Here is a 57,671-nt window from a genome sequence, read left to right on the forward strand (position 1 = left end):
TGTTGTCGAGAAGTTTCTGCGCTTTGTGCTGTTACTTCTGGCTGCTGCTCCTCAGCTTGTTGATTTCCAGCAAGCTGACCTTGCCCAGACTGCTCTTGTTGTTGCTCAGGGTTACCCTGCTGAATACTACTTTCACCAAGTTCAATACCTTGCTGTGCAAGCATTTCTCGTAAACGTGGCATTGATTGCTCTAAAGCTTCTTTAGCCTGCTGATTTTGAACAACAAAATTAATTTGAGCTTGCTCCGCATCGCTACGTATACGAATTTGCATACTGCCCATTTCTGGCGGATCTAAGCGAATTTCAGCTTCTTTATTATTAATATTTAGTAACGCGCTAACTCGCTCTTGAAGCATCTTTGCAGCATCACTTTTTATGATATTAATCGCTTGCATTACACCAGGGTCAACATTCACCGATTTAGATTGAGTCTGAGTTTGCGCAGTTGTTTGTGTATGCATTGTTTGTACTTCTAGTGCTTGCTCATATTGCTGATGAGCCATCTCATAGGCACCTGGTTGTGTTGTTGCATTTGCTTGAGTCGTTAGCTGGGTAAATAATTGAGCTACACGCACAGTAACAGTTTCCTGTGTACGTTCTGTATTAATTTTTGTATCAAGCTCTGTGGTTACTTCTTCACTTGCAACTACTTTTGTCACATCGGCTGTAATTTGCGCGGTATTATTTTGTTTCGCTTTATTATTTTCAACATTAACTGTTGCTGCGGTTACTGGCATCGCAGTACTGGCTGTTGCAGGGGCATTTATAGCCTCTGTCAGCACAGTTTGAGCTGCAGCTAATTTTTCATACTGAGCAGTGCCCGGCGTTAACGTTTGCAGCTGAGTGTTCACTTTGTTTAACAATGCTTGCTGCTCATCCTTAGTCAGCGCCGTGATTTGCTTTTCTACACCTGTAGGTAATTTGTTATCGAGAGCCTTATTGTCAGCTAATTTAGCATCTTGTTTTGCCTGGCTTTCTTCAGCAATGTCTTGCTCTACAGCAAGTTGTGATACAGGACTCTGTGCTGTTTGCGTTGTAGGCTTACTACTGTTCACATCAGTCAATAGCGACTTGATTGTTGCCACCTCATCAGCACCAAGCTTATTATCAGCTTTAAGTTGATTTATTTGTTGCTCAAGTTGCTTTTGTTGCTCAGAGGTTAGCGATACACCTTTAGCGAACTCACTTACAGCCTGCCCATCGCCACTTTGTACTTTGGCCAGCAAGCTAACGATTGACTTATCTGTTACTGGTTTATCTAAAACTGGTTTTTCTGTTACGGCTTGATCAATTTTGGCAGCTGCGTCAGCTGGTTTGTCTGGCACTTTTGCCGTGCCAGCTTCAATGTTTTTAGCAATGCTTTGCTCAGCACTGAAATTTGCTGCTGTTTTGTCAGTGTAGCTTTGTGTTTGTTTTGAATTAACTTCAGCTGTTTTTGTATCTACTTGAGCATCGCTATTTAAATCTGCAACCACCTTATTTAAAACAGTTTTACTTGCCTCATTTACGCCAAGTTCTTTGCCATCAGATGTTTTTGTAGCGTCTGAATTCACAGCCTGTTTCTGAGCGCTATTTAATAGAGCGTCTACATCAACGGTGGTCTCTTTACTGTCAGTTGTTTGTGTTGCACTGGCAAAGTTAGCTACCTGAGGTTTTGTATCCGGCGTATTAACAGCTGAAACACCCTGCTTTTCTTTGTCTGTTAATGGACCATCAACAATCGGAGTCACGCTATCTTTTGGTGGTAAATCGCCAATCGCTTTTAGCTGGCTATCTACCGCTGTCGCAACTTTAGACTTATGTAATAAGCTTGCTATTGAATTGTCGCCTTCAGCGTCGGCTTTTGAATCATCGGTTTGTGCAACGTCTGTCATCGGTGAAGGTATAACAGGTGTAATGGTATCGATTGGGGTTGCTTTTTTATCAACAACTACAGGACTAAAATCATTATTTTCAATCAATTTATTAACACGCGTACTCATAGCTTGAGCCGCATTAATTTGCGAAAGCAGTGAGTTTTCTTCATCTTCTACAAGAGCAAGTTCATCGCTTTGCTCTTTAGTTACAGCTTCATTACGAATATCTGGACTTGTTTTAGTTTGCTGCTGTGTAGACGTGGTAGCAGTTGCAACTTTAGCATCAGCAGTTGTGTTTTCGTCGCCTAATTTGGCATCTGATTTAGGCTCTTCAGAAATACTGACAGCTTTAGTTTCATCAACAGAATGAGTATCTGCATCACTTTTTGTTTGAGGGGTGGTATTTGCTTGCGCGTTTGCCGCTTCACTTGCTTCTGTAAGTGAAGTTAAAAAACTTAAGCCCGATGCTTTGTCGCTAGACTCTGAGTCTTTGCCTGAAAAACCAGTACCTTGCTCAGTTTTAACCTGCAAATTGATATCACTGATCGCCATAATTCACCTAAAACTAAAGAGGCAATTTGCCGCCGCAAGTGCCAAAATTAATGCTACTGGTTAGGCAAATGCAATTAACATGCCTAAAAAAGATAGTATTTTAGAGAAGTGCGTTTTTAAGTTGACGTTGATAAAACTGATTTGAAGCAAATTCATCCAGCATTTTTTGCTCCGCTTTAGCTACTTTCATCGCTTGTTTTTCAGCTTGCTTTTCGATTAATTTCGCCACTGCTTTTGCTTTCACTTGCTGTTTTAACCACAATGCTTTGCGCTGCGTAACAACCTGTTTTGCAGTATTCACTGTGCTGGCTTGCTGGCGTATCGCTTCTTCAATTTTTGCGATAAAGGCATGATATTGACTAAACCCAGCACTAGACAAACCTGAGCGACCTTTCAAATGCAACTGCTGAGAATACTCCATGCGAAAGTTATTCAGCCCTTGCAGTTTTTGTTGATTACTTTGTAAGTGCTGCTGGGCTTTTAAATAATCCATGCGTAAAGATTCTTCTTTATCGCTCTCAAGCTTTAGCAATAAATCAAGTTTACTTTGAGCCATTAACCTTGTCCTAATAACTGCGCAAGACCTTGTAGACCATCATCATAACTGATCACATCTTTCATGCCTTGTTGAAGGAATTGATTCACACGTGGCATCATATTAATTGCTTGGTCAAGCATAGGATCTGTGCCTTTTTGGTACGCACCTAGTGTGATCATATCTTTGTTCTGTTGATACATTGAATACACTTGTTTTAGCACACGAGCTTGTTGCATATGTGCTTCAGATACAACTTGTGGCATAACACGAGAAATCGATTTTTCAATATCAATAGCCGGATAATGACCACTGTCAGCTAAATCTCGAGATAAAACAATGTGGCCATCTAATATAGCGCGAGCAGAGTCAGCAATTGGATCTTGCATATCATCCCCTTCACTAAGCACAGTGAAAAACGCGGTTATTGAACCTTGCCCTTCACCACCATTACCGGCACGTTCCACCAGCGCAGGTAATTTAGCAAATACTGATGGCGGATACCCCTTAGTCGCTGGAGGCTCGCCAACTGCTAAGGCAATTTCACGTTGCGCCATGGCATAACGGGTAACGGAGTCAAGTAATAACAATACGTTAAGACCTTGATCGCGAAAGTATTCCGCAATGGTCACTGCACTTTCACAGCCTTTTAAACGCATTAATGGTGAAGCATCCGCAGGAGCTGCAACCACAACTGAGCGCTTACGCCCTTCAACACCTAAAATTTCTTCAATGAACTCTTTTACCTCACGACCACGTTCACCCACAAGACCTACCACAATTACATCTGCTTCAGAGCCGCGAGTCATCATACCCAGTAATACTGATTTACCGACACCAGAGCCTGCAAACAGACCCATACGCTGGCCTTGACCTACGGTAATAACGGAGTTGATGGCTCGAACACCTACATCCATAGGCTGACTAATTGGTCGTCTTGCAAGAGGGTTAATTGAGTTTTGCGCAAACTTTAAGTGATGCTCAGCATTAATGGCACCTAAGCCATCAAGTGGCCGACCAAGGCCATCCACTACACGGCCAAGTAAACTCATGCCGACAGGCAACCCTGTTTCATTTAGCTTTGGGATAACTCGTGCACCAGGCAGTACGCCAGAGATGTGATCATTTGGCATCAAGTAAAGCGTTTGGTCATTAAAACCAACGACTTCAGCATCAACAAAGCCGTTAATGGTTTCAATTTTACATTGACTGCCAACAGGTGCTCTAAGCCCTTTTGCTTCTAGCGTTAAACCAACGACACGCGTCAGAATACCGGCAACAGCTGGTTTTGGGGCCTTGATATTTTTTTCATAGCGCTGTAAGCGTTCGCTAAGAGTCATTGATTGAGCACTCATAATGAGCCTAAAAAGTATTAGATACCACTGCTATGCAAAAAGTTTTCCAACGTTTCTTTGACGCGGGTTTTTATTGTCATATCGAGGGATGATTGCGGAGTTTTTATTTCACATCCACCCCGTTCTAAAGTCGGTTCTGCAACTAACTGCCAATGATTATCTGCGATAGTTTGTTCGCCATAACTTTCGGTAATTAAAGTAATATCATCAGGATGTAAGTGAATACGTACTTTCGCTTGCTCTTCACCTAACGCATCAATAGCTTGCTTCAAAGCATGTAAAATGACTTCAGGTGAGGTTTTAATTTCTTGGTAAACTAAAACTTCAGTTAACATCACAGCTAACTGCACTAACTGCTTTTCGGCACTTTCATCGACTTTAGATAATGGTTGAGAAAGGCTATCAAGTAAGCTTCTTAAGTTGGTCAGCTGCTCTTCTAAAATTGGCTTTATTTCTTCTTGGCCTTGCTCCTTACCAAGCTCAACACCTTCTTTAAAGCCAGCTTCTTTTCCCTCATGTGCGCCTTTTTCAAAACCATCTATATAGCCTTGCTCATGGCCTTGCTTTAGTCCTTCTTCATAGGCATCTTGACGGATCTTTTCAAGCTCAGCCATTGTTAGCGACGGAATTTCAGGCTCTTCTGGCTGCTCTTCGGCCTGCTGCTTTTGCTGCTCTTTACGATATAAGTCAGCTAAAGGCGTGCCATACGCCGTTGAGCGTCCAGCGAGTTTTGTTGTATCTTGCGTCACTTCAGGAATTGGCCAGTTTTCCAATAATTCATCAGCAGCTTCACTGGCATGCACTGGGCGTCCTGTATGAAATGAAGACTTACTCATGGCTTACAGGAACTCCTCACCACCACCGCCACCAAGCATAATTTCGCCTGAGTCAGCTAAACGGCGTGCCGTAGAAAGAATTTCTTTCTGTGCCGCTTCTACTTCACTAATACGAACAGGGCCCATTGCCTCAAGATCATCAGCGAGTAATTCAGCAGCACGTTTTGACATATTACCCAAAATCTTCTCTTTTAATGCTTCGTCAGTACCTTTAATTGCTTTCATTAATACATCTTGCTGTACTTCACGAAGGATCGCTTGAATACCACGGTCTTCAACATCCATTAAGTTCTCAAAGACAAACATAAGGTCTTGGATTTGCTGTGACATCTCTTCATCGTGTTCACGGATTGAATCCATTAACTGACCTTCAACATTGGTATCTAGGTAGTTCATGATATCAGCAGCCGCTTTCAAGCCACCCATTTTCGCAGCTTGCGCACCAGCTTGACCTGCGAACTGTTTCTCCATGATTTCATTCAACTCTTGCAATGCTGCTGGTTGAACTTCTTCAAGGTTTGCAATACGCATGGTTAAATCTAAGCGCACTTTTTCTGGGAATTGCGACAAGATTTCCGCTGATTGCTCTGGCTCTAAATACGATAAAACAATGGTTTGAATTTGCGGGTGCTCGTTGCGAATAATATTCGCCACTTGCTTTGAATCCATCCACTTCAATGAATCAAGACCTTTCGCCCCTGAGCCCATAACAATTTGGTCAATAAGGCTGGCTGCCTTGTCTTCACCAAGCGCTGCTGTAAGGGCTTTTTTGATAAAGTCTTCAGACTGGAAGCCAATGGTACTGAAGCTTTGAATTTGCTCAATAAACAAATTATGGACTGCGCTAATTTTCGCTTGCGATAAATCATCTAGCGCAGCCATTGCCATACCCACTTTTTGCACTTGCTTTGGCTCTAAGTGCTTAAGGATTTGCGCAGCATCTTCTTCTGATAAGCTCAGCAATAAGATTGCCGCCTTATCAACACCGTCTAATTTATCAACATCAAACGCCGGTGGTAGTTGTTTTTGTTCTTGATCAGTCATCTTCTGTTAACCACGCTTTCACTACTTGAGAAGACAGTTCTGGTTCATTTGCAACCAATGCACGAACTGCTTTGAGTAAATCTTCATCGCCATGTAAGTCTGGCAGCTGTAGTGTACCATCACTTGAGAATCCTACAGCAGCAGAGTCAAAGTCTTTATTTAGCATATCTAGCGTGCTATCACCAATATCTACACCTGCACTTAATGCATCTTCATCATATTCTTCTAGTGTATCGTCTGGGTAAATTAGACGTTTCAGCATAGGTCTTACTACAAAGACAATCAGTACGATGATAACCAGTGCACCTAATGCTAAGCGTAGCATCTTCATGAACCAATCTTGCTCCCAAAGTGGAACTTCAATCGCTTCACCAGCATCTTCACGAACAAATGGCACTGTGACAACCTCAAGTGCATCACCACGCTGCATATCAAAACCAACACCACCTTGTAATAAGCGACGAATATTTGACAATGCTTCTACAGAGCGAGGAACCATGGTTGTTTCACCGTTTTCACCCACCTGCGGTACATAATCAACGGCAACTGAAACACTGATGCGACGGATAACACCGGTTTGCTGACGCTTATGCGAAATAGTTGTATCAAGCTCATAGTTACGTGTTGCTTCTTTATGCGAACGACTTGGGTTCGTTGCTGAGCCTGCTCCACCTTGGCCTGCAATTTCTGGAATATTAGAGTTAACTGGCGGCTGATTCGTTAGCGCACCAGGAATGCCCACTGCAAGACCTCCGATGTTGTTTTCTTCGAACGTGGTTTCACTGCGCACTGCTGGTAAGTCTGGGTTATAACGTTTTTGTGTTTCTTCGACTGCACTAAAGTCCATGTTTAAATCGACTTGCGCGGTATAGTTACCTAAGCCTACAACTGGAATAAGGATGCTATCGATTTTATTTAAGTACTCTTCTTCACGCTTACGTTCAATCTCATACTCTTTACGAGAGCGAGCAGCAAGTGAGTTTTGTGAACCTGAATTAAGTAAGCGACCATTTTGATCGGTAACAGTAACACGCTCTGGCGATAACCCTTGGACTGCTGAGGCAACAATATCAACTACTGAGTCAACTTCTTCACCGTCAAGTGTACGACCGCGTTTTAAGGTAAGCACTACCGTCGCTGAAGGTTGTTTTTCACGACGAGCAAATACGTTTTCTTTTGGAATAGCTAAAAGTACTTTGGCGCGAGTAACATTTTTTAGCTCTTCGATGGTACGTGCAAGCTGTTGCTCACGACCATGTTTTAAACGTTCACGTTCAAGGCGTTGGCTAACACCAAACCCCATGTCTTGCATGATGATGTCAGTACCTGAGCTTGGCGCTTGCTCTAGGCCTTCACGAGCCATCAATAATTTAATGTTTTGGTATTCACCTTCTTCAACAGAGATGACGTTACCATCAAGTTCGTAATCAATCTTTTGAGCGTCTAAAAAGTCCAGCGTTTGAATAAGCTCTTCCGTTGGCATTTTGCCAAGCGGACGCATATCTGGTTGACGAGCCCAAATAATAATAAAAATTGCGATAGCCAAACAGATTGCCAAAGCGATCACTAAAGTAACCTGGCGTAAAACATCTACACCGTTTAAGGCACTTAGGTAGCCTGACTTTTGCTCTTGTTGATCATCAGTATCGGTTGAGTCGATACCGCCGCCTGCTAAGGCTAGATCAGTTGATTGATTAGATTGCGCCACAATAATTCTCCACTACCTAGTTACACAGGCATGTTCATGATTTCTTTATAAGCTTCAACAAGTTTATTTCGAACTTGCACCGTAGCTTCAAAAGCGACTGATGATTTTTGCGAAGCAATCATTACGTCAGCTAAAGAAACACTGCGATCGCCCATTTCCATTGCTGTTACTTTTTGCTTAGCGTCTTGTTGTAAGCCATTCACTGTATCAAGTGCATTGGTAAGTAAATCACCAAACTGTGCCGACGATGTTGGCTGAGTTTGTGTTGGTAAATTATTAATTGAGTTGCTACGGCCTACTTCTGAAGCCATAGCTTGCATTTCTTGAAATAATGCGCTGTTTTGAACTTTCATAATACTCTCTGACAATGCAGTTTACTTATGCACTGATAAAGCACAAACCGTGCCACAAAACAAAACCAACAAATTCAATAGCTTGAATCGTTTATTTTGCATGTCAGAGTTTTGACAGCAAACAAGCTCACAAAAATGTGAGCTTGTTTGAGTAACTTTTTGGAAGGAGTTTATGCAGGTAAGGCTATACCCAAGTCTCGCATTTGCGCCAGTTTATAACGTAACGTGCGCGGACTAATACCTAAGGTTTCTGCAACCTCTTTGCGCTTACCATTACAGCGCGCTAAGGTTTCTAAAATAATACGATGCTCTTTGTCTTTCAGCTCGTCTTTGTAATTACCTTGCTCACTCACTTGTGGCACGGTATCTAAATTAACTTCAACAGGCTGTTCTTGATATACCGGTGCGTTGTGTGGCGGCGTAGCGACTGGCTTGATATCAACCGTAAGCAACTCTTCAATAAAGACATCATCTTGATGAATACTATTACCATCACATAATATCAATGCCCGTTGCATAACGTTATCAAGCTCTCGTACGTTACCTGGCCAAGCATGCGATAGCAGCTTTTGTTTCGCCCCCTCACTTAGTTGAGCGATAGGCTCTTTACTTTTCAGGCAATGACGCTCTATTAAATGCTCAGCCAATACAATAATGTCGCCAGGACGCTCGGCTAATGGTTTCCACATTAGCGGGAATACATTTAAGCGATAATATAAATCTTCTCTAAATAGATTTTCGCTCACTGCTTCTTTTAAATCTCGGTTACTTGTAGCTAGAACGCGAACATCAAGCTCTATGGTTTTACGACCGCCTAAGCGCTCTACTTCACGCTCTTGAAGTACACGCAGTAATTTAGCTTGCAAGCCTAAATCCATCTCAGTGATTTCATCAAGTAAGATGGTACCACCTTGAGCTTGCTCAAATTTACCCGGACAGGCTTGAATAGCGCCGGTAAACGCCCCTTTTTCGTAACCGAATAAGGTTGCTTCAAGCATGTTTTCAGGAATAGCAGCGCAGTTAATAGCCACAAAGGGGGCATCGCTACGATTTGATTTATCGTGGATAAAACGAGCCAAGACTTCTTTACCCGAGCCACTTGGGCCGAGTACCATGACACTGGCATCTGAGCGGGCAACTTTGCTCGCGAGCTCTAATAGCTTAATACTTGATGGATCGGCAACGATTGGGCCATCGGTTTCTTTTTCCTTTTCAGGCAAATAACGACTCACCATATTAAGGAGCACTTCTGGAGCAAACGGCTTTGCCATGTAATCAATCGCGCCTAAACGCATTGCTTCTACAGCATCATCAATAGTGGCATAGGCCGTCATCATTAATACCGGCAGCTCAGGATAGTTAAGTTTAATGCTACGTAGTAGGTCAAGGCCGCTCATAGCGCCCATTTGCACATCACTAACAACCAATGAATAGCTATTTTGCTTAAGCAAGATCATCGCTTGTTCGGCGCTATCTGCAGCAACGCAATCAATACCCGACATTTCAAGAGTATCGATCAGTGCTTCTCGTAAGCCTGCGTCGTCTTCAACGACTAAAATAGAGTTAGTATTCATTTTGCCTCCGCTGACATTGGTTCTGCACTAATTGGCAAGATCAAACTAAAACATGCTCCCCCATGAGCATTATTAGTCACTTCAACCCGTCCTTGGTGCGCATTGGCGACTGAACTTACAACTGCAAGTCCAAGCCCCGTGCCTTGGCTTTTGGTAGTGTAAAAAGGTTCGAATAATTTGTTGGCATGACGTAAATCAACACCTGGGCCATTATCACTGACACTGATACGAACACAGTTTTCGCTAGTTTCGTCACGTTCGGCACTCAGGGTTACCACAGCCTCAGAGCCAATAATTTGAATACTATTGTGGATCAGGTTTTGAATAGCACTCGCCAGAGCAGTTTTATTACCCATAATTTCAATATCTGGCTCAGGCAAGTTCACGCTAAGCTCACTGTTATTTTGTGCAACCATAGCATCAGCACCGGCTTTTACTTCATTAAGTAACTGTTGCATTGAAACGCTTTCGACCACTTGTTGCTCACCACTTTTGGCAAATAACAGCATATCGTTCACTTGGGTTTCTAAATCTTTTAAACGCGACATTAGCTTTGTATGAAAGTTGCCACGCGAGCTTTCTGGCAATCGTTTTGAGCCTAAATTGGCAGCATAAAGCATGGCCGCTGATAACGGTGTTCTAACCTGATGAGCAAGCGAAGCAACCATTTTGCCGAGCGCACTTAAGCGCTGCATATGGGCTACTCGCTTTTGTAAGCGTCTGGTTTCAGTTAAATCTGTCATTAAAATTAACTGCCCTGGCTCTGGAGCAAGCGCAGTAATATCAAGCTTAATTAAACGGCCATCCTTAAGTGATACTTCATGGCCATCGTCTTGCTGTGGTCGAAATGAGCGTTGAATTACGCTAAACCACTTTTCACCTTCAAGGGGCTCACCTAGCATATCAATGGCAATTTGATTGGCTTTTGCGATCATGCCTCGGCCATCTAAAACCACCACACCCGCAGGCATGGTATCAACCAAATGACCTAACCAACTGGCTTGTTGGCGCAGCTCACTCAATTCACCCACATACTCTTCTTGTTGTAAGCATGGGTTATATTGTTTGGCTGTGATAAATTGTGGTTTTAGGACATTTGCTAAGGCCATAATCGATACTCAAAAAATCGTGTCTACCTAGCTAAATGCACAATCCGTACCAAATTTATTTTTGTTTTATTTCAATAAATTAAAGACAAAACAACACTGACAAAAAAATGACAATCGCGAGGGAATAATGCAAAAAGAACACCATTGTCGTTGCCCATGGCTCGATACCAGCAAAGAAGATTATGTGGCCTATCACGACCAAGAATGGGGGGTGCCATTATATGATGATCACCGTTTATTTGAATTTATAACTTTAGAGTCAGCACAAGCGGGACTGAGTTGGTATACCATACTTAAAAAGCGTGATGGCTATCGCAGTGCCTTCAAAAACTTTGTTGTCGAAGAGGTTGCCAAAATGACCGAAGACGACGTCGAACGATTAATGCAGTTTGAAGGTATTATTCGTAATCGCGCTAAAATCGCCGCCACTATCAATAACGCGCAACGTTTTATTGAGATTCAAAAAGAGTTTGGCAGTTTCTCAAATTACCAATGGCAGTTTGTGGGTGGCAAACCTTTGGTAAACAATCTTGATAAATTAGAGGATTACCCGGCTATTACTGAAGCCTCTACAGCATTCGCCAAAGATTTAAAAAAGCGCGGCTTTAAGTTTTTAGGCCCGACGACGGTGTATGCCCACATGCAGGCCTGTGGCATGGTAAATGACCATAGCAATGATTGCTTTAGAAAAGCTGAGATAATCAGTGAATACGAATAGATAAAACCGAGGAAGAAACCTAACGCGGCTTAGTCGCGCGTTAGGTTGTATTTCTTCATTTTTTCGACCAGTGTGGTGCGCCTAACACCTAAAATTTCTGCTGCACGTGCAACAACGTAATCATAGCGCTCTAATGCTTGGCTGATTAAGCTAATTTCTAGCTCAGCAAGATACTCTTTGAGCTCAATTCCTTCATCTGGTAGTAAACCTGAGTCAACCGTTGTTGCTGGTACATCAGGTTCTTCATCATCATAATCACTAAAGCCAGTACTGAAAATATCGTTGAAAGCATCTCGCTCCATCAACTCTTCTGGGTACTCAGGCTCATAAGCCTCAACTTCAATATAACGATATTTAGCTGGAAGGTCTGGCACATCAACTACTTTATCAGGGAACATGATTACCATTCGCTCAACTAAGTTAGCAAGCTCACGAATATTCCCCGGCCACGCATGCTCTTTTAAGCTTTGAATCGCACGCTCAGTGAATTTGGCCGTTGTGCCACTTTGCTCGTTCACACGACGCATTAGCTCTTTTAATAGTAGAGGGATGTCGTCAGCACGCTCACTAAGCGAAGGATTTTCAATTGGAAACACGTTTAAGCGATAAAAAAGGTCTTCACGGAAGTCGCCCTTTTCAATCATTTCTTCAAGGTTGCGGTGAGTCGCAGCAATAATGCGTACATCTGCTTGAATAGGCTTAGTACCCCCTACTCGCTCATAGCTACGCTCTTGCAACACACGCAGTAGTTTAACCTGCATTTGCAAAGGCATATCACCAATTTCATCAAGAAACAGCGTGCCGCCTTGCGCTAATTCAAAACGCCCTTTTCGCGCTGATATTGCGCCCGTAAAGGCACCCTTTTCATGGCCAAATAGCTCACTTTCAAGTAGTTCGCCTGGGATAGCACCACAGTTTACCGGCACAAATGGCCCGGTATTGCGTTTAGAGAGTAAATGAACGTTGCGTGCAACAACTTCTTTACCTGTGCCTGACTCACCTAAGATCAGCACATTGGCATCGGTTTTTGCTACTTGCTCAATTAAAAAGCGCACATCTTTTACAGCTTCGGTTTCACCGACTAAACCATCAAATGATTTGTTAGATTTAGCTTGTTTATGGTCACCCGGTAGCATGCGCTGATATTGCTGACAATCATGCAATAGCTGAGTAGTTACATCATGGTTAAATGGCTCACAAATTAAACCAACTACATTTGCAATGCTTAGTAACGGTTTGAGTGTTTCACCAATTAATAAAAACGGAATGGCAGGAAACTGTTTGATCACAGCCTCGTGATTTAGCTGCTGTAAAGCACCAAGAATGACCATACATTCTTGCTGTTGATGTTTTTCACAAAAAGACTGTAACGAAGTCTCATCAACTAATTGTGCAGTTTCACCAATGAAGGTAAGTGCTGCATGTAAACCTATCGCACGATTATTATTATTGTCTAAAATTAAGATCATTATTGGCGAACCACAGTTACCACGAGGTTAGTTAATTTCTAAATTGTAAGCGAGTTTAGGAGGGATGCAAGCGCTAAGCGGCAATTTATTGACATCAACGCCAAAAAATAGTCACTTAGCACTAAAATTTAATACTAAAGAATTAAAGTAAACCTAATATAGATTCGGCTGAACGATTTGCCTGACCACGTAAGGCAATCGATGCTTGCGATAAAATATCATTAGCTACTTGATCAGACACAGCTTTTGCATAGTCAGTATCTTCTATTCGGCTTTGGCTCGCAGCAATGCTCTCTCGCTGGTTGCCTAAACCTTTTATCGTACTCGCCAAGGTGTTTTGAAAAGCGCCTAGCTCAGCTCTTTGGGTGTTAATTTCCTCAGCTGCTTGGTCGCTAATATCAATCGCAGCTTGAGCTCCTGCTTGGGTTGAAATATCGATTCCTGCAATAACTGAAGCAATACTGCCATCAGATGGCGTCACTGATTGTGTGGTGTTGGCATCAGGACCAACTTGAAACGACACTTGCTCACCATCAAATAAAGGTTTACCACCGAATGTCGCATTTTCAAACGTTTCTGATATTTGCGTTTGTAATTGCGACACTTCTTCTTGAAGTGCAGCCCTATCACTGTCTGTGAGCGCACCATTACCCGCTTGAATAGACAGCTCTCGAATGCGAGAAACGGCATCATTTACACCAGATAGATTTGACTCTGTCACTTGTGAGTAAGAAATGCCGTCGTAAGCATTGTTAATTGCTTGACTGTAGCCATCTTGCTGCGATGTTAATCGATCAATAATTTGCAGTGCAGCGGCATCATCTGCCGCTGAGTTTACTTTTTTACCTGATGCTAGTTGCTCAGTAAGCTTATTACCCGTTTGCTGAGTTTGGTTTAAAAACCCGGTATTGGGTGATTGAATTTTCATGGCGGCCTCCGACAAACCGATTGCTTAAATTATAGCTTAATTTGCCAAATTTTGTACTTTGTACCATGGTTTAGATAAATTAACTTGGCATCTGACTTGCTAGTGTATTAGTTAATAGTTAAATTACTGAGAATTGTGTCAAAATTCTCACTTTGCGTATCAAACGCCAATGAAAAATAACTCGGGTAACACTATGTTCGACAATAAAACAATTTTAATTACCGGTGGTACCGGTTCATTCGGTAAAAAATACGTCAAAACGCTTCTAGAACGCTATAAGCCAAAAAAGATCATTATCTTTTCGCGTGACGAACTCAAACAGTTTGAAATGCAGCAAGAGTTTGACCAACCGTGTATGCGGTATTTTATTGGTGATGTACGCGATAAAGAAAGGCTTCGCCGTGCTATGCGCGGCGTGAACTATGTGATTCACGCAGCAGCATTAAAACAAGTTCCAGCCGCTGAATACAACCCAATGGAGTGCATCAAAACTAATATCAATGGCGCAGAGAATGTAATTGACGCCGCCCTTGATAATAACGTAGAAAAAGTCATTGCACTGTCGACTGATAAAGCCGCGAATCCAATCAACTTATATGGTGCGACAAAACTTGCATCAGACAAGTTATTTGTTGCTGCTAATAATATTGCTGGCGGCCATAAAACAACTTTTTCAGTAGTAAGATACGGTAACGTAGTGTGTTCGCGTGGCTCTGTTGTGCCTATTTTCCAAAAGTTTATCGACCAAGGCCGCGACCATATACCAATTACTCATGAAGAAATGACTCGCTTTTGGATTAGCCTGCAACAAGGTGTTGATTTTGTTTTAACTAACTTTGAGCGTATGTTAGGTGGCGAAATTTTCGTTCCGAAGATCCCTTCAATTCGTATTACTGATCTTGCCAAAGCAATGGCACCTGAATTACCAATTAAGGTTATAGGTATTCGACCAGGTGAAAAGTTACATGAGGTCATGTGCCCGGCCGACTTATGCTTTGAAACGTACGAATATAGCGACCACTTTGTTATCGCTCCGGGTATAAAATTCAGTAGTCGTAGCAATGATTTTACTGTGAATGCTATTGGTGAAAAAGGCAAAAAAGTTACCCAAGGTTTCGAGTATAACTCGCTTGATAACCCTGAATATATGAGTATTGAAGAAATTAAAAACTTCAATGTTCAAGCATTATTGTAAAATTTATTATGACGAATAAGGTAATTCCTTACGGCAAACAAAGTATTTCGCAAGAAGACATCAATGCCGTAATTGATGTATTAAAGTCTGACTGGTTAACACAGGGCCCTGCTGTTCCAGCATTTGAAAGTGCCATTGCAGAATATTGTGATGCTCACTATGCCTGTGCCACTAACAGTGCGACTTCAGCGTTACATATTGCTTGCCTTGCTTTAGGCGTAGGTAAAGGTGACATTGTATGGACGTCGCCAATCTCCTTTGTCGCATCGAGTAACTGCGCCCTGTATTGTGGCGCAGACATCGATTTTGTTGATATCGACCTTGAAACAGGCAATATGTCTGTTGCAGCGCTTCAAGAAAAGCTAACGTTAGCCAAACAAAGCCAGCAACTTCCTAAAGTCGTGATCCCTGTTCATTTAGCTGGTCAGTCATGCGATATGGCAGCAATCAATGCACTTGCCAAAGAGTATGGTTTTAAGGTTATTGAAGATGCCTCGCATGCTATTGGCGCGAAGTACAAAGATAAGCCTGTTGGCAGCTGTATTTATTCAGATATTACTGTGTTTAGCTTTCATCCAGTCAAGATAATTACATCTGCTGAAGGGGGGATGGCGGTTACCAACTGTGCTGAGCTCAACAAAAAAATGAGCCGCTTGCGAAGCCATGGTATTACTAATATTCCTGAAGAAATGACCGAGCCAAGTCACGGCCCTTGGTATTATCAACAGTTAGAGCTTGGTTTTAATTATAGAATGACTGATATGCAAGCCGCTTTAGGACTGAGTCAGTTAAAGCAGCTAGACAACTTTGTATCAGTGAGAAACGACATTGCAACAACATATAACCATGCGTTTGCAAATTCAACGCTAGCTCATTTAACACAATCGGATGATTGTTACTCTAGCTACCATTTATATATTGTTCGTTTAACCCAATGTAACGTAGAAAAACACAAGTCAGTCATTACAGGTATGCGCGAGCAAGGAGTTATTGCTCACTTGCATTATATACCGATCCATTTACAGCCTTATTATCAAGCTTTAGGCTTTTCGGAAGGTGATTATCCAAATGCAGCAACTTACTACAAACAGGCTGTTACCATTCCTCTGCACCCAACTATGACAGCAAATGAGCAGCAATTCGTTATCAAAACACTGATTGATTTATTATGAAGCTCGCTTTAGGCACAGTGCAATTTGGCTTGAATTACGGTGTGAGTAACCGTTCAGGGAAAACTAAGACCGATGAAGTTAAGCGGATCTTAAAGCTAGCAAAAAGTGCTTCGTTAAATACGATTGATACTGCTGCAGCCTACGGTGATGCTGAAGCTGTTTTAGGCAATTGCGCTATTGATGATTTCAACATCGTGAGTAAAGTAAAACCTTTACCTAATTCATGTAATGAGGAAGAGTGGGTTCACTCTTGCCTTGAGCATACACTTTCCGACTTACATTTAAACGCTATTTATGGGCTACTTTTACATAACGCTGACGATTTAAAGAAATACCCAAGCCTTTTAAATGTTTTATACAATCTTAAAGCTGACAATAAAGTAGCCAAAGTAGGCTTATCGGTTTACTCACCTAACCAGATTAGCGAACCTATTTTAGAGCAAATTGATTTAATCCAGCTACCTGCAAATATATTTGATCAACGTTTTTTAACAGCAGATTTATTGAAAAAGTTTAAAAAAAATAAAGTTGAAGTTCACACTCGTTCAGCTTTTTTGCAAGGCTTACTATTGATGTCTGAAGGTGAGTGGCCTGAATATTTTAACCCAATAAAACAGTCCCTTGAGATTTTTCATCATATGGCTAAGCGTTTAAACATGACACCTTTAGCACTGGCTATTAACTACGTTGTTGGTATTGAATCAATTGATAAAGTTGTCATAGGTGTTAACAGCGAAGTCCAGCTGGAAGAGATTTTACAAGCGTTAGACAGCAAGTTAGAACCAAATGTATTTTTTAACGAACTTGCTATCGAAGACGAAAGTTTTATAAATCCTGCCAAATGGCAGCTCAGTTAGTAAAAATCACTGTAGTGAAGCGCTTGCTTTGTAGAGTTTTTGATTAGCTCTGCAGTCTTATTTGGGCCGACATTAAACAAACTATCAATCGCGCTTAAATGCGACTCAAAACTACCATTTCTTTGAATGTATTCAGGGTGCTCAAAGTTTTGATAGTAAACATCTATATTATTTTTTACCAGTTGCCCACCAGGCGTAAATTCTTCAATATAATTTTTTGCTCCCATCGGCGACAAGTAAACGTTACAGTCTAATATGTTACATAAGGAAACTAACCGGCTATCTTTTACGCCTTCAACATTAGATAGTTTTGAAGATATGTAAGTTGGCGTGCTAATACCGATATAATCCATTAGAGCCTTAATAAGAGCTATATTAAACTGAGCTACAGTATTTAAGTTATCTTTTTCAAACACCGATGAAAGGATTGGGAATAGCTCTTCAAAATAGTCAGTTTTATTATAGTTTTCATAAATACTTTTTAAGTGCTTTTTCTTCCAAACTGTTTCTTTTACAAATGAGGTGTTTTCAATAGTGGCAGCTGATCTCCCATTCGGTGTTGATACATGACAACTAAGCATCAAGGGTTGATTTTTAGCCTTTATTCTATTTCTGATATGCCAATCACTTTTCTCTAATTTTACATCATCAAGAAATACAAACTTATCTGCGCTTTGTATCAATGCAAAGTAACCTAGCCATGGTAAATAAGTCGGCTGCATTACACTTAAAATCATACACTGAAGCCCTCTTTGTATAGGCTCAAAGTAAACTCGTAAGGATACCCACCAATTTTTGTGACATAGTCATGCTTTAAATTCACAAAGGGAGTCATTTCTTGCTTGCACATGTCAAAAATAACCATGGGATCTATATAAAATAAAGTAGGATCTTCATACTCTACATAAGTTGATAACGCATTAAAAATAATGGACTTTTCACATGCAGCAAAACTTTTAGTAAGAGCGCTTTTCATAAACGAAAAATTATCAGTTGTTTTGTTATTAAAAACACCACTGATTAAAACGTGATCATAGCCAAGTGGCATAGCATCACTGTAGATATCAAACAGTTTAAATTTAGACTTTCTATCGTCCGAAAATTTTTTTTCGGCAGAATGAATAAACTCTGGGACAAAGTCTAAACCCAAATAATCCCCTGTAAATCCATTATCACGGAAAAATGCCAACATATCTCCAAGTCCACAACCTAGATCAACAACCCGGCTTTTGTTTGATATTTGCTCAAGAAAAATTTTAAACCTAACATTTTGAGCTTCTTTAGAAACATGCTGAACAGATTGGTGACTATTGCCAAATTTAGCATATAAACCTTGATAATAACTTTTTAGGCTTTCACTCTTACCTGTAGTCATTTATAAATCTCACCATGTTAGTTAATTGAGTTTTAGGCGTAGCAGGCTGAACAAACAAATTTACAATTTTATTTCCGATTTCTTCCGCATTCGGGTAATAACCTTGAGTTTGCAGAAGGCCTAAAGAGCGGTAGTGGCTAGTGAACAATATGTTTTGTTGCTTGGCTGCATTTAAAAATCGCTCTCTATTTTCAATAAATAAAGGGTATCGCCAATACGTTATTTCAGGATTGTACTTAAGCCTTTTAAATTTTTCATTAGAAACAGTTTGCTCTATAAAAGCAATGTTCGACTTTCTGATGGCTGTTAATTTATCTAGCTTTTTTAAACCTTCTAATACATGAGTTATTTGGATAAGATCAGAAAATTGAGCCATTTTATTATCATCTAAGAAGTCTCTAGCCCTGTCAGCAAAAGTCTGACAATTTGTCATTAATGCTCCACCATAGTTTTGGCTAATAGGCTTATCATAGCCAAAACTAATTACTGAGAAATCACCAAAGCTCCCTATTGGACGGCCTTTAAATTTGCCGCCATACGCAAGGCAAGCATCTTCAATTAAAATGACACCTTTTCGCTTAGCATAATCAGTAATTTCATCAATTGCGCAAAAGTGGCCATACCCATGAACAGCAAGAATGGCCGAAATATCATCATCCATTACTGATTCAATTTGTTCAACTTCCATAGAAAGAGAGCTTAGTGAAACATCAGCTAGCACAACTGAATAACCAGCCATTTGAATAGAGAATAAAACAATGGGACAACAACTTGCAGGCATGACTACCTTACTACCTTGCTCTAAACCTGCGCATTTAAGAGCTGTGATAATTGCAAAACTGCCTGAGCGGGTTAAGATGGCATGATTTCGAACAAAGTAACCCGCTAACTCTTTTTCTAACTCGTCTAAACCCAAATTCTAATATCCTTTCGGTATGTAGCAAGCACGAAGGTTTCTGGCTGAGTCAATACTTCTACTTTTGTTGTATATGCTGCTAAATCATCAATTAATTTTTTAAAGTTATAAAAGCGCCACTGCGAATAACGGTGTATCAGAGGTATCGTTTTTTCATATTCTAAGTCACTATTTCCTTTAATTTCTGACTCAAAGTTCGCATCAAGAATATCTCCTAATAGAATCAAGCCGCCAGGCTTTGTGACTCGAATCATTTCTAATATCACTTCTAGAGCATAGTCATATGAAGGAAAGTAGTGAAAAATGCTGTAGCAAAGCACTCTATCAAAATAATTATTCTTGAATCTTAAACTATTTGCTTCTGACTGAGTGAATGCTCCATCTGGCAACAACATTTTTGCTTTGTCTACCATAGATTCAGAGTAATCAACCCCCACTAATTCGTTAAAATTATTAGCTATCTTAGAGAGCAACAAACCATTACCACAGCCTACATCCAAAACATTACCTTTAGAGGCTGAGTTTAACTCTAGCTTACTTAATACATCTGCACTCAGTGCAAGCCAAGCACTATCTTCGAATGGGCGTCCAACCTGTTCTTTGAAGTCAGCACTTGCATTTGCTATTGAATCCCATTCAGCTTGTTTCGATTCAAATTCGTTCATTTCAAACCTTCATAATTTCAAGTGCTAAGTTTCGCGTTGAATAAGTATTATAAGTTTCAACAAATGAATTTACTTGTTTTGTTTTTTGCTTGATGAAACTGGTTATCCCTTGATTTAACTTATCAACACTTGCATCTTCAGCCAGACCTAAATCGTAAGTTAAATTATTTTTGGCTAATTCTAAAGTATCTTGATGTTGTTCGCGTGTTTGCGAAATAGAACAATTAGGTATTAAACAAAATCCAGCTTCATATTTAGTTAACCCTCCACCACTAATGATTAAATCACTATCAGCAAAGTAACTCGAAATATCTTCAGTAAACCCTACTATTTCTACCTTATTATTTTCAACATTGAGTTGCGGCTTTTCTTTATCTATAAGAGTAAAGTCGATACCAGTAAAAACTTGGTCCAAAGCCGCAATAACTTTTACACCAACACCAAAAGCGTCGTAACCCCCTATAAAAATAAGCACTTTTTCAATTTCATTTTTATATGGTAATGCTAATTTTTCTCCCCTTAAGGCAACTAGCTCGGGTGAAAATGAAAAATAATTCACACCTAAGCAGCTAGGATTAGTAGTTTGATAAAATGAATCAGCATTCAAACGAAAATTAATAAGAAGGTTAACAAAATCAAAGTTGTATTGATTAAAGTCATCAATAACACATAACTTAAAACCAGCACGCTTTAAATTGAGCAGATGTTGTTGAGAAAAATCGTAGCTATCACAAATAATAGTTGTGTTTTCAGCATCGCGCAGTTCCTTTAGTACTTTAAAAGAGTAAAAACAAATTTTTTGCTCAGCAAATAAGTCGTAGTTACCATAAAAATAAACTTTAGGGCTGTTCGATAGAACACTTATTTGTCTGGCAATGTTTAGACTCCTTGATAAATGCCCTAAACCAGTACTTTTCGATGCGTTGCAATAAAAAATATACTTAGCTTTAGTTCGCATAGTTATTGATATCTTCATATGCAAACCTAAGAACGTCATGTAAAAGCCAACAACGCCCGCTAAATCTACCAGAAACAAGTATATTACTGTATGCAGACGTTAGAGTCTGATAATTAACTTCAGTCGCTTCTGCAAATTCCTTTGTAGGTACAGGGAAAGTATTTTCAATTTGCTGGACAAAGCCACTTTTTATAGAAGCATCTTCAGCAACCAACCCCATATTCCTTAGATCTTCTACACCTTCATTTAAAGTAAACTCAGCTTCACTTTTATCTCTAAGCACCTCAGCAGATACAGAGTGAGTTTTCTCTGTTCGTAAATTATCATAAAGAGTGATTCTAAAAATTTCAGAGCTTGGATCCCAGTTCCATAAATAGTGAGATTTATTATTATTGAGGGGTTTATCAAATGTTGCATGCAAGATATAAGCAGTTCGGAACGTAGGCCGATAGCTATGAATAGGTAATTCTCCCGCATGTAATGCAAAAACAGGAGGTGCGCTCCAAAAAACAAGTTCAGTGTTAATTACATCACTGTTACTTAGTTCTACAGAGTCGATTTTACCATTTGATTCAAATATTTTTTTTACTTGAGTGTTAGTGATAATTTCAACGCCTAAAGCCTGTGCTTTATTCACGAGCTCTGATATCCATAACTGAACTCCATCAGTATTTGGATAAAAGTAATATGGCATCGAAAAATTATTTTCTTTTAAATATGTGTCATATTCACTACTTTTATGAAAGCCTAACTTTTTATCTATTTCAGGATGTTGTTTTAATATTCTCGTTAAGTTTTCATCAAATGCTTTTATCCTATTAGCACCAAAGTAGTTGATACTAGTGCTCGTGGATAAACGTTTTTTATCGACATCCTTTCCGTACAACTTATTGATAACTGGCATCGCCAAGTTTTCATAAAACGTTGGCCCTAGAGTTTCTTCCAAATATGTTTCTATATCTATTGCAGAACTTGGCAGAACAGAAGATAAAAACTCACCAATACCTATGTGATAAACATCTTTATTTAACTTTCTGGCATCAATAGTTTGTGTTTCTAAGTCCCAAGAACCAGCGAAATAGTTTCCTGTTTCAAGGCGTTGAAATTGATGCCACTGTGTTTCATTATTCTCAAAGTTAAAGAGAATATCATCAACCTCCTGTATTCCAGTTGTAACTGGAATATGAGTTCCCTGGTCATAAATATTACCTTTGTCATCTTTGACTGAACTTAGCAAACCTCCGACTGCAGTACCTTGCTCAACCAACAAAACTCGATCATATCTTTTTTTTAGTAATATACTCGCGGTGAGGCCACAGACGCCACCACCTACAACAATACATGTTTTCATAACTAATCACCGATATTATCTAGTACATCAAAGCTTACACGGTCACCAATTTCGACTTTTCTACTAATTTGTTTACCAATAACTTGATCGTAATATTTAGTATGAAGCCCAAACCCTGGCCTAACTGACTTTATGTCATTAGCAGTAATAACATCACCTTCGTCAAGTGGTTTAGCAAAGTACAAAGAACGTCGAGCTAAAATATTTTTTTGTGCTGACTCAGTTATTGAATAATCAACATTACCAAGCGCCTTCTCAGCATCTCTTACAGCACATACCAATTGACTAAATTCATTTTTATCTAACGAGAAAAAGGCATCTACTGAATCATCACTTTTATCTAAAATGAAGTGCTTTTCGATGATTTTAGCCCCAAGAGTTACACTCACAACAGGAGAGATTATCCCTTGTGTATGATCAGAAAGTCCTGCAAGGCAATTAAAGCGATCCTTTATATCTGCAATTGTCGCTAAATTACACTCATCTAAAGGCGTAGGGTAAGCTGTAGTACACTTTAAGATTGCGAGCTCTTTACAACCATTCTCCCTCAGCACTTCAACTGCAAGTTCAATATCTTCAAGATTTGCTATTCCTGTTGATAAAATTACTGGCTTTCCAGTTTTTGCGACATATTGTAAAAGAGGGATATCTGTAATTTCTGGAGAGGCTATTTTATAAACAGGTGCACCTAATTCTTCTAGAAGATCAACTGCAGAAAAGTCAAAGGGTGAAGAAAAAATATCAATATTACAACGCTTTGCTTCAGCAAATAACTCTTTATGCCACTCCCAAGGCGTATATGCTTTTTGATATAAAGAATGCAATGAAACATGCGATTGCCATGGATTATCGCTAGGTAAGCAGAAATCAGGTTTATCGCAATCAAGAGTGATTGTATCTGCTGTATAGGTCTGCAGCTTAATAGCATCTGCGCCAGATTGTTTGGCTTCTCTTATTATTTCTTTTGCTTTTTCTAAACTTCCGCCGTGGTTCGCCGACATTTCAGCAATAATATAACAAGGACTAGTGGAATCTATTTTTTTTCCATTAATTTTCATATTATTCTCTATCTTGTTGTTCGTTTTTAAGGGAAATTAGAAGCCCCTCATTACGAACTATTTGAGCATTGATGGCTTTCACTTCAGGGTGGCTGTCTAGAAATGCTTTTATCTGTTGATAGGTTACATTTAGAGTATCATCATTCGCATCAGCAATCGCATTTATAACTTGCCAATCTTCTGGTGTATCTAAAGTAAACCGATAATGACTATCATCAGTGTCATTATTCAATTCAATAACTCGATATTGCTGTTCTTTATTTTCATAGAGATGCAAGGTGACATGTTCTAATTCAGATGGCCTCAGTGCTTCTAAAACAAGCCCTTTTAACGCCTTTGTTTCTACAACTTCACAGTCAACGCCTTCTGCAAACATTTCACTTAAAAAACCATACTGAGCATTTTCATCTATTACTTTAGTACACAACCGCTCACAAATATCAGCATCAACAAAAGGCGTATCACCTGTAATACGAATTACGAATTCACAGGGGTAAAGCTCGGTCGCGAGCTGAAACCTTTGTAATACGTTCTCTTCTGGCCCTCTAAAGTATTTAATCCCATGCTCTTTAGCAACAAGGCATAATTCATCGTTCTCTTGATTAGTCGATGTAAGTAAAACAGTATCATCAATACAAGCAGCCTTTTTTAGCCGCTCAACAACTTGAACGATCACTGGCCTACCATTAATATTTTTAAGAACCTTGTTTGGTAGTCTCGAAGACCCCATTCGAGCTTGTATGAATGCTATTACTTTAGCCATCTAATTTAACCTTTGAAAACCACTATGGCAAACAGGTCCATCTATTAAGCTGGCAATATCTTGGTTACTATCAAGTGCACCTTGCAATAGGTTAAAAACTTCAGAGATAGCGGAAATATACTTTTCACATATCTCTTCACTATGGGCAATGGAAAGATAAATTACATTACTGGCTAAGAAGCCTCTTTTTAGCATCTCTTGAGTGAACAAAGTTTTAAGTGCTAATGCTTGATCTGTCGGAAAAATAAATATCGGCACGCTATCAATACCAATAATTTTTAAATCAAAACCAGCTTTAGCTGATGCATCTAATATTTGTTTTTTGAGTTTTTTACCAATTTCATTAAGCTTAAGAGGTACATTGTCACGTTTAAAAATTTCCAATGTTTTAAGCGCAGCAACAAAACCAACTCTTTCAGTCCAGTAAGAGCTACTAATAAAAGATTGCTGTGCAGCATCCATTACTTCTGAGCGACCTATAATTGCCCCAATAGGGTGCCCGTTACCTAGCGCTTTACCTAGTACACAAATATCTGGTTCTACCTCAGTTAAGAGGTGTGATGCGCCTGTATTTAATCTAAATCCTGAAGAAATTTCGTCGAAAACAACCACTATATTATTTTCATGTGCAATTGCTTTAACTTCTTTTAAAAATTCAACATTTGGTTGGCCATGCCTGAACACTTCCATCATCACAACACCTAACCTATCACGATGCTTTTCGACAATAGCTTTGAAACCTTCAATATCACCTTCTTTAAAAGGAATAGCAGTGTTGTGTAATTGCTTTGGCACACCTGCAGGTTTTAGTCCTGGTAATAGTTGCTCATCTAAATTTTCACTATCACTAATATTTGTAGCTAAATACCAATCATGCCAACCATGGTAACCACAAAATGCCACGGTTTCTTTCTTACTAAAAGCACGAGCGATTCGAATTGCTAAAGTACAAGACTCACCACCAGTACGTGTGAAGCGAACAGCTCCTGACCAAGGATGCAGGTCAATCAATTGCCTTGCTAGTTCAACTTCTTCAAAACAGTTTAAACTACTCATCGAACCATCTTGAATAGCAGAAATAACAGCGTCATTAATCTCATCGTTAGCATAGCCAAGAGAGCTAGTTCCAATTCCCATAATAGAAAAATCGTAGTAATGATTGTTGTCTAAATCCCAAACTTCACAACCTTTTGATTTTTTATAGTAAGCAGGCCATTGCTCCGGGAGAAACATTTCAGCGCGCTTTGATAATAGCTGATTACCTCCAGGGATAATTTTTTTTGCTTGTTGCCAAAGCTTTGCACCAGAGTTATTTTTTAAGGTCATGAAATACCCCTAGAAGAATATGATTAGATAATATCGATTTGTTTAGGAATATTATAGAGATAATAAATTCCCATATATAGGTTATCGGCAAGGTATCTACAAAATAAAGTAGTAATTTATGAAAGCAACCAACGCATGTAAATACCTTGATCTTTCTTATCAAAAGTACGAAAACCTAATTTTTCATAACTCTTGATCGCGGGAATATTGTTAGCATCAACACCTAAAATAATTTCACTAATAGATAGCTGTTCCATCAAGCAGCGTGCAGTTGCAGTTATGACTTCAGCTGCAACTCCTTTACCTCGCCAAGCTGGCTCACCGATTAGTATCCCCATTGTGGCTTGTCCACTTTTTTGGTCTATTGGCTCGTATTTAATATTACCGATATGATTGCCCTCAAAAAATATCCCCCAAAGAATACAATCAGAAGCCGTATTTTTTGAGTTTATATACTCTCTTAATGAGCTTATTGAGGAAGATGAGTAAGCAATGTATTGCTTACTCATCTTGTCTTCAAACCAACTTAAGTAGCGTTCAGATGCATCTGATTCATTTAACAATCTCAAATTGAAGCGGTTGGTAGAGATTGATGTATTCATTAAACTGAAGGCTTAGAGTAGTCGAAGCTATAGTCACTCAATACATTCCATCTTGTTCTGTATTGATTAGGGGCTTCAAGAATGAAGTCTTTCCACAGTTCCTTGGCTTCTTGATAATAAGGGATAATTTCTTTGTCATCACCGAAGTTGTAAAGTAATGAAATTAATACCGAAGTTACATACAAAGACTCACCTTCTAAAAGAAGGTAAAGGTGAGTAAAGCGAGGGTGGTTTTTAAATGAAAATAAGTAACGCAGGCTCTTTAATAATTGTTGTAATGCATCTGCTCGATTATTAATTTCAGAGTCTAAGATTTCAGCCATAACATTACATAACTGTTCAAACTCATCGAAGTCTAGGAACTCTTCTAGATTAATATTCTGCTCTAGTGATTTGAACGGTTCTGCTTTGATAAAACTTATAACCTCATGCTTACTGACGTTCGTAGACTCAATAAAGATGTCTTCTGATAATAATGGCATACTTCCTTTTATGGCAGTACCATCACTACAGTTATAGCAATTTAAACCTGTTCCTAACTTTGACTCTAAAAAACGCTCCATTTGAACTTTACCGGTGTGCATAAAGTGATCAGTAATGACTTCACCACCAAAATTACCAGGAACGACCAACTCTCCACCCATTTTTAATGGAGCATGAATCGTTTTACCTTCTCCAGAATAGTAATAACTCCCTTTTGAATGGTGATGGTTAGGATCTTTATAACCATTATCTGCACCAAAAAGATAAATGTTCTTAAACTCCATGCTGCCAAAAAAGCTTAACGCAGTGTTACCAACAAGCGGGTTACTAAATCCTATCGTTGTTGTTATGCGGTTATTTTTTAAATATTCAGTAATATGAAACAACGATGTACCAGCTTCGTTCCCTTTTAAAGCTACGCCACACCAACCAAAAAGGTCCAAAACACCTGGGTACATTACATTTAAAACAAGTAAGTTTATTTCTTGTCGAGTTTGTTCAGGCACAAATGCGACTAAAAAGTCTTCTGTTGCTTTTGTTCTTTCAAGAGCAACGTGAAAATCAGGAACAATACCGTGATTTAGTAAAGAAGTGGTCGCTGAATTACATGCAACAACAATGACATCTTTTTGATATTTTTTTATCACCTCAATGTCTTTATCAAGAGAAGGCCCGTTCGCAACTATAAAGATAGGAAATTGATTAAAATCAGGTGATATTTTATTTTCTGGCTTTAATAAGTTAACAGGCTTGTGACTGTTTTCAACGGTATGAGCAATACTTAACAAAGCATCATCAAAAAAGCCCCACCCCATAAAAAACTGATGAAAGTTTCCTTTAAATTCAGCTATGAGTCTATTAACAGCTTCTGAGGGATAATGTTGAAAGAAAAGTGCTGAGGCAACACTAAACGCACCTATCTGGTTTGCTCTATCATGTAACGCTTCGTACATTTCACTTTCAGATACTCCAATAGCAAAATACAGAAAGCTGCCTGAGTCATCGACTTTTTGGAGAAATGACTGCCAATCAAAGGTGAATAAACTTGCGAAAAAATAGTCTTCATTTGGCTCAAAAATACTGATGTAATCAGCAATAAACTTGTCAAAAAAGTTATTTAGATAATAGCCTAAGCCAACACCAAATATAATTGCGCTAGGCACTCGCTCATCAACAGCCTTATTTTCTCCTAAATTTTGGCTAGCATTGTTGTAAACTCGTCCTATAGATTTCATTAAATCAATATGAACAAAGTTTGTTTCATTCTTTAAAAACTCAACTCGGCTATGATCGACTTTTCCCATAATAGGATTTTTAAACATTTGCTCAATTTGGGATTTGGACTGTGCTAAAGGATCTTCACCGTAAAGTGGTACACCAGTGTCATAATCAACAAAGTTAGCAGTACCATTTTCATTAAGAAATAAATTAAACTTCTCTGAAGGTTGATGTGATAAGAATTTCGTTGCGATCTCTGGAAAATACTTTTTGAAGGCATTTATATTATTTTCAAATCTTTTATTTGCTTCTTCTGCAAAAAGTGCATCTCTTTTATCTTTTTCTGAAATGCCTTTTAGCTGCGCTTCAATTTCTTCAATTTGTTGCTGTTGAGATGGTTCAGACATTTTGGTACTTCTTCAAGTTTTTCTGATTTTTTTGGAACTGAGCTAACTGCTTAACAGTTGATTTTTTTTTAGCAATAACTTGCTCGATTAGTGCTTTATGTTGCTCTACTACATTTAAAATATCTTCATCACTTTTGAAGTGCTCTCTATCTATAGAGTTAGAAAATAAAGTTTTTATCTCTTCATCTATCTTAAGTGATTTTTCAACCTCGTTTGATTCAATTGCAGAAGCAAAATCAGAGAACAACTTTTCAAAATCAGCCGACATTGGCATCAACACCATTTTCGTTTAATGTTTGTTCTCTTATATCATGTGGGATTGCGTCCCAAGCTGACTTGATCTCTTTTAGCAAGTTAGAAACTTCTATCACTATTTCAGGATCATTTTTAATACTTGCATCTAGTAAACGGTCAATCATATAAGAATACAATGCATAAAGATTTTCAGTGACTTCACCGCCAACTTCAAAATCTAAACACCCTCTCAATGCCTCTAAAATAGCTGATGCTTTTGATAAATGCTCACTTTTAGCTTCAAGGTGCTTTTTTTCAATTGCCACTTTCGCAAGCACCATTTTTTCAATGGCACCAGCCATTAACATTTGAATGATTTCGTAACGGTCAGCACCAGCTACTCGGGTTTTAAGAGCCTCTTTTTGATAATTCTTAACTTTAGCGTTGTACATACTTTCTACCTTTTTATCGCTGAAAATTAACTGCTAGACTTAGTGAAACCAGGTAAACTAGCAAGTTGCGAACTCAGATAAGTTTGCGTTGATTGCATTTGCGCAAGCAAAACATCTAACCCTGAATATTGCTGCCTTAATCGAGTTTCGAGCTCTTCCATTCTATATTGGTGATTTAAAACATCATCTTCTAGCTCATCTAATTGGCCATTCAAGCTTTCTTCACGCTGCTTTATGATACCATCAGAGTCTACGTAATTATTAAGTAAGGCCTCGAACTGTTTAGCAACGCCGTTTTCACCTGCAAAAGCTTTGCCAATGTTGTCAAAGTTATCATCCATCGCTTCATTTAAACTACGAACTAAGCTCGACTTTTCAAGGTAACCTTCTTTATCAACACCTAAACCTATATCAAAAATACTGGTAAATGGGCCTGCATCAGACAAATTAGTTGAGAGTGTATTTACTAATTGTGAACTTAAAGACCTGATTGTAGCATCGCTATTTAAAGGTTTACCTACTCTTGATTGAAAACCTAGTTGGCCTACTACATTGTTGTAATTTGCAATTAACTCATCAACCAGTGTAGTTATACTCTCCCTGTCATACTCGACAGACAATTTGGCAGTTTCACCGTCAACACTTTGGCGTTTAGCCGTAATTGTCATATCTTGAACAGCATCTTTGAATGTGTTGGTGTCATTGGTGATAGTGATACCATCAACCTTTATTGTCGCGTCTTTGGCTTCATTACCAGAAGCGATAGCTATCCCGCCAGCACTAACACCATCGTTTGCTAAAGTAGAAACATTATCTAGCTCAGCATTGTCGTTAGTAATAACTAGATCATTACCAGTGCCTGTTACATTCGAAGTAAAAACAAGCTTAGACTCTGTGCCTGTATTAATAATATTAGCAGTAACACCAAAGTTAAGATCAGAATCGTTAATAGCATCACGCAAGTCAGCAAGAGTTGCACCAGCATCAAGTGTTATATCAAAGCTCTTATCACCAGCAGCAAAAGATAAAGTACCGCCAGAAGCTGTGACAACATCATCTGTTGAGGTAAATAGACCATCATCGGAAGTTGCGCGACTACCCTGTGCAAGCTCAACAACTTCTATGTTGAAGTCCCCTGGGGTAATATCTGAAGTTGGAGTTACCGAGATTAAATCACCATCATCACTAGTAGGCTGCTTGATGTTAGCAATTCGTTTATCAAAGTTATCAGGGTCAGCAAGCTTCTCGACTGTATCTTGCAGTTTCGATAACGCTGATTTCACTTCACCTAAAGCCGATAACTCAACCTGAAGCGATTCTTCTTTTTTAACAAAAGCATTCATTTTTGGAGTATTTTCAGCTGATAGTGTCGCACTGATGATGCTTTCTAGATCAAGACCAGAGCCTACTCCTGCAGATGTAATTGATGCCATTATAATACTCCTAAATGCTAACTTTATGCGGTTCTATCGAACAACAAACCTCTATTGCTTAATTTATCGGCAAACTCTTCTAAAGCTTTAGCCACTTCGCGAAACTCTTCGGTTGGAATTTCTCGAATTACCTCATCATTTTCTTTATCAAGAACTTTGATAATAGGCGGTTCCCCCATCTCATCAAATTCAAAAATTAAATTTGTTGATGTGACTGGGATATAGCTATTAAGCTTTTCTAAGTTTTGTTTTACTTCAGCAATTAGATCGTTTTTATCTCTCTGCTCATTTTGTTTAGAAACTTGCTCAATATCCACAGGCTCTCTACCAGCAATTTCTGTGCCTTTACTTGCTTTAATATCATCAATTTCAGCTTTTAAATTTGCAGAATTTCCACTAGTAGTAAGGTTATCATTAGACCTTTGCGTTGAATTAAGATCTATCATAGTAATACCTCTTAATATCTTACTTATTAAGTATAAGCCACTTCAGAGTAAATTTCCTAGCAACCCAAAGTGGCTTATAAAACAAATATTAGCCTAGTAGTGAAAGCGCTACTTGAGGACGTTGATTTGCTTGGCTAAGAATTGAGCTACTTGCTTGTTGCAAGATTTGCATCTTAGTTAAATTAGCTGTTTCAGTTGCGAAATCTGTATCTTGTATACGCGAACGTGCAGCAGATAAGTTTTCAGCAATATTTGATTGGTTACGAATAGTAGATTGGAAACGGTTTTGAACCGCACCAAGCTCCGCACGCTTTTTATCAACTACTGCAATAAGTGAATCCATACCAGCTAAAGTCACTTGTGCGTTTACTTGGCTTGATACACTTATTGCTGTCGCGATGTATGCTGCAGCAAATGTATCTGTCGTTAATGCTGCACCACCAATATCTGACGCACCTTCAGCTAGGCCAGATAAACGGTCACCAGTTACTGCACTTGCAATACCCGCAATACCAGAAAGAGTGAAGCCAGCATTCGCAGAAAGAGAACCAGTTGCAGAACCACCAACGTTTTGCATACTAAAGCCGATTGTTTGAACTGCATCAGCACCGACTTGGAAATTAGCATCAAAAGAACCGTCAAGAAGGTTTTGACCACCGAAAGTAGTATCTTCGGCGACACGATTCACTTCAGACATTAATGAACGAATCTCTTCTTGAAGGGCTAAACGGTCTTCATCAGTATTCGAACCATTAGATGCTTGTTGAGCAAGAGTTCTCACTCGTTGGAACATCGAAGTAACTTCGTCTAGTGCACCCTCAGCTGTTTGTGCTAAAGAGATACCGTCATTCGCATTTCGGTTACCTTGATTTAAACCATTAACTTGACCAGTTAAACGGTTAGAAATTTGCATACCTGCCGCATCGTCTTTTGCGCTGTTAATGCGTAAACCTGACGAAAGGCGCTGAAATGAAGTGTCTAAAGAGTTGCCAGATTTCATTAGCTGGCGCTGTGCGTTCAAAGAACTCACATTAGTATTTACATAGATAGCCATAATAGCCTCCGCTTTATCATTTTATAGCTAAACAGCGGGATACCCCTACCCTGCTATTTAACCGACTTAGAGTCCTAGATTTATAGTTCTCTAAATCAGTTATCGTCTGATAAAGCGAAAGCTTTAGCTTTATTTGTAAATTTTTTAACTAATTTTTAAATTTTATCCTTGTAATAAGCTTAGAGCCGCTTGAGGTCGTTGATTTGCTTGACCTAAAATTGTTTGGCTTGCTTGTTGTAAAATTTGGTTCTTAGTTAATGCAGCCGTTTCTGCAGCGAAATCAGCATCTTTAATTCGTGATTTTGCAGCTGATAAGTTTTCCGAGATGTTCGCCTGGTTTCGAATCGTAGATTGAAAACGATTTTGCACAGCACCTAACTCTGCACGCTTTTTATCTACAACAGCGATTAGCGCGTCCATTCCAGCAAAAACCAATTGAGCATTTACTTGAGTTGAAACAGAAACTGAAGAGGCTCTAAAAACAGCGTCAAAGCTATCAGTCGCTAATGCTGCACCACCAATATCTGATGCACCTTCAGCTAAAGCTGAAAGCTGCTGCCCTCCAACGGCACTTGCAATACCTGCAATACCTGAAAGAGTGAAGCCTCCATCAGCTGATAAACTATTTATTGCAGCAGTTCCACCTACACTTTGCATACTAAAGCCAATGGTTTGAACTGCATCCGCACCAATTTGGAAACTAGCAGAATAACTACCATCTAATAAGTTTTGACCACCAAATGTTGTATCTGTAGCTATGCGATTTACTTCATCTGATAATTGACGGATCTCTTCTTGGATTGCTAAGCGGTCTTCATCAGTATTCGAGCCGTTTGCAGCCTGTTGAGATAGTGTTCTAATACGTTGGAATGTTGATGTAATTTCATCCATCGCACCTTCAGCAGTTTGCGCAAGTGAAATACCATCATTAGCATTTCGATTTCCCTGATTAAGACCTAGAATTTGCGATTGTAAACGGTCAGATATTTGTAAACCGGCAGCATCATCAGCTGCACTATTAATACGTAGACCTGATGATAAACGTTTAAATGAATTATCTAGATCTGTACCTGTTCTATCCAACTGTCTTTGTGCATTTAATGCACTAACATTAGTATTTACATATAAAGCCATAATAAACTCTCTTCTTATCTGTCAAAGTAAAGTCACTTTTAAAAAGTGAATTTGACAAAGTGACCCTTATAGCGGCAAATCTAAGTCGCCTGGGGCAAAATACTGCCACTTTGCTTATTAGTTAATTAACTTGAAGTAAACAGAGCAATTAATAGGCCAACAATTAATTTAGTTTAAAAAAGAATGAAAAAAGGCTCCATGTAGGAGCCTTAAGAGAGATAAGTTTAAGAGTGGGTTTAATAACACAAATTATGGCATAATCTGTGCTTTATATTTTATGTTCTTACAAATGTTAGAACACTAATGTCAGGATTTTGAGCGCCTCCGCTTTATAATCCTATCTTAGCGCCTTTGTTAATACCCCATTAGACAAAGGCGCTTTTCTTTTAAGTCAAAGTTTTGACTTCACCTTAACTTAAATCCCTCAACTATTAACCTAGTAGGCTTAACGCCGCTTGAGGTCGTTGGTTAGCTTGACTCAAGATTGTTTGGCTAGCTTGTTGTAAGATTTGCATCTTAGTTAAGTTAGCTGTTTCTTGAGCAAAGTCAGTGTCTTTGATACGTGACTTAGCTGCACTTAAGTTTTCAGAGATATTCGATTGGTTACGAATAGTAGATTGGAAACGGTTTTGTACCGCACCAAGCTCAGCACGTTTTTTATCAACTACTGCGATAAGCGCGTCCATACCTGCTAAAGTCACTTGCGCATTTACTTGGCTTGATACACTTATAGCTGTTGCAATATAAGCAGCAGCAAATGTATCTGTTGCTAATGCTGCACCACCAATATCTGATGCACCCTCAGCTAGTCCAGATAAACGGTCGCCAGTTACTGCACTTGCGATACCCGCAATGCCTGAAAGAGTAAAACCACCATTTGCAGACATAGAACCCGTAGCTGAACCGCCTACATTTTGCATACTGAAACCAATTGTTTGTACAGCATCTGCACCCACTTGGAACTCTGCATCGTATGAACCGTCAAGTAGATTTTGACCACCAAAAGTTGTATCTTCAGCAACACGATTCACCTCAGACATCAGTGAACGAATCTCTTCTTGAATCGCTAAGCGGTCTTCATCGGTATTTGAACCATTTGCTGCTTGTTGAGAAAGCGTACGTACACGTTGGAACATTGCTGTTACTTCGTCTAGCGCACCTTCAGCTGTTTGCGCTAAAGAGATACCGTCGTTCGCATTACGGTTACCTTGGTTAAGACCGTTAATTTGCGATGTTAAACGGTCAGAAATTTGTAGACCAGCCGCATCGTCAGCTGCGCTGTTGATACGAAGACCTGATGATAAACGCTTGAATGATGTATCAAGTGAGTTACCAGAATTCATTAATTGTCTTTGAGCGTTTAATGAACTAACATTTGTATTTACATAAAGTGCCATGATATTTCTCCCGAAGTAAACTTATCATTTACTCTCAAACTTACTCTAATTAAGCGGTAACTGTCATTTGTTACTCTGCTTGGTTAATTAAGTTATCGGTCCGCTCAAAAAATCCTTTAGTGAATTTTTAAACAATTTTTAAATTTTCACTTAACATGCTATTTTTAAAAGAAAAATAATTTAAAATTTTAGCTAAACATGGCTTCTGGTTACCTTTAAAGCCGCTATCACGATGTGTTAACGAGGGTAAAAACACAATAAAGAGTGAGCTAAAAGCGCTTTTAAAGTAGGAAACTTAAGGAAGGTTTTATAGGTTAAGCTTATTAAATAAGCTTAACCTACATAAATTATAAGTAATCAAATAATGAGAGGTTAGCCAAACGGCCAAATGTTGCCTGTGCAGCTTGCAGTGATGTTTCTTGTTTGGTGAGTTCAGTAATCGCTTCAGCCATATCAAGCTCAACAAGCTCAGCTTTAGCAGCTTTATTGCTAGTATCTAAGTCACCGTTTGATTGTTCAATTTTCTTGGCTGTATTTAAGCGACCACCCAAACCAGCCTGTACAAGTGAAACCTGATTTTTGGCATTATCGAGTTGTACGATGGCATCAGCTAAAACTTGATCAAACTCTTCTTGAGTTAAATCAGGATTGGTTAGTCCTGCAATCAGATCGTCCAAAGTATTTAACGCATTCTCTTTTTGTGGTGCTTCAAGGTCAACATCAACTTGGCCATTTGCAACAGGTGAAACAGAAATCTCCATACCTTGATATTCAATTTTACCGTTTTCAAAACTACCGCTGTCAATCGTTACACCAGCTTGCTGCACAACAAATGTATTAGGTGTGCCTGCGGTAGTAATAAAGCTTAGTGTATTGGCATTTGCCGCTGCAGCAGGATCAGCGTTGTAATTTGCCTGATGGAATTTATCGAAATCAGCTTGCTCAGTAACATAAATTTTTGAGCTTGTAATACCGCCCGAAACTGTGCCATCGTTTGAAGCTACATTTAGGCGTGCATTTACTTTTTCGAATGTATCAAAACCATTGTCACTTGATTTGATTTCTACACCTTCAGCTACTTTGATCTTGTGTTGCCCCTGATCGCCACCATATTCATAGCGACCAGAAGTACTATTGTAACTATAAGATGGGGTATTATCTTGGTAACCCGAAAAGATAAATTTACCGTCTTCGGTCTTTGCATTCATCAAATCAAGTACCGTACTTTGCAATGCTTTAACTTCTTCAGCAATACCTTCACGGTCGATATCACTATAGGCACCGTTACCAGCTTGAATCGATAACGTATAAGCAGACTCAAGCGCACCTTTAATATTTTGCAGTACACTTTCTTCTGTTGTTAGGCGGCTATTCAGCATTGTAATGTTTTTTGTGAACTGCTCATTACCTTGAATGCGATCTGTATAAAGTAGTGCGCGAGCCGTAGCCGAAGGATCGTCAGCAGCAGTCAATACACGCTTTTGAGTATTAACCTGCTCTTGCGCTTTGTTTACATTTTGTTGTGAGTTAAGAATAGAGTTAAGGTTATTCTTATACATCATGTTATTTGAAATACGCATAATTACCTCGCCGCACTTAATAAGGTGTCAAAAATAGTACGTGCTGTTGAAAGTACCTGTGCCGATGCAGCATACGATTGCTGGAAGCGCAGTAAGTTTGCAGCTTCTTCATCAAGGTTTACACCTGATAGTGATTCATACCAAGCTTCAGACTGATCAGCCAGTGCTGTAAAGGCCGCACCATTCGTTTGGGCTTGACTAGTCACTACACCAATATCAGTGACAATGCCTGAATAGGCTTGATTAAACGTTTTATGATTATCGGCTGTACTACTTGCTTCAACATTTTGACGCACTAGCTCACCATTTTGTAAATCGGCCAATAGCAAACCATTACGGTTATCATCAAAACCACCAGTGTTAAACTCTACTGTGAAGGCGTCACCTGTTGCAGGTGATCCTTCAATATTGAAGTCAAAACCGTAGGTATCGTAAGGCGCCCCTGCTTGAGCAAGAATATTCTCAGCAGGCGGTGTTATGGTAAACGTCGATGTACCGTTACCATCTGTAATTTGATACTCGTTAGCATTCGCCGTTTTCACTAATGTGATATCGCCATTCGCCAAACTCGGTGGAGGACCCACGGTAATACCCGTTGAGTTGTCAATATCGGACACTGTGCCAGCAGAAATACTTGCATCACTGGTATTATTGATATCGTTCGCAGTTCGAATAGGTGATGCTAACGCTAAATCTTCAGGACGTTCAGTTGCAAGCTCTAAGCTAGTTGCAGCCTGAGAGTTCAACTTAACCATAAATTGGTCACCAGTATTTGCAGCACCTGATACGTTGAGTTGTAAACCAAACGCTTCACCACCTGTAATAGTTGATGAGTCAATCACACCGGCAGTCACATTTGCTGTAGATGCGGTGCCAATGGGTTCACCTTTATTATCGATTGCCTGAATCTCAACAGTGGTTGCGCTTGTATAGGTCACAATAAAATCACTTGCTGGCAATTCGCTGCCTTTACCAGGTTCAAGGGTTGCCGTCATTGTTGATGTGCCCGTATTGGCTTGATAACCAAACGCATCTACCGTTGGAATAGCAAAAATATCGCCGCCAATTTCACCATTAGCGTCCATACCTAAGCTATTTTGTTGGTTAAAGGCATCGGCTAATGCTAAGCCCATTTGACCAAGTTGGTTTTGCGCTGGCACTAAAATATCGTCACGAAATGCCAGTAAGCCACCAATTTTGCCTTTCAATTTACTCACATCAACTTCAAGCGGCACGGCTTTGCCACCGTTTACATCAAGTTTTAATTCTTTAAAGTTCGGATCAGGATCGCCACTGAATGAAAACAGGTTAAATGTGCCACTTTGCATAACAAGTGCTTGACCAGAGCCTAAATACACTTGTTTCTCGCCGTTATTACCATCGAGTGTTTCAATATCAATCAGCTCAGATAAGTCACGAATTGCTTTATCACGTTCATTATATAAACCACTTGAGACTGACTCACGATCAGTACCATGAACCGACGCAATCTTGGTATTTAAATCACTGATATTTTGGATCAAGTTATTAGCTTCATCTGAAAAGATTTCTAGCTGCTCATTTACCACTGCTTTTTGGTCAACAACAATGCTCGACAACCTGTCCATTTGATCAATCAAATTTTGTGCATCCGTCATGACCAGTGAACGAGCTACTGTTGATGACGGTTGATTTAAGCTTTCTTGAACATTGTTAAAAAACGAATTTACGCTCGTTGATAAGCTGTTTGACTCTTCTGAAAACAAGCTATCTACACGGCTTGCTTCAGTTACAAACTGATCAAAGAATGCTTTATTAGAGGTATCTCTATTTAATTGCTTTTGTGCAAATTCATTTAGTAAGCGATACGTTTCACCACGACCGACTTGGTTATCGATCATGGTTGTGAACTCAGTACGCTCACGTACATAGCCCTCGGTATTAACGTTGGCGATGTTTTTACTGGTGGTTTGTAAAAGCTCAGAGTTAGCTCTTACACCGGCATTTGCTATGTCATATAAGCTAAATGACATGAGGGTCTACTCCTTAACGTACCAATGAAGCAGCGACGCTTTGAAGCTCAACGCGCTTCAATACCTGCTTAATTTTATCGGCATAATTTGGATCAGTTGCATAGCCTGCTTTTTGTAACGAATCTAAAAAGGCTGCAGGTTCTGCGGTATTATTAAGTGCTTCTTGATAACGTGGGTTTTCATTTAAAAAATCCACAAAGTCGTTCACACTATCTTTAATCGATTGATAAGAGCGAAAACTTGCTTGCTTTTTAACTGGCACACCTTGTTCAAATTCAAGCGTGACTTTGCTTGCTTTATCACCTTGCCAGCTCCTATCCGATTTAATATTGAATAAGTTGTTACTACTTGTGCCATCAGCTTTACTGATGATGTGTTTACCCCAGCCCGTCTCAAGTGCTGCTTGAGCAACCATCACAGCTGGGTTTAAGCCAATTTTCTCAGCCGCATTTTTAGCGTGCTCCCAAACAGAGCTAATGAAAGACTCAGCATCTTCAAAGCGATTTTCTGATTGCTCGTTCGCTGATGTATCCTCGACAGCTTGTGGTTTAGCCTTAGCCTCAGTAGTGCTATCAACAGCACCGCTTGCGCGTTTATCACTATCAAAGTTAGCCGTCGTTCTAAGTACAGAACCTGGGGTAAACTCTTTACCGTCTGGCGAGAGTTGCTGAACAATCAAGTCAGCTAGACCCAACGAGCCATTTGATGAAAGCTCAACCGACATTTGTTGGTCATGCATCTCTTCAAAAAATTTAACGCCGCTTGAATTAAATGGGCTGTCTTTATCTTCGAACGCTTCATTTGCTTTACGCATACTTTTAAGCAGCATCTGAGTGAAGATAGATTCAAATTGTGCCGCCGCTTTTTTCAGCGCCTCTTTTGACGCATCGCTAGAGGCATCACTTTTTAAGGCATTTTGACGTAATGAGTCTAAGTTGCCTAAATCAAAAAAGTTTTGCTTGTCGAGATGATTAGTATCCATCAGCTTTTTGACACAATAGTTAATAATGAAAATTAAAATGCAAAAATTGCGCCAATAAAAAACTTTATAAATGAATGGCTAATAACTTATACAGGAATGGAGTAACTTCAGAGCCAAGATTTTGGCTGATGTTTATACACTGAACGATTTAAGAATTACTAAAACAAAAAACGCGCTCGAAAGCGCGTTTTAATTTAAATGATAACCAGTTGCCCGTTTATCGCCCCCGCTTCTTTTAAAGCTTCAAGGATTGCCATTAAATCACCCGGTGCGGCCCCAACTTCATTGATTGCACGCACGAGATCATCAAGATTAACACCTGGATTAAATACAAAAGCACGTGAATCATCTTCGTTCACATCAATAATACTTTGATTGGTAACGGTAGTTTCACCATCACTTAAAGCATTTGGCTGTGACACATTTTGCTGCTCAGCAATGGTGACCGTTAAACCACCATGTGTAATCGCCGCAGGCTGTAGCTTCACGTTTTTGCCAATCACTATTGTGCCTGTGCGAGAGTTCACAATAATTTTTGCTGCTGTGTCTGCTGGCTTAAACTCTAAGTTTTCAAGTGTCGACAAATAAGCAACACGTTGAGAAGCATCACGCGGTGCTAACACTCGTACTGAAGCTGCATCGATTGCCTGAGCGCTGTCAGGACCCACTAAATCATTAATCGTTTGCTCTAAGCGTTTAGCCGTTGTGAAATCAGGACGATTTAAATTAAAGGTAATGTAGTCACCTTGCATAAACGGGCTCTTAATAGCACGCTCTACAATGGCACCGTTTGGAATACGGCCTACTGTGGGTGTGTTAATAATTACACGGCTACCGTCTGCCCCTTCAGCACCTAGACCTCCTACAACTAAGCTGCCTTGTGCAATCGCATAGGTATTGCCATCAACCCCTTTCAGGAAGGTTTGTAATAAAGTACCGCCACGTAAACTACCCGCACTACCGATAGACGAAACCGTAATATCAATGGTTTGACCGGGTTTTCTGAATGCCGGTAACTCTGCATGTACAGCCACAGCTGCAACATTTTTAATCTTAGGTTTTAAGCTATCAGGTAGAGTAATACCAAAACCATTCAGCATGGCTTTAAAGCTTTGTTGAGTAAATCGGCTTTGTTCACCTGTGCCTGGCAAACCGACAACCAAACCATAACCCACTAATTGGTTTGCGCGCACGCCCTCAACCATAGATACATCTTTGACTCGCTCAGCCTGTGCAGAAAACTGCAGGCTAATTAAGCAAAGAGCGATTATGTATTTAAACCCATTCATGACTTTATTCCTCTAAAATGGGAAAAGCGAACTACTAAAGAAACGAGACAGCCAACCTGCACTTTGCGTTTCTTGAATTTGCCCTTTACCTGAGTATTGAATTCGCGCATTAGCAATACGGTTTGATGTGACCGTGTTATCTGCTTGCACATCTTCAGGACGAACTAAGCCTTCAAGGCGAATAAATTCTTCACCGGTATTCAAAGTAAGCCATTTTTCACCACGAATAACCAAGTTTCCATTAGGTAAAACACGCATCACATTGACAGAAATATCACCAAATAAGCTATTTGATTGGTTAGACTTTGAATCACCTTTAAACGATGCCCCAGAACCAATACCAAACTGAATGCTATCACCACCAATATTCACAGGATTGCCACCAAGCCCAATAACAGGGTCTAAACTAGCGTCCGTTTCTTTATCGGTTTCGGTTTTAGCGGCTTTGGTGGCTTGCGTTGATTCTTGCAATTTAACCGTGATGATATCACCAGCGCGCAATGCCTTTTTATCTGAGTACAAGTCATCTGCTGAATAACTATCAAACAACGAACCCGTTGGTACCATTGGCTCTGTTGTTGGCTCCGGATACATAGGCGCATAGTAAGGGTCATCCTGAACCACATGATGATTTTGCGTTGTCATACAACCACCCAGCATTAATGCTGCCGATGTGACTAAGATAATATTACGCATGCTGCCTCCTACCCATTAAAGCTGTTGATTGATGTAACTAAGCATTTCATCAACCGCTGAAATCACTTTTGAATTCATTTCATAAATTCGTTGCGTTTCGATCAAGTTAACGAGTTCTTCTGTTACATTCACATTAGACGTTTCTAGAGAACCTTGAACCACAGTACCTAAACCATCGATACCTGGGTTCCCTTGCACAGGTGCACCACTCACAGCGGTTTCGGTGTACAAGTTTTGCCCCATTGGCTCAAGACCTGATGGATTAATAAAGTCACTAATTGTTAGCTGACCAATTACCACGTTCTCTGCTTGTCCTGAAATACGTACCGACACTTCACCGTCTTGCGAAACAGTAATTGATTGTGCATCGTCTGGTACGTTCATTTCTGGCTGTAATGGAAAACCCGCACCAGAAGTTACAATGCGACCATCTTCGTCAGTGGTGAATTGACCATTACGTGAGTATGCAATGTTGCCATCTGGTAATTGCACTTCAAAGAAACCCGGGCCTGAAATCATCCAGTCCAATGAATTTTCTGTGGTAAGCATGTTACCTTGTGAAAAGTTCTTTTGGTTAGCAACCACTTTGGCACCGGCACCAAGCATTAAACCCGATGGCATTTCAGTGTCTTGAGATGAACGACCACCTGGTTGATTGATGTTTTGATATAGTAAATCTTCAAATACGGCGCGGCTTTTTTTATAGCCTACCGTGCTGGCATTCGCGAGATTATTTGAGATCACCGAAATATCGGTTTGCTGGGCGTCAAGCCCGGTTTTACTGATCCATAATGCAGGATTCATAACTCTACCCTCTCAGTCATCTTAAACAATGCGTAACAGCTGATCTTGACGCTCGTCGAGCTCTTCGGCTGTTTTCATTAATTTAACTTGTAATTCAAATTGGCGTTGATTGCTGATCATGTCGACCATTTCATGCACTGGGTTTACGTTCGACATTTCAAGCGTACCCGACAGTACTTTTACGTTTGGTGAAATATCACAAAAACCACAAAGGTCATTGACCAACATGTCTTCTTTTGGTCGAAATAAACCGTCATTTCCCTTTTCAAGCTGAGTATTATCAGCCTCAATCACTTTTAAGCGATCAACCACTTCCAAAAAGTTAGCTGGCGCACCTTGTGGGCGAACCTGAATAGCACCGTCTTCACTAAACTCAACTTTCTCGATAGGTAATGGCAAAATGATTGGACCACCTTCGCCAATTACTTGACGGCCATGGCTAGTGATCAACGCGCCATCTGGAGTAATGTTTAATGTGCCAGTTTTGGTGTACGCCTCATTGCCTGATGCATCTTGTACACTCAACCAACCACGGTCACTCATCGCGATATCAAGCTCGCGGCCAGTTTCAACAAAACCACCCGATTCCATATTAGATCCAGGGCGTTCTTGCATTGCAAACACCCTAGATGGCAGACCTTCACCGAAGGCTTGCATAGAGCGAGCTTGTGCAAAATCAGCTTTAAAGCCAGTGGTGTTAGCATTAGCAAGGTTGTTGGCCTTGAGTTCAAGACCTCGCAAACTTTGCTTAGCACCCGACATGGCAATGTAGACCATTTTGTCCATAACATTGACTCACTAAAAATACGATAACTAAGAAATGCAATAAAAGTGCCAAAGTAAAATTGACGCTAAAATAGAAGAGAAAAATGAATAATTAGAATGAAAAAAGGCTGCCAATAGAGGGAGCAGCCTTCGTGTCGGATTAAGCTTAGAGCCGTTAAAATTAACGGATCTGTAGGATGTTTTGCTGTAGTGTTGAGTTAACCTCAAGCGCACGTGAATTTGCTTGGAAGTTACGCTGCGCACTAATCAAATCAACAAGTTCGTTAGTTAGGTTAACGTTTGATTGTTCAAGCGCAGATGAGTTAATTGAACCCAAGGTACCTGAACCTGGTTCGCCAGCAATAGGCTCACCTGACGTTAAACTCTTCTTCCAAGAAGTATCACCCACTTGCTGTAAACCCTGTGAGTTCGAAAAGCGTACCATCGCAACTTGACCTAAGAATGAAGTGTCACCGTTACTGTATGAAGCAACAATTTTACCGTCAGAACCGATATCGATACCTGATAGACGACCTACAGTCGCACCATCTTGTTCAAGTGCTTTTACTTCAAAGTTACTAGCATATTGAGTAGGTACTTTATTCGCTGTTGCCGCTTCATCACGCCAGTTCATCGTTACATCATCAGGGAAACTAGCACCATTAGATAGTAAGTCAGATAAACCTGTCGCAGCGCCTGCGCCATTTGGTAAAGTTAATGGGTTAAATGATGCATCAGTATTTGCAACACCATCCGTGTTAAGTGGTAAACCACTTGAATCAAATTGGAATGTAGTTAGTGGTGTATAAGGCGTTGTTGTTTGCTCTACACCACTTGCATCAAATGGTTTTTCATCAAGTGTTGCATACACTTCCCATTCATTTTCATTACCTGTTGTCGCTGAGTCTGTTTTCACAAAAAAGAACTGTAAAATATGTGGCTCACCTAATGAATCATACACAGTTGTTGATGTTGAACTGTTATATGTAGCACTTGCTTCAGGGTCAAACGGTGTCACTGTTGGCGCAGAGGCACGTGAATCAAGGTTAAATGATGAATAAACATTCGTGGTTGCACGTGGTGAACCTGATGCATCAGGAATTTGTAACGCCGAAGATGTACTTAAGCTAACAGAAGTGGTATCACCGGTTGCTTCATCAACAGGGAAACCTTGTAAGTAGTTACCGCTTGCATCAACAATGAAGTTATCCTGGTTTAGTTTAAACGCACCTGCACGAGTATATGTGAAGTCTTGCGCGCCTAGGTCATTCGCCATTGCGAAATAACCTTCACCAGTGATCGCTAAGTCAAGAGAGTTATTTGTGAAAGATAACGAGCCTTGGTGGAATTGCTGTGCCACCATTGTCGTTCTTACACCGTCACCATTTTTTGTTTTACCAGAACTAAATACTGATGATGCGTATACATCAGCGAACTCTGCACGAGACTCTTTAAAGCCCGTAGTATTAACGTTAGCAATGTTATTTGCGGTAACGTCTAAATCTTTTTGCGCGGCTGCTAAGCCTGTTAATGCAATATTGAAGCTCATAACTCACCTCTAACCTATCTCTTAGCCTAAGCTAACCCAAACCTTTTTTACTTATGCGATTTCAGCTATATCAGTTAGCCTAACCGCACCCTCTTTTGTATTTACGATAATGCCGCTTGCGCCATTAATATTGACACTTTCAATATTCTTAAAGGTCGCCATTGGCATACTGCTGTAGTCTCCATTTACAAAGCCTTCAGCACTGATGTCATATTCACCTTCAGGTAGCACATTGCCATCATTGTCTTTACCATCCCATTCAAAACGAAGTGCACCCGCTGACTGAGAACCTAATTCAATGGTACGCACTAACTGGCCTGATGAATCCGTTATTCTTAGCGTTAAAGATTCAACAGCGGTTTCTGCAACCACCGACCCTTTAGCTAGATTTTCGCCATCAAAATCAATGGTGTCAGACTCAAGTAACGCTTGCTTACCAACAAGAGTCGAAGCCTGTAACGCAGAATTTGATGTCATTGATGCAGTGAGTGAATCAAACTTCTCGTTTAAGTTTGAAATACCTTCAGCCATGGTAAAGTTCGTCATCTGCGCAATCATTTGATCGTTATCAGCAGGATTACTTGGATCCTGAAACGACAACTGCTGTGTTAACAACGAAAAGAAATCTTCCTGAGAAAGCGTGTTGTTGTCTTCTTCAGTTGTTTGCGTACTACTTTGATTCCAACGCAAACTATCCATATAGGATGATGATGCAGAGCTGATGTCGTTACTCATAACTTATCCTCGGTTACCGTTGTCCTAACAACAGTGTTTTACTTAACATTTGCTTAGCTGCATCAGCAACTTGCACATTTGTTTGGTAAGAGCGAGAGGCAGAAATCATATTTGCCATTTCTTCTACAACATTAACGTTAGGTTTGTAGATATAACCATTTTCATCCGCACTTGGGTGGTTCGGGTTATATTCAATTTGTAGAGGTTTATCACTCTCTACAATGCCTAACACTTTAACGCCAACAGAAGAGCCCTGAGGATTGCTTTGTGATGCTGACGCTTTAGTCAACTCTGCAGCAAAAACAGGGTGGCGCGCTCGATATGTCTGATCTTGACTAGAACTAATCGTATTTGCATTCGAGATATTACTGGCTGTGGTATTTAAGCGAACATTTTGCGCACTCATACCGGTTGCTGAAATATCAAAAACATTATACAAACTCATGATTAAGCTCCTTGACTACCGAGGGCTTTTTTAAGGCCTTTAATTTTACTACTCATAAATTGCAGGCTTGCCTGATACTCTAATGAGTTCTGTACATACAAGTTTCGTTCCACTTGTATATCGACTGAGTTACCATCACCTGTATCTGCTTGATTTGGCGTACGAAACATTTCTGCACTGCCAACAAAACGACTGCCCCCGGCAATATGTTTAGCATCGGTTCTTACCATGCTATTGCCGCCTTGTTGGTTGCTTTTTGCCGCTTTTAATGCCGAGGCAAAATCGATATCTTTCGCTTTATAGCCCGGCGTATCAGCATTAGCGATATTTGTCGCTAATAACTCGGCGCGTTGTGAACGGATCAACATCGCATGAGGATGAACACCAAATGCTTTATCAAAACTGATAGCCATAACCATCTCCAAAAAATTGACTCTGCAGTGGTTAATGCAAAAGCTAAGCCAAAAATTTAGGAGTAATTTAATTTATATAAGAGACTGAAAAAATAGGTAAATTTAGCAACCTAAGGGCTAGGTTGCTAAGGAGAGTTTACTTTTTCTGATAGATGATACCCGGGTTACAACGAACCATATCAAAGCTATCACTTAAGCCCGCCATTGATTCTGACGCACCTAAAAACAGGTAACCTTTCGGGTTTAAAGCTTGAGCAAATTGAGAAATGATTTTAGCTTTTACTTCTGGTGAAAAGTAAATCAACACATTACGGCAAAATATGATGTCAAACTTGCCCATAAGGGCATATGAATCGAGTAAGTTTAAATGTCTAAAGCTGACCATTTTACGTATAGGGTCAACTACCTGAGCCATTCCATTACCGCTGTCCTTGAAGAACTTTTGACGACGCTCCATCGACAAGCCACGAGCGAGCGCCAGCGAGTCATACTCAGCATTCTTGCACATATCAAGCATGGTATTAGAGATATCAGTGCCAATAATTTGCGCACCCATCTTTAATACGCCTGGGTTTTTTGATTGGAACTCGGCAACAGACATGGCAATTGAGTACGGCTCTTGTCCTGATGAACTTGCCGCTGACCATATTTTTAGTGGCCTACGCACATCTTTAAGCTCAGGAAATAGTTTTGTTTTCAATAACTCAAACGGATATTGGTCACGAAACCAAAGCGTTTCATTGGTTGTCATCGCATCAACGACAGCGGCACGAAGCTGCCTCTCATGAGGGCTTAGTGTTTTACTTACCAACTGTGATAAAGACTCAACATTAAAACGCGCCATAAGCGGCGCAAGGCGGCTTTTAACTAAATAAAGTTTATTATCGCCAAGCACAATGCCACATTGTTGCTCTAAAAAAGAGCGGAATTGATCGTATTCGCTTTGTTGTAAATGCTTATTTTCCAAAGTAATACCACCTATAAATAATTAATCACAATGAACCCACTTCTTCACAGCTGTCGCTAATTCATCTGGGTTAAATTTTGCAATAAAATCATCAGCACCCACTTTTTCGATCATTGCTTGGTTAAACACCCCACTTAAAGAGGTATGCAAGATCACATGCAAAGGTGATAATTTTGGATCAGCCTTAATTTCAGCGGTTAAGGTATAACCGTCCATTTCTGGCATTTCTACATCAGATATTAATAGACCAACACGTTCAGTAATATCATTTTGACAATCGAGCTGAGCAATCTCTCTTAAACGTAAAAGCGCTTCTTTTCCGTTTTTAGCTAGTTCAGTTTGTACACCTAGAGGTTCAAGCGCACGCTTAACTTGGTTTCGAGCTACTGCAGAGTCATCAGCAATAAAGACAATACGCTCACCTAAGTCACGCTGAATCTCACCTTCACCAACTACTTCAGCACTCACTTCAGTGTTAACTGGGCAAATTTCGTTTAATATCTTTTCTACATCGAGAATTTCAACTAATTCGTTTTCAATCTCAGTGACCGCAGTTAGGTAAGAATAACGTCCGGCTCCCGAAGGCGGCGGCATTATTTTTTCCCAGTTCATATTCACGATGCGTTCAACACCACCAACTAAAAACCCTTGCACTGAACGGTTGTACTCAGCAATGATGATAAAACTGTCTTTGATATTTTCAATTGCAGGGCCACCTACAGCCATCGATAAATCAATAACAGAGATAGTTTGACCACGGATATGCGCAACACCGCGAATGTACGCATTTGATTTAGGCATGTTAGTAAGTGGTGGACATTGCAGAACCTCTCTTACTTTAAACACGTTTATACCAAAGCGTTGTCGCCCTCTGAGTTTGAATAATAGTAATTCAAGGCGGTTTTGCCCAACCAACTGAGTACGCTGGTTAACTGAGTCTAAAATGCCTGCCATTTCAATCTCCTAAAGATAAACAATCAGAGCTGGAACAATAATTGCCTTCTTTGTGTTAAAGCTACATAAGGTTACAAAGCGTCTGTTTTTTGACGCAAAATATTTATACCTTGTTTTCAACCATAAGCATAGTCGAAACAATATGAGTTTGTTAAAAAAAAGCCGAAGATACAGTGTTTTTTATTTTCTTACTAGCCTGTTGTTTACAACACAACTACAGGCAGAAGTTTATAATACCGAGCAACTTCAACAAATCGCCATCGATTTTGTTAGCGAGCAGCTCCCTGATCTGGACACCACACCTCAAATTAGTGCTTTACCATTAGATAGTCGCATTCCTGAGAGGTTATGTGAGTCACCAATTAACAAAGAGTTACCAACAGAGCCTCCTTTTAATCGGCAGGTAACTGTACAACTTAAGTGCCAAGATTTAAATAGTTGGACCCAATACGTTCACGTGCGCATTATTGAGCTAGAACCTGTGGTTGTTGTTACCACTAATTTAGCCCGTGGAGAGGTCATTCGCCCTGAACATTTACGCCTCGAAATGAAGCCAAAGCAATTTGTTAGAACGCAATATGTTCAAGATGAGGCTATACTTATTGGCAGTCGCAGTAAGCGTAACTTGCGTGATGGTAGTCCGATTGTAATGAGCCAGGTTTGTATGGTTTGTAAAGGCGATAATGTAACTATCTATGCTTCATTACGCGGCTTAAGAATTAAAACCACCGGAATTGCTCTAGAAGATGGCACGTTAGACGAATTAGTACGTGTAAAAAACAAAAAATCAGGTAAAGTATTAAATGCACGTGTGGATGGGGTCGAGTCTGTACAAGTAAATATTTAATTTTTTATATTTATGCTAAAGTATCCGCTGTGCCCGCCGATATAAAGGCATATGTTGGGTAATGTATAGGTCAAAATTATGGTAAGCAATGTCAATAATGGTCAACAACAGCCTTCTGTGTTGACAAATACCAAGCAAAAAAAGCTTGATTTACAAAAAGATAATGCTAATGCAGCCGCTGCAAAATCGGCCGCACCAAAAGCAAGTGCAGATTCTGTGAGCTTAACTCCTCAAGCTAAACAGCTAAAATCTTTGCAAGAAAAAGCAGAGCAATCATCTGGCTTTGATAGCAATAAAGTGGCTGAGCTGAAAAAGGCAATCAGTGAAGGTAAATACCAAATTGATGCTGAAAAGCTAGCAAAGAACATCGCTGCATTCGAGTTTGATGTCTATGGCTGATCATAATCATTTAATAGCTAGCAAATTAACACAACAAGTTTCTTGCTTGGAGTCTATTGCTGCGCTGTTAGATGATGAGTTGACAGCCATTGCTGCAAAGCGTGGTGACGGATTAAAGAGTATTGCCCAACAAAAAATCTCTTTGCTCCAACAAATTCAAACCATTGATAAAGAAGTGCAAAAGCTTGTTGCGCACAACGAATCGCAAGATGACGAAGTAAGTGCACTCATTAAGCAAGTAAATACTCTCCTAGCAAGCTGCAAGAAGAAAAATGATGTAAACGCTCACGCGGCCCATCAAGCACAGTTGAGTGTTAAGCAACTTAAAGATATTTTAATCGGTGCACCATCATCGATGACCTACGACCAAGGCGGCAGCGTGATTCAAGGCGATAAGAAAATCGTTCACAACTTGAAAGCCTAAATACTATTTCATTAAAAAAGCGCGATAACTAAGTTATCGCGCTTTTTTAATGCTTGCAGAATTTGCTGGACTTATGCGGCAAGCCAATAGGTTACAACTAGACTAAGTTGCACCTAATAATATGTTACTTTTTTCACTTGGCGCGGTTTTACTTCGCCGATGTATAAATCGTGCACTCGCTTCATATCAAGCTGTAATTCAGTTGCGTAGGTATCCCCTACCGCATAGGTTTTAATAACCTGTGCACCTTTGATCACACCTTGTACTTGGCTTTGTAATTGATCATTATGAGCAATGCTGTTTTGCACTGTAGTGCCTGCGGAAATTCTTTGCCCGTAAACTTGCTCAGCAAGCTCGCGGTAAGCTTCAAGCTTTGAGGCTTTAATCGCAAGTAGAGTACGCTGCGATTCATTGTTACCTGGTTGAGCACTAATTGGCGCATAACCCACGGCTTTTAGCACTGGGTAGCTATCTGGCTCAATGTAAGTGTATTCTACATGTTTATCAAAAATACTACTGCAGCCGGTTAATGCTGCGCAGGCAACCAGCCCACCGAATAGAAGTGCTCGCATAATTTGCTTCCGCTTAAAACTCTTTGGCTACAAATATGCACGTTTAATGCCACTGTGGTACAGTCCTTGCTCATTTAGGTTATTCATTGGTTTTAATGCTAGGTGTCAGCATGAAAAATAAAACAATAGCCAGCTTAAAAGGCCTTGGCTTAGCCTTTACAATTTTGTTTTCTAACAATAGCTTAGCTCAGTGGTTTGAATCTACAGGCCATGCAGTTGTAAAAAATGGCGATACGAGCCAAGCCAAATCTGCCGCCATTAAAGACGCCATAACTCAGGCTTTAGTGTTTTCTGGCGCTCGAGTAACCTCTGTACAGACCTTAGTTGACGGGGTTTTGACGCAAGATCAGCTGAAAATAAGCAGCCATGGTGAAATCCAGAAAATAGAATTGATCAGCGAAGACCGCCATAACGACACCTATGCCATCACGCTTCGCCTCGATATTTTTGCTCAAGCAGAAGAATGCCCTGCAAACCAATACACCAAATTTATTGCCGTGACACAAAGCCAACTCGCCAATCGCGAGCAAGCGCGTATGGGCCAAATTTTTGACGTAAACAAAGCCATTAGTGAACACTTATATGCCAGCTTAAGTAATACGCAAATGGCAGCTAAACCGACAGCCTATTACAATATGCCGTTGCGAGTAGATCATTTTTTCACTCAGCAATACGATTACAGTAATGCACTACTTGAAGAGGTCACTAGCCGCAGTAACTCGCAATATGTATTACTGAGCCGTATTCGTGATTTATCGGTTAACCATAAGATCAACAACGATTATGCATTTTGGCAAGATGATAGTTTCAAGCGTGCATACAAAGTAGATTACGTCTTATTTGATGGCACCACTTACGAAAAGCTCTGGCAAAAAAGCTACCAAACAGAAGGTATTTGGCCGTATAAAAAGACTGAGATCATCGATGTATATAGCGACCGATTTTGGGCAACTGACTATGGCCAAGCTATTAGCGATATAAACCAAACCCTAACCTATGACTTACAAGCAGCTATGGCCTGCTTACCCACGCAAGGTAAAATACTGCATATCGAAAACGGCAGGCTAATCATCAACTTGGGTAAGGCGCATGGGCTTGAGCAAGGGCAAATTTTAAATATTGCCCATCATAATTACCTAACGGATGCACAGGGTAATAAGCTCCCGCACAAAATCACTACACTTAATCAGGTAAAAGTGACTCAGCTTTATCAGCAATCAGCGGTTGCCATGAGTATAGATAAGCAACCACTACCTAACATTCAAATTAACGATATTGTTGAATTAGCTGCTAGCGAGTAAATGAGCTTGTAGGCCTTCATGAGCATTTAGCCAACTAGCTAATTGCTCAACACCAGCTATATGTGGGTAGTGCTTACGAGTTGCAATGACAACTTGGCGTTGCTGGTTTGGTGTTATAGCTAAATACTTCACTCCTTCACGTGGTGTACATGCAAGCTTAGGAACAAAGGTTACCCCATCATCCATTGCCACCAACGCGAGTAAGGTTTCAATACTGTTACCTTTATATTGGTTCGAGACTTCAACCCCAGCTGAAAAACAAAATTGCTCAGCTTGCTCTTTAAAGCAATGCCCTTCGTTTAACATTAATAAGTCACATTCATGTAATTGAGCTAAGGCAACTTCGATATGTTTTGCTAAAGCGTGTTGCTCAGAAACTGCAACTAAAAAGTCTTCTTTATAAAGCGGTGACACATGATAAGGCGCTAAATCGGCAACATCAGCAACAATTGCAATATCAATCTCACCATTATCAAGAGCCACCAGCGTTTGCGCTGTTTGCATTTCTATAAATGAAAACTGGGTTTCACTAAAGGCCTGCTTCATCGAAGTTAAGAGTGTTGGCAGTAAATAAGGTGCAATGGTAGGAATAATACCTACATTGATTTTACCCTTTAGTGGGTCATGTGAGCTAGCGGCTATTTCTTTAAGCACTTGGGTTTGATCTAGGATCAGTGTGATCTGCTTAAGAAGTTGTTCACCTTGCACAGTCAACGTAACCTGCTTTGTTGAACGGTCAAAAATAACAACCCCCAGCTCTTGTTCAAGCTTTTTAACTTGCCCGCTTAATGTCGGTTGGCTGACATAGCAAGCATCAGCTGCTTTTCTGAAGTGCTTATATTGCGCAACCGCTTTTACGTATTCAAAGTCTTTTAAATTCATATCACACCACCAATAGCTTTTACCTATCATATTAATACAAACAAACGATTGGAGCTATCACAAATTAAATCGCATAATGGCACTCAACAAATCAAGAGGAATCAAAACAATGTTAAACAATATTGAAGGCCAAAAAGTACCAAACGTTACATTCGCAACACGTGTAGACGAGCAGTGGAAATCAATAACCACTGACGAAATTTTTAAAGGTAAAACAGTTGTGCTATTTGCATTACCAGGTGCATTTACACCAACATGTTCATCAACTCACTTGCCACGTTATAACGAGCTTGCGGCTGTATTTAAACAAAACGGTGTTGATGACATTGTCTGTATTTCTGTAAACGATACCTTCGTAATGAATGCATGGGCACAAAACCAAGAAGCGCAAAATATCACTTTATTGCCAGACGGCAACGGCGAATTTACCGACGGCATGGGTATGTTAGTCGATAAAAACGACTTAGGTTTTGGTAAGCGCAGTTGGCGTTATTCTATGCTGGTAAAGGACGGCGTTATCGAAAAAATGTTTATCGAGCCACAAAAGCCTGGCGACCCGTTTGAAGTATCTGATGCAGATACCATGCTCGAATACATTAACCCAGCACAGGTAAAACCAGAATCTGTGAGCATTATCACCAAGCCTAATTGCCCGTTCTGTACAAAAGCTAAAGCGTTACTAGAGGCCAAAGGTTATGTGTACGAAGAAATTGTATTAGGTCAACACGCTTCACTAACTAGTTTAAAAGCGATTTCTGGTCGTGAAACAGTTCCGCAAGTATTCATAGGCGGTGAGCACATTGGTGGCTCTGACGATTTAGAAAAACACTTTGCATAATTTTCAAGTTAGGGCTGCTAATTGCAGCCCTTTATTATTTTAAAACCACAACACATTGATTAAATTATAAATTATATAACTGGTCTGCTCTCGCCATCACCCGTATTTATATTCAAAATACCAACATCTTAGTTACCAATTTGTTACATAAAGCAAAGAATGAATCTAAAATGTCTGCAGCTACATTTACTTAAACCGTAACGAAATTAAGATGATTTAATTGGAATATACAATGAAAAAACTAACACAAGGATTGCTCCTTTCCTTGCTATGTTTCGGTGGCCAAGCTCATGCTGCGTCAACTGGTACTATCGATTTACTCACCCACCCTGTTGGCATTATCTGCCTTGTTATTTTTATCTTTGCTTATGTGCTCGTCATACTCGAAGAAAAAATTCACTTACGCAAATCAAAACCCGTATTGGTTGCAGCCGGGATTATTTGGACCCTTATTGCTTGGCAGTACAGTGCACAAAACTTATCTGATCTTAGCACCGATGCATTTCGTCACGCCTTGTTAGAATTTTCGGAGTTAATGCTATTTTTGCTCGTTGCGATGACCTACATCAACGCCCTAGAAGAGCGTCGTTTATTTGATGGTCTAAGAAGTTGGTTGGTTGCGAGGGGCTTTAGCTACAAACAATTATTTTGGATAAGCGGTGTACTGGCATTTTGTATTTCACCTGTAGCCGATAACTTAACTACCGCCCTACTTTTATGTGCAGTGGTAATGAAGGTAGCAGCAAATGATAACCGCTTCATTGCTATGTCATGCGTCAATATTGTAATAGCCGCAAATGCCGGTGGCGCATTCAGCCCATTTGGTGACATCACGACACTGATGGTTTGGCAAGCCGATGTTGTTGCTTTTACCGAGTTCTTTGTTTTATTCCTACCAGCTTTAGTCAGCTATATTATTCCAGCATTTGTTATGTCTTTATTTATCAATAACCGTCACCCGGATACGGCCGATGAAGATATTGAACTTAAACGGGGTGCGCTTCGCATTTTGTGCTTATTCTTACTGACAATACTCACCGCCGTGGTTCTAAAAACCGCCTTTGGTTTACCGCCGGTTGTAGGCATGATGATGGGCCTTGGCTATTTACAATTTTTTGGTTACTTCTTACGCGTGACACTCCCCGGCTCTCTTGCCAGAAAGCGTGCGATGGCAGAGCGCGAAGGTGATAAAGAACGCTTATCTCGCTTAGGTAACGTTGTTCCTTTTGATGTATTTAGCCGTGTATCGAGAGCCGAGTGGGACACGCTCTTGTTCTTCTATGGCATCGTTATTTGTGTTGGAGGCTTAGGGTTTATCGGCTACTTAGCGCTACTTTCTGATTTACTTTATAACAACTGGTCTGCTACCGGTGCGAACATTATTCTTGGTTTAATGTCAGCGGTAGTCGATAACATTCCAGTGATGTTTGCAGTGTTACAAATGATGCCTGATATGTCGCACGGTCAATGGCTGCTTATTACGCTAACAGCAGGAATTGGTGGCAGCCTGTTATCAATTGGCTCTGCGGCAGGAGTTGCACTAATGGGTCAAGCGCGAGGGATATACACCTTTAATAGCCACTTAAAATGGTCGCCGGTCATTTTACTAGGTTACTTTGCTGGAGTATTAACTCATTTATACCTCAATACAGCCTACTTCGGCTAAACCTTAATAAAGTAAAAACCCTTATCACTTTGAGGGTTTTTACTTTAAATATTCCACAATGACCAGTTTATAAACAGACATGTCGTAATAAGCTGTGTTTTTGTCGCAAAAAGTCAAGATTAAGGCAGGCGCTTTACTTTAGTCTAATAATTCACAAATAAGGTGAATTGAGGACACACATATGAGCCAAATGAATTCTGTTGCCATGCAAAATGGCAAGCTGCATGTAAAACAAATTGATATCCCTACTCCTGGACCCGGCCAAGTACTGGTAAAAAGCCTAGCTTGCGGTATTTGCGGTTCAGATATTCATATAACTCGCCACACCAGCGATGTATTCGATATCTATAAAAACCTCGGCATCATGGCAAAAGATGCTGGCGATGACCAAGAAGTGTTATTAGGCCATGAATATGCGGCTGAAATCGTTAGCTACGGCCCCAATACAAAAGGCGAATTAGCGAAAGGCACCCGTGTCACCTCAGTGCCTATTTTACTTTCAGCTGGCGGTGCTGGCGTAGGTGTAACACCTGGGCTATATGGTGCTTATTCTGAATACTTTATTGTTGATGAAGCCTTGCTATTACCTATTCCTGATGCTGTTCCATCAGAAGCAGCAGCCATTACAGAACCACTTGCTGTTGGCCTGCACGCAGTGAACCGCGCACAAATGAATAATGATGATGTTGCCATTGTGGTTGGTTGTGGCCCAATTGGCCTTGCCGCGATTGCCGCGTTAAAGCTTCAAGGCGTAAAACACATCATTGCCTCTGATCCACAAGAGAGCAAAAAACAAATTGCCCTTGAATTTGGCGCCACAGAATATGTTAACCCTATGGAAGGTGATGAAGTTGCTAAAGCCGCAGAACTTGCGGGTAACAACAAGGTGGTTATTTTTGAATGTGCCGGTGTAAGCCGCTTATTGAACGACTACATTTTACGTGCACCAGCAAAAGCAAAAATCATTGTAACGGGTGTACATACCGCGCCACTCAACGTTAACTTTGCCTATGCCACAGTGAAAGAGTTAGACCTTATTTTCTCTTATTACTACCAGCCAGAAGAGTTTGCACAATCACTTGAGAACATCGCGTCAGGCAAAATTGCATGGCAAAAAATGCGTACTGGTAAAGTCGGCATAGACGGCGTACAAGGTGCGTTTGATACCTTATTTAAACCAAACGACCATATCAAAATCATCATTGAACCATGGCGCACAGGCGAGCTTGAAAAAGTAACGGGTTAATTTAATTGGGGCTGCTGAAGAAACTTGGTAGCCCCTACAGGAATCGAACCTGTAACTGCCCCTTAGGAGGGGGCCGTTATATCCATTTAACTAAGAGGCCACTCAAAAGCTGAGGTAAAGCTTACAGAAAATTATAACGGTCTAAGGCTTTGGTAATCAAGAGAATAAACCAATCGACTTTTGAGTAAGTCGATTGGCAAAATAATGAGGCTAGTTAACGCTAGCTGTTGCTGATTTGATTGATTCATTTTTTAGCACAAAATAAGGGATCACTTTTTGTGCGCTAGCAATAACCAGCTTTGAGTTTAAATTTATTACTCGAGCATTCACTTCAACACCATTTGGGCGGTATATCAGTGTGCCTGTAAGTACATGACTCGCGATGCGACGCTCGGCTAACTCTTCTACATCTCGCGACATCACAAAATCACCACGTGATGTCACACTAATGATATCCATCGCTTTAAAATCAACAACGCCAAAGCCAAATTTTTGCAGCTGATGCATCATTGTTTCAGAGAGTTGATTACCAAGTTGAGAGCTATTTTTTAGGCTCGCATCTAAATCAACAAAGCTAGTTATGGCTATTCCTAACTCGCTTTCTTGTTGCATGGTATCCACTAACTCAAGGGCCATTTGCTCGACATAATTAACAACGGTTTTATGATGTTGATAAGGCACAAATAAACGATGGTTAGCGTTATCCTGCTGCATATCATTTTGTTCAAGCGCTTGTAGCATAGCAACGTAATCGACTTGAGTATTTGCTGATGCAGGTACATTTTGAGCTGTATTTTGCGGCTCTGCTGATTGCTCTGGCAGCAATTGGCAGCCAGATAGTGCGAGCGTTAACGATGCTAAGATAAAACCTTTCATAGCTTACTCACTTGCTTGTTTTAGTGTAATACCATCACTGCGGTTGGTACTATCAAGGGCATCAACCACTGATTGCGGGATAAAACCTTGCGCTGACCCTACAACTGCTTTGCTTGCTAAACCAACAATGCGGGCATTCACGAGCACACCACTTTGATGATTAACCAAAGTACCTGCCAATACATAATTGAAGTTTTGGTCTTGGCTAAGCTCTAAATAATCACGACTGAAAACATAATCACCAGTTGGCGTAACACGCATATAATCCGTGGTTTTAAAATCAATGACAGGCACACCAAACGCATGAAGTTCATGAATGAAGCTTTCGGCAATTTGATTACCCAGCAAATTTGTTGAGTTGTAATCTGCATCAAGGTACACAAAGCTTGAAACAGCAACCGGCGTGTTATCACTAACATATTGCAAGTTTTCAACTAAATCCTGCATGATGCCACGTACATAGTGATTGATATTTTTACGAGTTGGGGCTGCTGTAAAAGTGCTGTTATTCATTACCGCCTGATTGGTTTGAAACACACTGTCATTACTATGCGGCGCGGCGACTTCTCTTTGTGCAGCTAACTGAGGATCATTTTCGTGTTGTGTTGCATCACCAGTTAACATTGACGAGCAACCAAAGCCAAACGGCAAACATAAAGTTAAAATTAAACGTTTCATTAAATGAGTTCCTCTTAATATTCGCTTCGATACAACTGGCCATCACGTTGCTGAACTTTTTCAGCGCCCCACATTACATTGATAGGGATCTCAGTGCTTGCTGCTGACACAATTCGCAGATCTTTGGTATTCACTAATCGGGCATTTACTATGTAGGCATGTTGTTGCCGCGTCAGTGTGCCGGTAATAACAAAGTCAATATTCTGACGTTGACGTAA

General features: G+C 40.1%; 58 protein-coding genes and 1 tRNA gene (2 of these 59 only partly in view). 11 read left to right on the top strand and 48 right to left on the bottom strand.

The window, feature by feature from the left end; genetic code table 11:
- The 9 genes from WA256_RS03855 to WA256_RS03895 all read right to left on the bottom strand — a co-directional run.
- Window positions 1-2,408, bottom strand: the 5' portion of a protein-coding gene (locus WA256_RS03855; protein WP_335989111.1) for a flagellar hook-length control protein FliK. Its footprint begins 31 nt before the window's first position; only the first 2,408 of its 2,439 coding nucleotides appear in the window; the start codon lies at window positions 2,406-2,408; its stop codon lies off the left edge, out of view.
- Window positions 2,409-2,508: 100 nt separating this feature from the next.
- Window positions 2,509-2,964 carry a flagellar export protein FliJ gene (fliJ, locus tag WA256_RS03860; protein ID WP_055020703.1) on the bottom strand — a complete coding sequence of 152 codons (456 nt, stop codon included), beginning with the start codon at window positions 2,962-2,964 and terminating at the stop codon, window positions 2,509-2,511.
- Window positions 2,964-4,298: a flagellar protein export ATPase FliI gene (gene fliI / locus WA256_RS03865; protein WP_055197963.1), complete on the bottom strand. Its 1,335-nt coding sequence runs from the start codon at window positions 4,296-4,298 to the stop codon at window positions 2,964-2,966. Before fliI ends, fliJ begins: the two co-directional genes overlap by 1 nt.
- 17 nt (window positions 4,299-4,315) lie before the next feature.
- The gene (fliH, locus tag WA256_RS03870) at window positions 4,316-5,134 is read right to left on the bottom strand and encodes a flagellar assembly protein FliH (protein WP_063528645.1); all 819 of its coding nucleotides are present in this window, start codon (window positions 5,132-5,134) and stop codon (window positions 4,316-4,318) included.
- Between the two features lie 3 nt (window positions 5,135-5,137).
- Window positions 5,138-6,178, bottom strand: a complete 1,041-nt coding sequence (gene fliG / locus WA256_RS03875; protein ID WP_054553274.1) for a flagellar motor switch protein FliG — start codon at window positions 6,176-6,178, stop codon at window positions 5,138-5,140.
- On the bottom strand, window positions 6,171-7,886 hold the full coding sequence (gene fliF, locus WA256_RS03880; protein ID WP_054562182.1) for a flagellar basal-body MS-ring/collar protein FliF: 1,716 nt from the start codon (window positions 7,884-7,886) through the stop codon (window positions 6,171-6,173). Before fliF ends, fliG begins: the two co-directional genes overlap by 8 nt.
- A 20-nt stretch (window positions 7,887-7,906) precedes the next feature.
- Window positions 7,907-8,239 carry a flagellar hook-basal body complex protein FliE gene (gene fliE, locus WA256_RS03885; protein ID WP_054562183.1) on the bottom strand — a complete coding sequence of 111 codons (333 nt, stop codon included), beginning with the start codon at window positions 8,237-8,239 and terminating at the stop codon, window positions 7,907-7,909.
- 170 nt (window positions 8,240-8,409) lie between these two features.
- On the bottom strand, window positions 8,410-9,813 hold the full coding sequence (locus WA256_RS03890; protein WP_335989117.1) for a sigma-54-dependent transcriptional regulator: 1,404 nt from the start codon (window positions 9,811-9,813) through the stop codon (window positions 8,410-8,412).
- Complete coding sequence (locus WA256_RS03895; RefSeq protein WP_054562185.1) at window positions 9,810-10,922, bottom strand: sensor histidine kinase; 1,113 nt, start codon at window positions 10,920-10,922, stop codon at window positions 9,810-9,812. Before WA256_RS03895 ends, WA256_RS03890 begins: the two co-directional genes overlap by 4 nt.
- A gap of 127 nt (window positions 10,923-11,049) precedes the next feature.
- On the opposite strand from WA256_RS03895, the gene WA256_RS03900 reads away from it, so the two are divergent.
- Window positions 11,050-11,640: a DNA-3-methyladenine glycosylase I gene (locus WA256_RS03900; protein ID WP_335989118.1), complete on the top strand. Its 591-nt coding sequence runs from the start codon at window positions 11,050-11,052 to the stop codon at window positions 11,638-11,640.
- 29 nt (window positions 11,641-11,669) lie between these two features.
- On the opposite strand, the gene WA256_RS03905 is transcribed toward WA256_RS03900, so the two are convergent.
- Window positions 11,670-13,109, bottom strand: coding sequence for a sigma-54 dependent transcriptional regulator (locus tag WA256_RS03905; RefSeq protein WP_055197959.1), 1,440 nt, complete (start codon window positions 13,107-13,109; stop codon window positions 11,670-11,672).
- Window positions 13,110-13,251: 142 nt separating this feature from the next.
- On the bottom strand, window positions 13,252-14,037 hold the full coding sequence (locus WA256_RS03910) for a flagellin N-terminal helical domain-containing protein (RefSeq protein ID WP_335989121.1): 786 nt from the start codon (window positions 14,035-14,037) through the stop codon (window positions 13,252-13,254).
- 193 nt (window positions 14,038-14,230) lie between these two features.
- On the opposite strand from WA256_RS03910, the gene pseB reads away from it, so the two are divergent.
- From pseB to WA256_RS03925, 3 genes are read left to right on the top strand one after another with little or no spacing between them, the layout of a single operon-like run.
- A complete protein-coding gene (pseB, locus tag WA256_RS03915; RefSeq protein WP_062566976.1) occupies window positions 14,231-15,232 on the top strand; it encodes a UDP-N-acetylglucosamine 4,6-dehydratase (inverting) in 1,002 nt (333 codons plus the stop codon).
- An 8-nt stretch (window positions 15,233-15,240) separates the two neighbouring features.
- A complete protein-coding gene (pseC, locus tag WA256_RS03920) occupies window positions 15,241-16,404 on the top strand; it encodes a UDP-4-amino-4,6-dideoxy-N-acetyl-beta-L-altrosamine transaminase (RefSeq protein WP_335989125.1) in 1,164 nt (387 codons plus the stop codon).
- A complete protein-coding gene (locus tag WA256_RS03925; RefSeq protein WP_335989127.1) occupies window positions 16,401-17,261 on the top strand; it encodes an aldo/keto reductase in 861 nt (286 codons plus the stop codon). Before pseC ends, WA256_RS03925 begins: the two co-directional genes overlap by 4 nt.
- On the opposite strand, the gene WA256_RS03930 is transcribed toward WA256_RS03925, so the two are convergent.
- The 31 genes from WA256_RS03930 to WA256_RS04080 form a co-directional block, all read right to left on the bottom strand.
- Window positions 17,258-17,998 (bottom strand): WbqC family protein, encoded by a 741-nt coding sequence (locus tag WA256_RS03930; RefSeq protein WP_175082346.1) that lies wholly within the window; start codon window positions 17,996-17,998, stop codon window positions 17,258-17,260. The genes WA256_RS03925 and WA256_RS03930 overlap by 4 nt on opposite strands.
- The gene (locus WA256_RS03935) at window positions 17,995-18,636 is read right to left on the bottom strand and encodes a class I SAM-dependent methyltransferase (protein WP_152996549.1); all 642 of its coding nucleotides are present in this window, start codon (window positions 18,634-18,636) and stop codon (window positions 17,995-17,997) included. The genes WA256_RS03930 and WA256_RS03935 overlap by 4 nt, the downstream gene beginning before the upstream one ends.
- Window positions 18,623-19,552, bottom strand: coding sequence for a DegT/DnrJ/EryC1/StrS family aminotransferase (locus tag WA256_RS03940; protein ID WP_058586401.1), 930 nt, complete (start codon window positions 19,550-19,552; stop codon window positions 18,623-18,625). Before WA256_RS03940 ends, WA256_RS03935 begins: the two co-directional genes overlap by 14 nt.
- Window positions 19,543-20,217, bottom strand: a complete 675-nt coding sequence (locus WA256_RS03945; protein WP_058586402.1) for a class I SAM-dependent methyltransferase — start codon at window positions 20,215-20,217, stop codon at window positions 19,543-19,545. The genes WA256_RS03940 and WA256_RS03945 overlap by 10 nt, the downstream gene beginning before the upstream one ends.
- A gap of 1 nt (window position 20,218) precedes the next feature.
- Window positions 20,219-21,193: a glycosyl transferase gene (locus WA256_RS03950; RefSeq protein WP_175082342.1), complete on the bottom strand. Its 975-nt coding sequence runs from the start codon at window positions 21,191-21,193 to the stop codon at window positions 20,219-20,221.
- Window positions 21,165-22,526, bottom strand: a complete 1,362-nt coding sequence (locus WA256_RS03955) for an NAD(P)-binding protein (protein ID WP_335989134.1) — start codon at window positions 22,524-22,526, stop codon at window positions 21,165-21,167. Before WA256_RS03955 ends, WA256_RS03950 begins: the two co-directional genes overlap by 29 nt.
- Before the next feature lie 2 nt (window positions 22,527-22,528).
- A complete protein-coding gene (gene pseI / locus WA256_RS03960; protein ID WP_335989136.1) occupies window positions 22,529-23,584 on the bottom strand; it encodes a pseudaminic acid synthase in 1,056 nt (351 codons plus the stop codon).
- 1 nt (window position 23,585) lies between these two features.
- Entirely contained in the window at window positions 23,586-24,347 is a 762-nt protein-coding gene (locus WA256_RS03965) for a cytidylyltransferase domain-containing protein (RefSeq protein ID WP_175082339.1), read from the bottom strand.
- Window positions 24,348-25,673, bottom strand: a complete 1,326-nt coding sequence (locus WA256_RS03970) for an aminotransferase class III-fold pyridoxal phosphate-dependent enzyme (RefSeq protein WP_175082338.1) — start codon at window positions 25,671-25,673, stop codon at window positions 24,348-24,350.
- A gap of 116 nt (window positions 25,674-25,789) precedes the next feature.
- A complete protein-coding gene (locus WA256_RS03975; protein ID WP_058586408.1) occupies window positions 25,790-26,275 on the bottom strand; it encodes a GNAT family N-acetyltransferase in 486 nt (161 codons plus the stop codon).
- Window positions 26,275-28,383, bottom strand: a complete 2,109-nt coding sequence (locus WA256_RS03980; RefSeq protein ID WP_058586409.1) for a motility associated factor glycosyltransferase family protein — start codon at window positions 28,381-28,383, stop codon at window positions 26,275-26,277. The genes WA256_RS03975 and WA256_RS03980 overlap by 1 nt, the downstream gene beginning before the upstream one ends.
- Window positions 28,376-28,651 carry a hypothetical protein gene (locus WA256_RS03985; protein WP_058586410.1) on the bottom strand — a complete coding sequence of 92 codons (276 nt, stop codon included), beginning with the start codon at window positions 28,649-28,651 and terminating at the stop codon, window positions 28,376-28,378. The genes WA256_RS03980 and WA256_RS03985 overlap by 8 nt, the downstream gene beginning before the upstream one ends.
- Window positions 28,641-29,069 carry a flagellar export chaperone FliS gene (gene fliS, locus WA256_RS03990; protein ID WP_058586411.1) on the bottom strand — a complete coding sequence of 143 codons (429 nt, stop codon included), beginning with the start codon at window positions 29,067-29,069 and terminating at the stop codon, window positions 28,641-28,643. Before fliS ends, WA256_RS03985 begins: the two co-directional genes overlap by 11 nt.
- A 26-nt stretch (window positions 29,070-29,095) precedes the next feature.
- Window positions 29,096-30,502 carry a flagellar filament capping protein FliD gene (gene fliD, locus WA256_RS03995; RefSeq protein ID WP_335989145.1) on the bottom strand — a complete coding sequence of 469 codons (1,407 nt, stop codon included), beginning with the start codon at window positions 30,500-30,502 and terminating at the stop codon, window positions 29,096-29,098.
- Between the two features lie 23 nt (window positions 30,503-30,525).
- Entirely contained in the window at window positions 30,526-30,948 is a 423-nt protein-coding gene (locus tag WA256_RS04000; RefSeq protein WP_058586413.1) for a flagellar protein FlaG, read from the bottom strand.
- Between the two features lie 88 nt (window positions 30,949-31,036).
- Entirely contained in the window at window positions 31,037-32,002 is a 966-nt protein-coding gene (locus WA256_RS04005; protein WP_058586414.1) for a flagellin N-terminal helical domain-containing protein, read from the bottom strand.
- 162 nt (window positions 32,003-32,164) lie between these two features.
- Window positions 32,165-33,136, bottom strand: coding sequence for a flagellin N-terminal helical domain-containing protein (locus WA256_RS04010; protein ID WP_058586415.1), 972 nt, complete (start codon window positions 33,134-33,136; stop codon window positions 32,165-32,167).
- A gap of 431 nt (window positions 33,137-33,567) precedes the next feature.
- A complete protein-coding gene (locus WA256_RS04015; RefSeq protein WP_058586416.1) occupies window positions 33,568-34,533 on the bottom strand; it encodes a flagellin N-terminal helical domain-containing protein in 966 nt (321 codons plus the stop codon).
- Between the two features lie 347 nt (window positions 34,534-34,880).
- Window positions 34,881-36,113 carry a flagellar hook-associated protein FlgL gene (gene flgL / locus WA256_RS04020; RefSeq protein ID WP_335989150.1) on the bottom strand — a complete coding sequence of 411 codons (1,233 nt, stop codon included), beginning with the start codon at window positions 36,111-36,113 and terminating at the stop codon, window positions 34,881-34,883.
- Between the two features lie 2 nt (window positions 36,114-36,115).
- A complete protein-coding gene (flgK, locus tag WA256_RS04025; protein WP_335989152.1) occupies window positions 36,116-38,125 on the bottom strand; it encodes a flagellar hook-associated protein FlgK in 2,010 nt (669 codons plus the stop codon).
- A 13-nt stretch (window positions 38,126-38,138) separates the two neighbouring features.
- Window positions 38,139-39,107, bottom strand: coding sequence for a flagellar assembly peptidoglycan hydrolase FlgJ (gene flgJ, locus WA256_RS04030; RefSeq protein ID WP_335989154.1), 969 nt, complete (start codon window positions 39,105-39,107; stop codon window positions 38,139-38,141).
- 194 nt (window positions 39,108-39,301) lie between these two features.
- Entirely contained in the window at window positions 39,302-40,396 is a 1,095-nt protein-coding gene (locus WA256_RS04035; protein ID WP_054562215.1) for a flagellar basal body P-ring protein FlgI, read from the bottom strand.
- 12 nt (window positions 40,397-40,408) lie between these two features.
- Window positions 40,409-41,092 carry a flagellar basal body L-ring protein FlgH gene (flgH, locus tag WA256_RS04040; protein ID WP_054562216.1) on the bottom strand — a complete coding sequence of 228 codons (684 nt, stop codon included), beginning with the start codon at window positions 41,090-41,092 and terminating at the stop codon, window positions 40,409-40,411.
- Window positions 41,093-41,107: 15 nt separating this feature from the next.
- The gene (gene flgG / locus WA256_RS04045) at window positions 41,108-41,896 is read right to left on the bottom strand and encodes a flagellar basal-body rod protein FlgG (protein ID WP_054553306.1); all 789 of its coding nucleotides are present in this window, start codon (window positions 41,894-41,896) and stop codon (window positions 41,108-41,110) included.
- A gap of 21 nt (window positions 41,897-41,917) precedes the next feature.
- Window positions 41,918-42,682 carry a flagellar basal body rod protein FlgF gene (locus WA256_RS04050; protein ID WP_054553307.1) on the bottom strand — a complete coding sequence of 255 codons (765 nt, stop codon included), beginning with the start codon at window positions 42,680-42,682 and terminating at the stop codon, window positions 41,918-41,920.
- Between the two features lie 160 nt (window positions 42,683-42,842).
- Window positions 42,843-44,210, bottom strand: a complete 1,368-nt coding sequence (gene flgE / locus WA256_RS04055) for a flagellar hook protein FlgE (RefSeq protein WP_063529168.1) — start codon at window positions 44,208-44,210, stop codon at window positions 42,843-42,845.
- Window positions 44,211-44,261: 51 nt separating this feature from the next.
- On the bottom strand, window positions 44,262-44,945 hold the full coding sequence (locus WA256_RS04060) for a flagellar hook assembly protein FlgD (protein WP_054562218.1): 684 nt from the start codon (window positions 44,943-44,945) through the stop codon (window positions 44,262-44,264).
- 13 nt (window positions 44,946-44,958) lie between these two features.
- The gene (flgC, locus tag WA256_RS04065) at window positions 44,959-45,390 is read right to left on the bottom strand and encodes a flagellar basal body rod protein FlgC (protein ID WP_054562219.1); all 432 of its coding nucleotides are present in this window, start codon (window positions 45,388-45,390) and stop codon (window positions 44,959-44,961) included.
- Between the two features lie 2 nt (window positions 45,391-45,392).
- Window positions 45,393-45,803 (bottom strand): flagellar basal body rod protein FlgB, encoded by a 411-nt coding sequence (flgB, locus tag WA256_RS04070; RefSeq protein WP_054562220.1) that lies wholly within the window; start codon window positions 45,801-45,803, stop codon window positions 45,393-45,395.
- A gap of 136 nt (window positions 45,804-45,939) precedes the next feature.
- Window positions 45,940-46,770 carry a CheR family methyltransferase gene (locus tag WA256_RS04075; protein WP_054562221.1) on the bottom strand — a complete coding sequence of 277 codons (831 nt, stop codon included), beginning with the start codon at window positions 46,768-46,770 and terminating at the stop codon, window positions 45,940-45,942.
- Between the two features lie 21 nt (window positions 46,771-46,791).
- Window positions 46,792-47,724 (bottom strand): chemotaxis protein, encoded by a 933-nt coding sequence (locus WA256_RS04080; RefSeq protein WP_054562222.1) that lies wholly within the window; start codon window positions 47,722-47,724, stop codon window positions 46,792-46,794.
- A gap of 142 nt (window positions 47,725-47,866) precedes the next feature.
- On the opposite strand from WA256_RS04080, the gene flgA reads away from it, so the two are divergent.
- The 3 genes from flgA (at window position 47,867) to flgN (ending at window position 49,394) form a co-directional block, all read left to right on the top strand.
- Window positions 47,867-48,571 carry a flagellar basal body P-ring formation chaperone FlgA gene (gene flgA / locus WA256_RS04085; protein WP_058586425.1) on the top strand — a complete coding sequence of 235 codons (705 nt, stop codon included), beginning with the start codon at window positions 47,867-47,869 and terminating at the stop codon, window positions 48,569-48,571.
- Window positions 48,572-48,649: 78 nt separating this feature from the next.
- A complete protein-coding gene (gene flgM, locus WA256_RS04090) occupies window positions 48,650-48,970 on the top strand; it encodes a flagellar biosynthesis anti-sigma factor FlgM (RefSeq protein WP_054553314.1) in 321 nt (106 codons plus the stop codon).
- Window positions 48,963-49,394: a flagellar protein FlgN gene (gene flgN / locus WA256_RS04095; protein WP_054562224.1), complete on the top strand. Its 432-nt coding sequence runs from the start codon at window positions 48,963-48,965 to the stop codon at window positions 49,392-49,394. Before flgM ends, flgN begins: the two co-directional genes overlap by 8 nt.
- A gap of 113 nt (window positions 49,395-49,507) precedes the next feature.
- Here the strand turns inward: flgN and WA256_RS04100 are convergent, their stop codons facing one another.
- The gene (locus WA256_RS04100) at window positions 49,508-49,966 is read right to left on the bottom strand and encodes an LPP20 family lipoprotein (RefSeq protein ID WP_062566776.1); all 459 of its coding nucleotides are present in this window, start codon (window positions 49,964-49,966) and stop codon (window positions 49,508-49,510) included.
- Window positions 49,967-50,076: 110 nt separating this feature from the next.
- On the opposite strand from WA256_RS04100, the gene WA256_RS04105 reads away from it, so the two are divergent.
- Complete coding sequence (locus WA256_RS04105) at window positions 50,077-51,267, top strand: flagellar assembly protein FlgT (RefSeq protein WP_269408103.1); 1,191 nt, start codon at window positions 50,077-50,079, stop codon at window positions 51,265-51,267.
- Here the strand turns inward: WA256_RS04105 and WA256_RS04110 are convergent.
- Window positions 51,250-52,149 carry a LysR substrate-binding domain-containing protein gene (locus WA256_RS04110; protein ID WP_217874749.1) on the bottom strand — a complete coding sequence of 300 codons (900 nt, stop codon included), beginning with the start codon at window positions 52,147-52,149 and terminating at the stop codon, window positions 51,250-51,252. The two genes, WA256_RS04105 and WA256_RS04110, sit on opposite strands and share 18 nt — an antisense overlap.
- A 109-nt stretch (window positions 52,150-52,258) precedes the next feature.
- On the opposite strand from WA256_RS04110, the gene WA256_RS04115 reads away from it, so the two are divergent.
- The 3 genes from WA256_RS04115 (at window position 52,259) to WA256_RS04125 (ending at window position 55,899) form a co-directional block, all read left to right on the top strand.
- Window positions 52,259-52,987, top strand: a complete 729-nt coding sequence (locus WA256_RS04115; RefSeq protein ID WP_209327640.1) for a glutathione peroxidase — start codon at window positions 52,259-52,261, stop codon at window positions 52,985-52,987.
- Window positions 52,988-53,219: 232 nt separating this feature from the next.
- On the top strand, window positions 53,220-54,653 hold the full coding sequence (gene nhaD, locus WA256_RS04120) for a sodium:proton antiporter NhaD (protein ID WP_082422933.1): 1,434 nt from the start codon (window positions 53,220-53,222) through the stop codon (window positions 54,651-54,653).
- Between the two features lie 181 nt (window positions 54,654-54,834).
- On the top strand, window positions 54,835-55,899 hold the full coding sequence (locus WA256_RS04125) for a zinc-binding dehydrogenase (RefSeq protein ID WP_304636837.1): 1,065 nt from the start codon (window positions 54,835-54,837) through the stop codon (window positions 55,897-55,899).
- A 25-nt stretch (window positions 55,900-55,924) separates the two neighbouring features.
- Here the strand turns inward: WA256_RS04125 and WA256_RS04130 are convergent.
- The 4 genes from WA256_RS04130 to WA256_RS04145 all read right to left on the bottom strand — a co-directional run.
- Window positions 55,925-55,999 (bottom strand) — tRNA-Arg (locus WA256_RS04130).
- Window positions 56,000-56,109: 110 nt separating this feature from the next.
- Window positions 56,110-56,775 (bottom strand): FlgO family outer membrane protein, encoded by a 666-nt coding sequence (locus tag WA256_RS04135; protein WP_062566771.1) that lies wholly within the window; start codon window positions 56,773-56,775, stop codon window positions 56,110-56,112.
- Between the two features lie 3 nt (window positions 56,776-56,778).
- Window positions 56,779-57,453, bottom strand: coding sequence for a FlgO family outer membrane protein (locus tag WA256_RS04140; protein WP_055020685.1), 675 nt, complete (start codon window positions 57,451-57,453; stop codon window positions 56,779-56,781).
- Between the two features lie 14 nt (window positions 57,454-57,467).
- On the bottom strand, window positions 57,468-57,671 hold the final stretch of the coding sequence (locus WA256_RS04145; RefSeq protein ID WP_055020737.1) for a FlgO family outer membrane protein. 390 nt of this gene lie beyond the right edge of the window; only the last 204 of its 594 coding nucleotides appear in the window; its start codon lies off the right edge, out of view; the stop codon is at window positions 57,468-57,470.

Origin of the sequence: Pseudoalteromonas sp. CH_XMU1449-3 (genome assembly GCF_037027245.1) — a bacterium.
Lineage (GTDB): Bacteria > Pseudomonadota > Gammaproteobacteria > Enterobacterales > Alteromonadaceae > Pseudoalteromonas > Pseudoalteromonas shioyasakiensis.

Excerpts from the sequence above, each read along its gene's own strand:
- fliJ (WP_055020703.1), bottom strand. The coding sequence starts at position 2,964 with ATGGCTCAAAGTAAACTTGATTTATTGCTAAAGCTTGAGAGCGATAAA.
- fliI (WP_055197963.1), bottom strand. The coding sequence starts at position 4,298 with ATGAGTGCTCAATCAATGACTCTTAGCGAACGCTTACAGCGCTATGAA.
- fliH (WP_063528645.1), bottom strand. The coding sequence starts at position 5,134 with ATGAGTAAGTCTTCATTTCATACAGGACGCCCAGTGCATGCCAGTGAA.
- fliG (WP_054553274.1), bottom strand. The coding sequence starts at position 6,178 with ATGACTGATCAAGAACAAAAACAACTACCACCGGCGTTTGATGTTGAT.
- fliE (WP_054562183.1), bottom strand. The coding sequence starts at position 8,239 with ATGAAAGTTCAAAACAGCGCATTATTTCAAGAAATGCAAGCTATGGCT.
- WA256_RS03890 (WP_335989117.1), bottom strand. The coding sequence starts at position 9,813 with ATGAATACTAACTCTATTTTAGTCGTTGAAGACGACGCAGGCTTACGA.
- WA256_RS03895 (WP_054562185.1), bottom strand. The coding sequence starts at position 10,922 with ATGGCCTTAGCAAATGTCCTAAAACCACAATTTATCACAGCCAAACAA.
- WA256_RS03900 (WP_335989118.1), top strand. The coding sequence starts at position 11,050 with ATGCAAAAAGAACACCATTGTCGTTGCCCATGGCTCGATACCAGCAAA.
- WA256_RS03905 (WP_055197959.1), bottom strand. The coding sequence starts at position 13,109 with ATGATCTTAATTTTAGACAATAATAATAATCGTGCGATAGGTTTACAT.
- WA256_RS03910 (WP_335989121.1), bottom strand. The coding sequence starts at position 14,037 with ATGAAAATTCAATCACCCAATACCGGGTTTTTAAACCAAACTCAGCAA.
- pseB (WP_062566976.1), top strand. The coding sequence starts at position 14,231 with ATGTTCGACAATAAAACAATTTTAATTACCGGTGGTACCGGTTCATTC.
- pseC (WP_335989125.1), top strand. The coding sequence starts at position 15,241 with ATGACGAATAAGGTAATTCCTTACGGCAAACAAAGTATTTCGCAAGAA.
- WA256_RS03925 (WP_335989127.1), top strand. The coding sequence starts at position 16,401 with ATGAAGCTCGCTTTAGGCACAGTGCAATTTGGCTTGAATTACGGTGTG.
- WA256_RS03930 (WP_175082346.1), bottom strand. The coding sequence starts at position 17,998 with ATGATTTTAAGTGTAATGCAGCCGACTTATTTACCATGGCTAGGTTAC.
- WA256_RS03935 (WP_152996549.1), bottom strand. The coding sequence starts at position 18,636 with ATGACTACAGGTAAGAGTGAAAGCCTAAAAAGTTATTATCAAGGTTTA.
- WA256_RS03945 (WP_058586402.1), bottom strand. The coding sequence starts at position 20,217 with ATGAACGAATTTGAATCGAAACAAGCTGAATGGGATTCAATAGCAAAT.
- WA256_RS03950 (WP_175082342.1), bottom strand. The coding sequence starts at position 21,193 with ATGAAGATATCAATAACTATGCGAACTAAAGCTAAGTATATTTTTTAT.
- WA256_RS03955 (WP_335989134.1), bottom strand. The coding sequence starts at position 22,526 with ATGAAAACATGTATTGTTGTAGGTGGTGGCGTCTGTGGCCTCACCGCG.
- pseI (WP_335989136.1), bottom strand. The coding sequence starts at position 23,584 with ATGAAAATTAATGGAAAAAAAATAGATTCCACTAGTCCTTGTTATATT.
- WA256_RS03965 (WP_175082339.1), bottom strand. The coding sequence starts at position 24,347 with ATGGCTAAAGTAATAGCATTCATACAAGCTCGAATGGGGTCTTCGAGA.
- WA256_RS03970 (WP_175082338.1), bottom strand. The coding sequence starts at position 25,673 with ATGACCTTAAAAAATAACTCTGGTGCAAAGCTTTGGCAACAAGCAAAA.
- WA256_RS03975 (WP_058586408.1), bottom strand. The coding sequence starts at position 26,275 with ATGAATACATCAATCTCTACCAACCGCTTCAATTTGAGATTGTTAAAT.
- WA256_RS03980 (WP_058586409.1), bottom strand. The coding sequence starts at position 28,383 with ATGTCTGAACCATCTCAACAGCAACAAATTGAAGAAATTGAAGCGCAG.
- WA256_RS03985 (WP_058586410.1), bottom strand. The coding sequence starts at position 28,651 with ATGTCGGCTGATTTTGAAAAGTTGTTCTCTGATTTTGCTTCTGCAATT.
- fliS (WP_058586411.1), bottom strand. The coding sequence starts at position 29,069 with ATGTACAACGCTAAAGTTAAGAATTATCAAAAAGAGGCTCTTAAAACC.
- fliD (WP_335989145.1), bottom strand. The coding sequence starts at position 30,502 with ATGGCATCAATTACATCTGCAGGAGTAGGCTCTGGTCTTGATCTAGAA.
- WA256_RS04000 (WP_058586413.1), bottom strand. The coding sequence starts at position 30,948 with ATGATAGATCTTAATTCAACGCAAAGGTCTAATGATAACCTTACTACT.
- WA256_RS04005 (WP_058586414.1), bottom strand. The coding sequence starts at position 32,002 with ATGGCTATCTATGTAAATACTAATGTGAGTTCTTTGAACGCACAGCGC.
- WA256_RS04010 (WP_058586415.1), bottom strand. The coding sequence starts at position 33,136 with ATGGCTTTATATGTAAATACTAATGTTAGTGCATTAAATGCACAAAGA.
- WA256_RS04015 (WP_058586416.1), bottom strand. The coding sequence starts at position 34,533 with ATGGCACTTTATGTAAATACAAATGTTAGTTCATTAAACGCTCAAAGA.
- flgL (WP_335989150.1), bottom strand. The coding sequence starts at position 36,113 with ATGCGTATTTCAAATAACATGATGTATAAGAATAACCTTAACTCTATT.
- flgK (WP_335989152.1), bottom strand. The coding sequence starts at position 38,125 with ATGTCATTTAGCTTATATGACATAGCAAATGCCGGTGTAAGAGCTAAC.
- flgJ (WP_335989154.1), bottom strand. The coding sequence starts at position 39,107 with ATGGATACTAATCATCTCGACAAGCAAAACTTTTTTGATTTAGGCAAC.
- WA256_RS04035 (WP_054562215.1), bottom strand. The coding sequence starts at position 40,396 with ATGAATGGGTTTAAATACATAATCGCTCTTTGCTTAATTAGCCTGCAG.
- flgH (WP_054562216.1), bottom strand. The coding sequence starts at position 41,092 with ATGCGTAATATTATCTTAGTCACATCGGCAGCATTAATGCTGGGTGGT.
- flgG (WP_054553306.1), bottom strand. The coding sequence starts at position 41,896 with ATGAATCCTGCATTATGGATCAGTAAAACCGGGCTTGACGCCCAGCAA.
- WA256_RS04050 (WP_054553307.1), bottom strand. The coding sequence starts at position 42,682 with ATGGACAAAATGGTCTACATTGCCATGTCGGGTGCTAAGCAAAGTTTG.
- flgE (WP_063529168.1), bottom strand. The coding sequence starts at position 44,210 with ATGAGCTTCAATATTGCATTAACAGGCTTAGCAGCCGCGCAAAAAGAT.
- WA256_RS04060 (WP_054562218.1), bottom strand. The coding sequence starts at position 44,945 with ATGAGTAACGACATCAGCTCTGCATCATCATCCTATATGGATAGTTTG.
- flgC (WP_054562219.1), bottom strand. The coding sequence starts at position 45,390 with ATGAGTTTGTATAATGTTTTTGATATTTCAGCAACCGGTATGAGTGCG.
- flgB (WP_054562220.1), bottom strand. The coding sequence starts at position 45,803 with ATGGCTATCAGTTTTGATAAAGCATTTGGTGTTCATCCTCATGCGATG.
- WA256_RS04080 (WP_054562222.1), bottom strand. The coding sequence starts at position 47,724 with ATGGCAGGCATTTTAGACTCAGTTAACCAGCGTACTCAGTTGGTTGGG.
- flgA (WP_058586425.1), top strand. The coding sequence starts at position 47,867 with ATGAGTTTGTTAAAAAAAAGCCGAAGATACAGTGTTTTTTATTTTCTT.
- flgM (WP_054553314.1), top strand. The coding sequence starts at position 48,650 with ATGGTAAGCAATGTCAATAATGGTCAACAACAGCCTTCTGTGTTGACA.
- flgN (WP_054562224.1), top strand. The coding sequence starts at position 48,963 with ATGGCTGATCATAATCATTTAATAGCTAGCAAATTAACACAACAAGTT.
- WA256_RS04100 (WP_062566776.1), bottom strand. The coding sequence starts at position 49,966 with ATGCGAGCACTTCTATTCGGTGGGCTGGTTGCCTGCGCAGCATTAACC.
- WA256_RS04105 (WP_269408103.1), top strand. The coding sequence starts at position 50,077 with ATGAAAAATAAAACAATAGCCAGCTTAAAAGGCCTTGGCTTAGCCTTT.
- WA256_RS04110 (WP_217874749.1), bottom strand. The coding sequence starts at position 52,149 with ATGAATTTAAAAGACTTTGAATACGTAAAAGCGGTTGCGCAATATAAG.
- WA256_RS04115 (WP_209327640.1), top strand. The coding sequence starts at position 52,259 with ATGTTAAACAATATTGAAGGCCAAAAAGTACCAAACGTTACATTCGCA.
- nhaD (WP_082422933.1), top strand. The coding sequence starts at position 53,220 with ATGAAAAAACTAACACAAGGATTGCTCCTTTCCTTGCTATGTTTCGGT.
- WA256_RS04125 (WP_304636837.1), top strand. The coding sequence starts at position 54,835 with ATGAGCCAAATGAATTCTGTTGCCATGCAAAATGGCAAGCTGCATGTA.
- WA256_RS04135 (WP_062566771.1), bottom strand. The coding sequence starts at position 56,775 with ATGAAAGGTTTTATCTTAGCATCGTTAACGCTCGCACTATCTGGCTGC.
- WA256_RS04140 (WP_055020685.1), bottom strand. The coding sequence starts at position 57,453 with ATGAAACGTTTAATTTTAACTTTATGTTTGCCGTTTGGCTTTGGTTGC.